38 protein-coding genes and 1 pseudogene are annotated in these 42,929 nt (G+C 45.4%); 21 read left to right on the plus strand and 18 right to left on the minus strand.

Annotation, left to right across the window (positions count from 1 at the left end):
- Positions 1-323: 323 nt before the first annotated feature.
- Positions 324-542 (minus strand): annotated as a pseudogene (locus QZ918_RS23895) (FAD-dependent oxidoreductase); the annotation flags it as partial.
- 144 nt (positions 543-686) lie between these two features.
- Here QZ918_RS23895 and QZ918_RS23900 point away from each other — a divergent pair.
- Complete coding sequence (locus tag QZ918_RS23900) at positions 687-1,289, plus strand: hypothetical protein (protein WP_293339038.1); 603 nt, start codon at positions 687-689, stop codon at positions 1,287-1,289.
- A 139-nt stretch (positions 1,290-1,428) separates the two neighbouring features.
- Here the strand turns inward: QZ918_RS23900 and QZ918_RS23905 are convergent, their stop codons facing one another.
- Positions 1,429-1,950, minus strand: coding sequence for a tetratricopeptide repeat protein (locus QZ918_RS23905; RefSeq protein WP_293339041.1), 522 nt, complete (start codon positions 1,948-1,950; stop codon positions 1,429-1,431).
- On the opposite strand from QZ918_RS23905, the gene QZ918_RS23910 reads away from it, so the two are divergent.
- Positions 1,949-2,167, plus strand: coding sequence for a hypothetical protein (locus QZ918_RS23910; protein ID WP_293339044.1), 219 nt, complete (start codon positions 1,949-1,951; stop codon positions 2,165-2,167). The genes QZ918_RS23905 and QZ918_RS23910 overlap by 2 nt on opposite strands.
- Before the next feature lie 114 nt (positions 2,168-2,281).
- Here the strand turns inward: QZ918_RS23910 and treY are convergent, their stop codons facing one another.
- Positions 2,282-5,074, minus strand: coding sequence for a malto-oligosyltrehalose synthase (treY, locus tag QZ918_RS23915; RefSeq protein ID WP_293339126.1), 2,793 nt, complete (start codon positions 5,072-5,074; stop codon positions 2,282-2,284).
- 130 nt (positions 5,075-5,204) lie between these two features.
- Entirely contained in the window at positions 5,205-7,031 is a 1,827-nt protein-coding gene (gene treZ, locus QZ918_RS23920; RefSeq protein ID WP_293339047.1) for a malto-oligosyltrehalose trehalohydrolase, read from the minus strand.
- 313 nt (positions 7,032-7,344) lie between these two features.
- Between treZ and glgX the strand changes: the two genes are divergently transcribed.
- Together glgX and QZ918_RS23930 are read left to right on the plus strand one after the other, a co-directional pair.
- Positions 7,345-9,378 carry a glycogen debranching enzyme GlgX gene (gene glgX, locus QZ918_RS23925; RefSeq protein WP_293339050.1) on the plus strand — a complete coding sequence of 678 codons (2,034 nt, stop codon included), beginning with the start codon at positions 7,345-7,347 and terminating at the stop codon, positions 9,376-9,378.
- A gap of 281 nt (positions 9,379-9,659) precedes the next feature.
- Positions 9,660-10,700 (plus strand): glucokinase, encoded by a 1,041-nt coding sequence (locus tag QZ918_RS23930; RefSeq protein ID WP_293339129.1) that lies wholly within the window; start codon positions 9,660-9,662, stop codon positions 10,698-10,700.
- Between the two features lie 120 nt (positions 10,701-10,820).
- Here the strand turns inward: QZ918_RS23930 and QZ918_RS23935 are convergent, their stop codons facing one another.
- The gene (locus QZ918_RS23935; RefSeq protein ID WP_293339053.1) at positions 10,821-11,270 is read right to left on the minus strand and encodes an EVE domain-containing protein; all 450 of its coding nucleotides are present in this window, start codon (positions 11,268-11,270) and stop codon (positions 10,821-10,823) included.
- The gene (locus tag QZ918_RS23940) at positions 11,267-11,758 is read right to left on the minus strand and encodes an SRPBCC family protein (RefSeq protein WP_293339056.1); all 492 of its coding nucleotides are present in this window, start codon (positions 11,756-11,758) and stop codon (positions 11,267-11,269) included. The genes QZ918_RS23935 and QZ918_RS23940 overlap by 4 nt, the downstream gene beginning before the upstream one ends.
- A gap of 43 nt (positions 11,759-11,801) precedes the next feature.
- Here QZ918_RS23940 and QZ918_RS23945 point away from each other — a divergent pair, with 43 nt between their 5' ends.
- Positions 11,802-11,933, plus strand: a complete 132-nt coding sequence (locus QZ918_RS23945) for a hypothetical protein (RefSeq protein ID WP_293339059.1) — start codon at positions 11,802-11,804, stop codon at positions 11,931-11,933.
- A 53-nt stretch (positions 11,934-11,986) separates the two neighbouring features.
- Here QZ918_RS23945 and QZ918_RS23950 read toward each other — a convergent pair whose 3' ends face one another.
- The 4 genes from QZ918_RS23950 to QZ918_RS23965 all read right to left on the minus strand — a co-directional run bounded on the left by QZ918_RS23950 (position 11,987) and on the right by QZ918_RS23965 (position 18,622).
- Positions 11,987-14,347, minus strand: a complete 2,361-nt coding sequence (locus QZ918_RS23950) for an FHA domain-containing protein (protein WP_293339062.1) — start codon at positions 14,345-14,347, stop codon at positions 11,987-11,989.
- 218 nt (positions 14,348-14,565) lie between these two features.
- Entirely contained in the window at positions 14,566-16,494 is a 1,929-nt protein-coding gene (locus QZ918_RS23955) for an ABC-ATPase domain-containing protein (RefSeq protein WP_293339064.1), read from the minus strand.
- A 205-nt stretch (positions 16,495-16,699) separates the two neighbouring features.
- Positions 16,700-17,725, minus strand: coding sequence for a M20/M25/M40 family metallo-hydrolase (locus tag QZ918_RS23960; RefSeq protein WP_293339067.1), 1,026 nt, complete (start codon positions 17,723-17,725; stop codon positions 16,700-16,702).
- 318 nt (positions 17,726-18,043) lie between these two features.
- Positions 18,044-18,622 carry a hypothetical protein gene (locus tag QZ918_RS23965; protein ID WP_293339069.1) on the minus strand — a complete coding sequence of 193 codons (579 nt, stop codon included), beginning with the start codon at positions 18,620-18,622 and terminating at the stop codon, positions 18,044-18,046.
- A 342-nt stretch (positions 18,623-18,964) separates the two neighbouring features.
- Between QZ918_RS23965 and QZ918_RS23970 the strand changes: the two genes are divergently transcribed.
- From QZ918_RS23970 to glgP, 5 genes are all read left to right on the plus strand, one after another.
- Positions 18,965-22,306, plus strand: a complete 3,342-nt coding sequence (locus QZ918_RS23970; protein WP_293339072.1) for an EAL domain-containing protein — start codon at positions 18,965-18,967, stop codon at positions 22,304-22,306.
- Positions 22,307-22,855: 549 nt separating this feature from the next.
- On the plus strand, positions 22,856-23,680 hold the full coding sequence (locus tag QZ918_RS23975) for a hypothetical protein (RefSeq protein WP_293339074.1): 825 nt from the start codon (positions 22,856-22,858) through the stop codon (positions 23,678-23,680).
- A gap of 76 nt (positions 23,681-23,756) precedes the next feature.
- Positions 23,757-24,125, plus strand: coding sequence for a hypothetical protein (locus QZ918_RS23980; RefSeq protein ID WP_293339077.1), 369 nt, complete (start codon positions 23,757-23,759; stop codon positions 24,123-24,125).
- Between the two features lie 121 nt (positions 24,126-24,246).
- On the plus strand, positions 24,247-24,465 hold the full coding sequence (locus tag QZ918_RS23985) for a hypothetical protein (RefSeq protein WP_293339080.1): 219 nt from the start codon (positions 24,247-24,249) through the stop codon (positions 24,463-24,465).
- An 11-nt stretch (positions 24,466-24,476) separates the two neighbouring features.
- On the plus strand, positions 24,477-27,035 hold the full coding sequence (gene glgP / locus QZ918_RS23990) for an alpha-glucan family phosphorylase (RefSeq protein WP_293339082.1): 2,559 nt from the start codon (positions 24,477-24,479) through the stop codon (positions 27,033-27,035).
- Between the two features lie 305 nt (positions 27,036-27,340).
- Here glgP and QZ918_RS23995 read toward each other — a convergent pair whose 3' ends face one another.
- Positions 27,341-28,093, minus strand: a complete 753-nt coding sequence (locus tag QZ918_RS23995) for a DUF429 domain-containing protein (RefSeq protein WP_293339084.1) — start codon at positions 28,091-28,093, stop codon at positions 27,341-27,343.
- Between the two features lie 497 nt (positions 28,094-28,590).
- Here QZ918_RS23995 and QZ918_RS24000 point away from each other — a divergent pair, with 497 nt between their 5' ends.
- On the plus strand, positions 28,591-29,178 hold the full coding sequence (locus QZ918_RS24000) for a Uma2 family endonuclease (protein ID WP_293339086.1): 588 nt from the start codon (positions 28,591-28,593) through the stop codon (positions 29,176-29,178).
- A gap of 76 nt (positions 29,179-29,254) precedes the next feature.
- On the opposite strand, the gene QZ918_RS24005 is transcribed toward QZ918_RS24000, so the two are convergent.
- Positions 29,255-29,440 carry a ribbon-helix-helix domain-containing protein gene (locus QZ918_RS24005; protein ID WP_293339088.1) on the minus strand — a complete coding sequence of 62 codons (186 nt, stop codon included), beginning with the start codon at positions 29,438-29,440 and terminating at the stop codon, positions 29,255-29,257.
- Positions 29,441-29,634: 194 nt separating this feature from the next.
- On the opposite strand from QZ918_RS24005, the gene QZ918_RS24010 reads away from it, so the two are divergent.
- Both QZ918_RS24010 and QZ918_RS24015 read left to right on the plus strand, forming a co-directional pair.
- Positions 29,635-30,117, plus strand: a complete 483-nt coding sequence (locus tag QZ918_RS24010; protein ID WP_293339090.1) for a hypothetical protein — start codon at positions 29,635-29,637, stop codon at positions 30,115-30,117.
- Positions 30,118-30,205: 88 nt separating this feature from the next.
- Positions 30,206-30,538 carry a XisI protein gene (locus QZ918_RS24015; protein ID WP_293339093.1) on the plus strand — a complete coding sequence of 111 codons (333 nt, stop codon included), beginning with the start codon at positions 30,206-30,208 and terminating at the stop codon, positions 30,536-30,538.
- Between the two features lie 136 nt (positions 30,539-30,674).
- On the opposite strand, the gene QZ918_RS24020 is transcribed toward QZ918_RS24015, so the two are convergent.
- Positions 30,675-31,622, minus strand: a complete 948-nt coding sequence (locus QZ918_RS24020; protein WP_293339096.1) for a hypothetical protein — start codon at positions 31,620-31,622, stop codon at positions 30,675-30,677.
- Positions 31,623-31,729: 107 nt separating this feature from the next.
- Here QZ918_RS24020 and QZ918_RS24025 point away from each other — a divergent pair, with 107 nt between their 5' ends.
- The 7 genes from QZ918_RS24025 to QZ918_RS24055 all read left to right on the plus strand — a co-directional run bounded on the left by QZ918_RS24025 (position 31,730) and on the right by QZ918_RS24055 (position 37,240).
- Positions 31,730-32,293, plus strand: coding sequence for a hypothetical protein (locus QZ918_RS24025; RefSeq protein WP_293339099.1), 564 nt, complete (start codon positions 31,730-31,732; stop codon positions 32,291-32,293).
- Positions 32,294-32,469: 176 nt separating this feature from the next.
- The gene (locus QZ918_RS24030) at positions 32,470-32,832 is read left to right on the plus strand and encodes a CHAT domain-containing protein (RefSeq protein WP_293339102.1); all 363 of its coding nucleotides are present in this window, start codon (positions 32,470-32,472) and stop codon (positions 32,830-32,832) included.
- Positions 32,833-33,119: 287 nt separating this feature from the next.
- Positions 33,120-33,386: a hypothetical protein gene (locus tag QZ918_RS24035; protein ID WP_293339105.1), complete on the plus strand. Its 267-nt coding sequence runs from the start codon at positions 33,120-33,122 to the stop codon at positions 33,384-33,386.
- A gap of 65 nt (positions 33,387-33,451) precedes the next feature.
- Positions 33,452-33,652, plus strand: coding sequence for a zinc ribbon domain-containing protein (locus QZ918_RS24040; RefSeq protein WP_293143285.1), 201 nt, complete (start codon positions 33,452-33,454; stop codon positions 33,650-33,652).
- A 130-nt stretch (positions 33,653-33,782) separates the two neighbouring features.
- Positions 33,783-35,681 (plus strand): molecular chaperone DnaK, encoded by a 1,899-nt coding sequence (dnaK, locus tag QZ918_RS24045; RefSeq protein WP_293142547.1) that lies wholly within the window; start codon positions 33,783-33,785, stop codon positions 35,679-35,681.
- Positions 35,682-35,902: 221 nt separating this feature from the next.
- Positions 35,903-36,418, plus strand: coding sequence for a DUF4112 domain-containing protein (locus QZ918_RS24050; protein ID WP_293339108.1), 516 nt, complete (start codon positions 35,903-35,905; stop codon positions 36,416-36,418).
- A gap of 531 nt (positions 36,419-36,949) precedes the next feature.
- The gene (locus tag QZ918_RS24055; RefSeq protein WP_293339111.1) at positions 36,950-37,240 is read left to right on the plus strand and encodes a hypothetical protein; all 291 of its coding nucleotides are present in this window, start codon (positions 36,950-36,952) and stop codon (positions 37,238-37,240) included.
- A 147-nt stretch (positions 37,241-37,387) separates the two neighbouring features.
- Here the strand turns inward: QZ918_RS24055 and QZ918_RS24060 are convergent, their stop codons facing one another.
- The 5 genes from QZ918_RS24060 to QZ918_RS24080 all read right to left on the minus strand — a co-directional run bounded on the left by QZ918_RS24060 (position 37,388) and on the right by QZ918_RS24080 (position 41,366).
- On the minus strand, positions 37,388-38,029 hold the full coding sequence (locus QZ918_RS24060; protein WP_293339114.1) for a hypothetical protein: 642 nt from the start codon (positions 38,027-38,029) through the stop codon (positions 37,388-37,390).
- Positions 38,030-38,044: 15 nt separating this feature from the next.
- On the minus strand, positions 38,045-40,177 hold the full coding sequence (locus tag QZ918_RS24065) for a pentapeptide repeat-containing protein (RefSeq protein ID WP_293339116.1): 2,133 nt from the start codon (positions 40,175-40,177) through the stop codon (positions 38,045-38,047).
- Positions 40,178-40,508: 331 nt separating this feature from the next.
- Entirely contained in the window at positions 40,509-40,874 is a 366-nt protein-coding gene (locus QZ918_RS24070; RefSeq protein ID WP_293339119.1) for a type II toxin-antitoxin system PemK/MazF family toxin, read from the minus strand.
- Positions 40,868-41,068, minus strand: coding sequence for a DUF2281 domain-containing protein (locus QZ918_RS24075; RefSeq protein WP_293339121.1), 201 nt, complete (start codon positions 41,066-41,068; stop codon positions 40,868-40,870). Before QZ918_RS24075 ends, QZ918_RS24070 begins: the two co-directional genes overlap by 7 nt.
- A gap of 67 nt (positions 41,069-41,135) precedes the next feature.
- Entirely contained in the window at positions 41,136-41,366 is a 231-nt protein-coding gene (locus QZ918_RS24080) for a DUF433 domain-containing protein (RefSeq protein ID WP_265239574.1), read from the minus strand.
- Between the two features lie 350 nt (positions 41,367-41,716).
- Here QZ918_RS24080 and QZ918_RS24085 point away from each other — a divergent pair, with 350 nt between their 5' ends.
- A complete protein-coding gene (locus tag QZ918_RS24085; RefSeq protein ID WP_293142578.1) occupies positions 41,717-42,745 on the plus strand; it encodes a hypothetical protein in 1,029 nt (342 codons plus the stop codon).
- Positions 42,746-42,929: the final 184 nt, after the last annotated feature.

Here is a 42,929-nt window from a genome sequence, read left to right on the forward strand (position 1 = left end):
CTCAGAAAGAGTAAGATGGGTGTAGCTCATGGGGGTGTCCTTTTGTTGTGGTAAACATTAGACTATCCCTGTGAGTCCCCCTTGGTCAAACTCCTGGGTGTTGCACTTCAGATTTGAACTGGCGTTTGTTATCTGGTTTGATCGTTCGGAATGCGAGTCCTCTGATTTGGATGCGGACTAAAGTCCTCACTACGAACCTATGTACGTTTATTTGCAGTATTTTATTCAATAAGTCTAAGATTTTAAACCGATATCCCGCAGCATTGCTAAATGTTTGTGCAGGGGTGCGATCGTATTAGCTGCGATCGCCCCGCTAGCAGCAACAGCGCATCAAGAACTTGTCGCAGCGGATTCGCAGAGGGGCTGTAGGTTGACACTCCTCGACTATCTTTGAACCCGTGTGCTGCCCCGCCCGCGATCGAATGGCTTTCGCAGACAATCACATCAAAGCCATAGCTGGCAAGCATTGCACCGCAACTCAACCCACCGATACCGCTGCCGATGATGATGATTTCTGTATCCGTGGGGGCGATCGTCACCATGTTGTTCTCCGCTACCTACATCCCCTAATATTATTACAAACCCCTCTCTTTCCCTCTCCCTCTGCGGCCTCTGCGGCCTCTGCGGTTCATTACCTCAAAAAAATCCAATAGCAAACGAACCTTCCTATATTATTGTTAGTTAAAATGGAAAACATATCAATTCTAGAACAAGCCGCCAAATCCAATCCTAAACCATCATCCACCACCGTAGTCGCAGCCCTCCTAGAAGCTGAGAAAAACGCCAAAAAAAATAAAACTCGCTATTCCTTAGACCAACTAATCGGTAATTGGCGCTTGTGCTTTATAACTGGCACCAAAAAGACTCGACAGAAAGCGGGAATTGTGCTAGGCGCCGGACGTTACATCCCCGAATGGGTGGCGAAAATTCAAATTGCTTACTCAGTTGAACCTGTTGCTGAAGGCGAAAAGCCTAGTGAAACCGGCAGAGTGGAGAATTCGGTGCTCGTTGGTGCGATCGAATTAACTCTTTCCGGGCCGACGAAGTTTTTGGTCAATCAGAATATATTAGCATTTGATTTTACCAGAATTAGGGTGAAATTGTTGGGTAAAACCGTGTATCAAGGATTTATTCGCGGTGGTGAAGCGCGGGAAGCGGATTTTTTTAGTTTGAGTGTGGGGAAACAGGCATTTTTTGCATATTTTCTGGTAGAACCTGGGATAATTGCTGCTAGGGGAAGGGGCGGCGGATTGGCTTTGTGGCAGAGAGTTTCAACAGTTGACAGTTGACAGTCGATCCGTTGTAGGGGCGGTGCCCCCGTGCCCGCCCTCTACCCTTAAGTCCGAGGAATGAAACAGTGAATAATTTTGTTTTATTTCCCCCTCGAAGGAGGAGGCTTTAAACCCATTCTTCTTGGTGAACTCTGACTTATTTACTGGTTTTGTTGACTTCTTTGATATTCTCCAAAATACTAGATTCCAGCGCGCGATCGCCTATTTGTCGTGCAATTGCCAAAGCTTGGTTATAATATTTCAAAGCTTCGGGCGGCTGTCCCATAGTCTGGTATACTGAACCGATACTATCCAAAATATCAGCTTCCTCAGAGCGATCGCCGACTTCTCGGGCGATCGGCAAAGCTTGGTTAAAGTATTTCAAAGCTTCTTCCAGCCTAGAAATAACGTAGTAGTTAAGACCAATAGCATTGAGTGCTATGCCTTCAAGTTCTCTATTTTTAAGTTTTTGTGCACTGGCTAAAATTTGCTGCCATATTTCGATCGCCTGTTGGTGTTTTTCTTGCTTTTGCAGTCGATCTGCTTCCTCTATCAGTTTCAGAAGTTCTTCACTCTGTGCATCTTGACTTTGTGCCCAACTAGGTTGCACCATCACCGGCACAGTCAGAGGACTCAAACACGCACCCAAAACTAAAATAATACTGAGAATTTGTTTCATGTTTTTGATAATTCGCTATAGAGGATTAATAGAGTATATATCTGAATTTGCCACATCATGTCCGGTCGATCGCTATAACAAACAACTGTTCGTAGTGCGGACTTCAGTCCGCAATATGCTGCGGACTGAAGTCCGCACTACGAACGGATATTATCGCGGTCAATCGACCGGACACGATATGATTAGTCGAGTTGACTTTTACTGGCTATTATTTTAACCCCAAAAACCGAGCGACAGCGACAGGTTTGAACATATCCCTGTCGCTATAAAAAACCAATTCTCCTACTGTCAACAGTCAACCGTCAACTGTCAACCGTCAACAGTCAACTGACTATTGACTAATCAGCAAAGCTGCGGGAAAGTAGCTGAGAGCATCACCAATGAGCAGCTTACCGTTACTTTCAACAGGCTGATTGGTAATCGCATCCTTCCAAACCGACGGCATTTTATCCGACAATTCCAGATTAGTATCTTTCCAGACTTGTTTGCCGATCGGCATTTCTTCCGGTTTCACAATTCCCGTCAAGTATCGAGGAGCGATCGCAATAACTGTAGTATCTTCAAAGCTGCGAGCAAAAGCAATCACGTTATCTTTAAAAGTGCCAACTGCGTGCAGTGGTTGATAATCGCCAGATTGAAAAACTTGCAAGTATTTTTTTCTAGCTTCTAGGACTCTTGCCGTCAAGAATAACTTAATTCTCGCATCTGCTCGCGTGGCAATCAAATCTTCCACCAGTTTCAACATATCCGTCTCAGCTTGCTGTTTAATATCCCGCAAAACCTCGATTCGGCGGTCAAAATCCACTGGACGGCGGTTATCTGGATCGACGTGGCTTAAATCCCAAAATTCCGTGCCTTGATAAATGTCTGGAACCCCAGGTGACGTAATTTTTAGCAACGTTTGAGATAAAGAATTGAAAATTCCGTAATCAGCTACTTTTTTCCAAAAAGGTAGAAATTTTTTGAAAAACTGATTTTGTTCTGAAGGTTCGAGAACGTTATCGATAAAGGTCATAAACCCAGTTTCGTAGTCGTTGTCAGGCCTCAGCCAAGCTGTATAAACTTTGGCTTCGCGGACGGCTTTAATCGCATAATCTTTGACGCGAGTCACATAATCGGTGTTTTCAATTTCCTCAAATGGAAAACTGCCAAGCAGAGTTTGATACAAGAAGTATTCGTCGTTAGTATCGGGAACAATTCGATTCACAAAGTTGACTTTCTTAGAAGAGTTTACCTCTCTCCAAGACCTGACTTGTTGTTCCCATTCCTCAGGAATTTCTGACAAAACATTAAGTCTAGCTCGCACATCTTCGCCGCGTTTGGTATCGTGGGTAGCTGTAGCATTCATTTTGTGAGGCCAAGCTACTTGCTGCTGCTTGTTGAACTCGTGAAAATCCGCCAGCGAAACGCCGAACTGACTGGGGTTTCCTCCGACTTCGTTGAGGGATAAAAGGCGATAGTAGACGTATAGCAACGTGTCTTCAACGCCTTTGGCCATCAGGGGGCCTGTCAACTGCTGTAGTTTCATGACAAAGTGCCTGCGCTCCTCTTTTTGTTCGGCTGTGAGGGTTTCTTCTTCTTCCAGTAACAGCACCGTTTCGATAAATTTCAGTTCTTTGAGGAGTCGCGGTACTAATTCTTTGGCGTGGGCGATCGCATATTTGACGTAAATGCGATCGGACTCTCGCAAACCCTCTTGATTAATGTAAGTTCTGTACACTGGAAAAATCGTCAAAACCGCAGCCAGCGCTTTTTCCAAACCCGGACGAGTAAAGTCATTTCCCTGTCGGGATTGACCGGAAATATTCTTCAAAAGCTGAGCCAGATTGTCTACATCTCCCGCCAAATTTTTCTCAACAATCAGCCCTTTTTTATCTAAAAACAACTGTTCGTAAGGAACATTCAAGCGAGTAAATCTCTGATAAATTTCGCTAAATTGCTGTTCGCGATCGCACCGACAAAAAACGCCGTTTACGTAGTTCAAAAAGTCGTAGCCGCTGGTTCCCTCAATCGGCCAATAGGACGGCAAATCTTCCTCGTGTTCCAGAATCTTTTCCACAGTAATGTAAGTGTCCCCAACTCTATCGCGGAGCCGTTTCAAATATTCTGTGGGGTCGTACAGTCCGTCGATGTGGTCGATTCTCAATCCGGTAAACTTTCCCTCATCCACCATGTCGAATATCAGAGCGTGGTTTTTATGGAAAACTTTAATCTCTTCAACTTTTACCGAAATCAGTTCGTTGACCGTAAAAAACCTGCGGTAGTTGATTTCTTCGGCGCCCACTTTCCAGAAAGAGAGACGATAAAATTGCTCCGAGAGTAAACCATCCAGCAAATTAAAGCTTTCTGGATTGCCCTTTTCTCCGTTAAAAAATTTTATATTTTCATCGATAAATTCCTGGACGATGGGATTTTGATTGTAGAGTTCCCACAGCAGCCCTTTGACAAAAGCTATCTGATCGTATCTGGCTTTACCTTTAGCTTCAGAAGGTGTATTCTTAATTAGATAAAGAATCCCCAAGAACTTGATAAAATCTGGATGTCGCCTGCCTAATTCCCTGCCTAAATGCCCCAGATTGTGACCGATAAACTTAGCATAAGATTCAATTTTTACAGGCAATTGTAAGCTGTAGTAATTGATGGTTAGCCCAATTTCGCTGTATTTGAGTTGAATCTCGCCATTTTCCAAACACTCACCATAAAAATTGCCCAGCAGCGGAGCCAGCACTCGACCTCTGAGATGTTCGTAAGCGTGATTCCATTCAATATCAAAGTAATCGAAATAGTCCGAATCCGGGCCGTGTTCTAATACATCTAACAGCAACAAGTTTTGAGTGTCGTAAGCCATGTGGTTGGGAACAATATCTTGCAGCCATCCCATGTTCCGCTTATTGATTTCGTAGGTGAGGGATTCAAAGTTTTCTGAGGTTCCCAATTCAGGATTGATTTGATTTGAGTCAACCACATCATATCCGTGACTGCTGCCTTTTCTGGCTTTGAATATCGGTGAGGCGTAAATGTCGGTAATTCCTAATTCTTCCAGATAGCTGAGGATTTGTTTAGCGGCTTCAAAGTTAAAACCTGCATGAAATTGAATCCGATAAGTGGTTGTGGGAATTCTCATCATCTTGATTTTACTCCTGATTGATTAGTCGATCGGGTAGTTGACAGAAATTACGCAAACAGTGGCTGGACGCGAGCTATAGCGGTTCTCAGAAAGAAGAGGTACGTTGTTGGGCTTTAGCCCTATTGGTTTAATTGATTAATTCGTAGAGTGCGAAACTCTGCGGTTTAACAGTCAATTCTTGCTGCGAATTGATGTTTTCAGGCAAGCTAGAACCTGAACCCATCCATTTTACATCAGCAGAGTCTAAAATTTTGTGACCATTGCCTTGGGGAAGTCCGGGCGTAACAGCGACCTCTTGCTTGTTGAAGTTCAGGATGCAGAATATCTGGCTGTTATCTGTCCACCGACGGAGAAACAAGATTTTTTCTGCTTCTATGCTGGAAACTTCTAGATTTTTTTTGTCTAGTTTTTTCAGGGCGGGGATTGTTCGCCGCAGTTGAATCAAATGTTGGTGCCATTCCCAGAGGATTTTGTGTTTTCCTGCTGTTGATTTTTCCCAGTTTAACTTGCACTTTTGGAAGCTCTCAGGACTCTGGGGGTCTTGAAATTCGCCTCTGTCTTCAAAAGCTTTAAATTCTTGTTGCTTGTCTTTGCGAATCGCTTCAATTAAGTCAGGATCTGAGTGGGAAACAAAGTACAGAAACGGCGTTGTTTCTCCGTATTCTTCTCCCATAAATAAGAAGGGAATGTAGGGAGAAATCAAAACTGTACCGGCTGCGAGTTTCAGCGCTTCAAAGTCCACTATTTGCGAGAGTCTGTCTCCTAAAATCCGGTTGCCGATTTGGTCGTGGGTTTGGGAAAATACCAGAAATTTCTCCCCCGGTTCATCTTTGACAGAATTGCCGTGTTTTCGCTTTCTGTGAGGTGCATACTGCCCGGAGTAAACAAAGCTTTCTTTGAAGGATTTTTCTAGGTGTTCGCACTTGCCAAAGTCTTGGTAGTAGCGGTCATTTTCTCCGGTGAGCAAGGCGTGCAGTGCGTGGTGGAAATCGTCGCACCACTGGGCGTCTAATCCGAAACCGCCGAGTTCTTTGGGACGTACTGTGCGGACATCGTTTAAGTCACTTTCTGCGATTAAGTAAAGTTTCCTGCCGATTTCTTGGGAAATCTCGGCGGTGGCGTCGGAGAGTTCTTGTAAAAACGGTCGGGCACCTACTTCAAATATTGCTTGAATTGCATCTAATCTCAGACCGTCGATGTGATAGTCTCGAAACCAGTAGAGGGCGTTTTGAATAAAGTAGTTGCGGACGCCGTCGCTGTAGGCGTCGTCGAAGTTGAGGGGGTCTCCCCAAATCGAGCCGTATTTTGAGGTAAAGTAGGGGCCGAAGTCGCGGAGGTAGTTTCCTTCGGGACCGAGGTGGTTGTAAACGACATCGAGTATTACTGAGATGCCGTTTTCGTGGCAGGCATCGATCAGTTTTTTGAAGCCTTCGGGGCCGCCGTAGGAGTTTTGAACGGCGTAGGGATATACGCCGTCGTATCCCCAGTTGCGATCGCCTGGGAATTGGGCAACTGGCATAATTTCGATGACATTAATCCCCAATTCTGTGAGTTTTTTGAGTTGGGGAATTATTGCTTCAAATGTTCCGGCTTGGGTGAATGTGCCGACGTGCAGTTCGTAGATAATCATTGCCGACAGTGGCACGCCTTGCCAATTTTTGTCTGTCCAAGCAAAGGCATCTCGATCTATTACTTGCGAGGGGGCGTGGACGCCTTGGGGTTGATATTTTGATGCCGGGTCTGGTCGGTCGGTTTTTCCTTCGAGTTGGTAGGTATAAAGGGTTCCGGGTGCGATGTCTGTAGCTGTGGTTTGCCAGTAACCTTCTGCGGATTGTTGCATGGGTATTTGGCGCGGTTCTGGGGAAACTATTTGGACTGCTATTTGTTTAATTGTGGGCGCCCAAACTGTAAACTCACATTGGTTGTTGCCGAGGTAATTTGCTCCTATCTTCACTTTGAGTGGTTCTCCTTATAAAATAGGTTGGTTGTCCGATCGCCCTTGGGACGCAATCAAATGCTGTGTTCTTGAGGTGAGAGCGCCTCTGATGGTAAGATTACTTAAAATTACAAACAACTAACTCCAGACAGAGCAACGGTTAGAATTATCGCTGGGGCAAAAGTAGCGGTTCGTTATGTATAAATTAGAGCATGAATCTGCACTCTTGGCGATCGCCATTCTTGGCCACCTGCCAGAGTTAATATTTCTGGTTTATAAGGTCTAGAATATACCTAAAGGTAGATAGCAAATCAGCGCGAGCGTGTATCCTATGGTTATTGCTTTTGGACGGGAAATCTGCTGCAATCTCGACTCGGCGGAGTCTCGCGAGTGGTTGGTGACAAACGGAATCGGCGGTTATGCTAGCGGGACGATCGCAAATCTCCTCACCCGCCGCTATCACGGGCTGCTGGTGGCTGCCCTCAAACCCCCGCTGGCACGGACTTTGATGCTCGCCAAGCTAGACGAGACGGCCGTGTATGCCGATCGCGCCTACCCGCTTTATACCAACCGCTGGGCCGACAGTACGATCGAACCCCACGGCTACAACTGCATCGAAAGCTTCCACCTCGAAGGTACGACGCCTGTGTGGAGGTATGCCCTCGCCGACGCTATCCTGTCCAAGCGGATTTGGATGCAGCAAGGTGCTAACACAACATACATTCAATACCGCTTGCACCGCGCCTCACAACCGATCGCGATCGCAGTCAAAGCCCTAGTCAACTACCGCGACTACCACCACATGACAAGCGCCGGCGACTGGCCTGTGAGTCTGGAAACTTTGACACAAGGGGTTTGCGTGACGGCTTTTGACGGAGCCGCACCCCTGTACCTGCTGGCAGATGCTACTCCAGAGGCTAAATTTCGAGTCTCTACGCCCTTATACAATTGGCACTACGGATTTAATTTGGCGGCCGAACAGCGGCGCGGGTTGGACTACTGCGAGGATCACTTGCACGCGGCGACTTTTCACTTTGCGATCGCACCAGGACAATCTCTGACACTGATCGCAAGTACCGAGAAAAATCCCGAGCTCAACGGCGACACAGCTTTAGAATTGCGCCAAGCGGGCGATCGAGCGCTGCTGCAAAACTGCTCAAAAATCAGCGAATCTCCCGACTGGATCGAGCACTTAGTGCTAGCAGCCGACCAATTTATCGTCAACCGCCCGCTACCAAAGGAACCCGAGGGTAAAACCATTATCGCCGGATATCCGTGGTTCAGCGACTGGGGGCGCGATACAACGATCGCCCTGCCCGGTCTCACAATCTGTACCGGGCGGTGGGAAATTGCCCGATCGATTTTGCGAACATTTGCACGGTATGTCGATCGGGGAATGCTGCCAAACCGCTTCCCGGATGCCGGGGGCGCTCCGGAATACAACACCGCAGACGCCACGCTGTGGTACTTTGAGGCGGTTCGCGCTTACTGCGATTGCACCGGAGACGACGAACTTTTGGCGGAACTCTGGCCGACACTATGTGAGATTGTGGATTGGCACGTAAACGGAACTCGGTATAACATCCGCGTCGATCCTGACGACGGTTTAGTCTACGCGGGGGAAAGCGGCGTGCAACTGACTTGGATGGACGCGAAAATCGGCGATTGGGTGGTAACTCCTCGGATTGGTAAGCCGATCGAACTTAGCGCGCTTTGGTACAATGCCGTGCAAGCAATGACAAGTTTTGCTCGAAAACTGGGCAAGCCTCACCATGAATACCAGCAGTTGGGCGATCGTACCGCCACCGGATTCGATCGCTTCTGGAACGACTCAACCGGTTACTGCTACGACGTTCTCGACGGCCCCGACGGACACGACATTTCCCTGCGGCCCAACCAAATATTCGCCGTTTCCTTGCCCCTGGACTCGATTCCTGGGTACGAGGGCAAGCGCCAGGAAACCCGTTATACACCGTTACTCACGCCCGTACAGCGCCGCGCCGTCGTGGACGCCTGCGCTCAGGGGCTTCTCACTTCCCACGGCCTGCGGAGCCTATCGCCGCAACACCCGCAGTATCGCGGCGCATATCAGGGCGACCAATTGCAGCGCGACAGCGCCTATCACCAAGGCACAGCTTGGGGTTGGCTGATCGGCCCGTTTGTCTTGGCGCACTTGCACGTATACAAAGACCCAGCACAAGCTCGCGAATTCCTGGTACCGATGGCACATCATATAACGGCTGGCGGAGTTGGCAGTCTCGGCGAAATTTTTGAAGGCGACGCCCCCCACTCGCCCCGGGGCTGCACGGCTCAAGCTTGGACTGTGGCCGAAGTGTTGCGGGCTTGGTTGGCAGTTGACAGTTGACAGTTGACAGTTGACAGTTAAATAGTAGCCAAATCAAACCGTTTCTCGATCGCGGGGTCAGGGATCTATAGTTGTTAATAGTGATAAGTAGGTTGGGTAGAACTGAGATGTTGCACCATTCTCAACAAGCCTTTTGCTGACAATGATGCAAGATGTGAGGTACAACGAAGTGAACCCTACGCTTCGCTGGATCCAACCTAAAAATTATTGGTTTAACAGTGGACAATACTGTCAACTGTCAACTGTCAACTGTCAACTGTCAACTGTTTTATCGGAGGTTTATGGCATTATTATTAGCGGGCGACATTGGCGGAACTAAGACAATTTTGCGCTTGGTAGAAAGGACTGCTGATGGTGCAATGAATGCTCTTTACGAGTTTCGCTATCCAAGCGGGGAGTTTCCCGATTTAGTGCCGATAGTTCAACAGTTTTTGACGGAAGCTGCTACAAAACTAGATTTAGCACCGCAGCCTGAAAAAGCTTGTTTTGCGATCGCCGGGCCGGTAGTCAACAACAGCGCCAAACTGACTAATTTGCCTTGGCTGCTGGATGCAAAGCGTCTGGAACAAGAATTAGGAATCTCCCGCGTCAGTTTAATTAATGATTTTGTAGCGGTTGGTTACGGCGTGTGTGGTTTGGAAGCTACAGATTTACACACCTTGCAAGTAGGAAAACCCAGTCAGCACGATCCAATTGCTGTGATTGGTGCGGGTACAGGTTTGGGACATTGTTTTGCAATTCCCGAAGCAAATGGGATCAGGGTTTTTTCTTCGGAAGGGGGACACGGTGATTTTGCTCCTCGTTCGGAGTTAGAGTTTGATTTGCTAAAATATTTGTTAGCAAAACATGACATTCAAAGAATATCGATCGAGCGTGTAGTTTCGGGACAAGGGATTGTTTCAATTTACCAGTTTTTGCGCGATCGCAAGTTTGCTCCTGAATCAGCCGAAGTGGGAAAAGCTATCGATCAATGGGAGTCGGAAATCGGCAAAAGCGAGAAAACAGTCGATCCGGGGGCGATAATTGCGGCGGCTGCACTCCAAAAGTGCGATCGGCTTTCGGAACAAACAATGCAAATGTTTGTAGAAGCTTACGGTGCGGTAGCCGGAAATATGGCTGTTTCACTTCTACCTTACGGCGGTTTGTACGTAGCCGGTGGCATCGCTGCGAAGATTTTGCCACTGATTCTAGAAGGCAGTTTTATGCGAGCTTTTACCCACAAAGGTCGGATGGATTCGCTATTAGAAATGATGCCGGTGCGGGTGGTTTTGAATGGCAATGTCGGGTTAATTGGAGCGGCGGTTTGTGCGGCAGGTATTTAGGGTATTGTAGGGGCGGTGCCCCCGTGCCCGCCCCAGTTAATAATTGTAGGGTGCGTCAGCTTTAATCTGCTCGATTTTTGCTAAAATGGCGATCGGCTGACGCACCCTACTAATCTATAATTACCTCAGCTTCAAAATCTTCTGCGCCGCACTTTCAGATATCGGCATCACCGACAAGCGATTACCTTTCCTCACCACCAAAATCTCATCAGCACTAAATTTTGCTTTGAGTTCATCCAAAGATATTAAATTAGCAAACTCCTCAACAAACTCAACTCTCACAGTCTGCCACCGAGGCGCATCAAGCTGAGATTTAGCATCATAATACTCGCTATTCACATCAAACTGAGTCGGGTCAGCAATCCCAGTTTCAACCACGCGCGCCAACCCAACAATTCCCGGAGTTTTAGTATTAGAATGGTAAAAAAATACTAAATCATCCAAACTCATTTCCCGCATAAAATTGCGCGCTTGATAATTGCGAACGCCATCCCAAATCGAAAATTTGTCACGCCGCAAGTCCGCAATACTATAAACATCCGGTTCCGACTTCATCAGCCAATAATTCATACAATCCCTTCGCTTTGGCTAGCCAAAAATTGTTGAATATTGTCTAAACACTGCTGCATAGCTTTGTTCATAAAAACCTGAACCAACAACAACCCAACCGGATATAATACCGGAGAAGTCAGCATAAAGTAAAACTCCCAATCAATCCGAGTTCCCTTTTCTGTAGCAGCAAACTTCCAATCTCCGCCACCAGACTCAATCAGTAGAGAAATCGGAAACTTAAACCCTCTAACCAATCGATAGCTTTGTCTTTCAGGCTTTTGGAAACTAATCATTTCTTCATCAATCACCGAACCGTCGGAATTTTCGATCCGCCGCACGCCACCTTCACGCATCTCTCCACCATCAGCCATTTCAGCTTTCACAATTGCCGGAATCGGCCCGAATCCGCGAAAGACTTTTGGCAGATTTGACAGAGATGTCACAAAATCAAAGACTATTTCCGGTGATGCAGGAATTTCTACTAAGGCGTTGGTTTTAACTAACATTTAATTCTCAGATTTTGGGCATTAACTAAGTGCAGATTTCTAATTGTATAACGCTTCTCAGAAAGAAGAGGTACGTTGTTGGGCTTTAGCCCTTCTTGGTTTAAACTGTCAACTGTCAACTGTCAACTGTCAAAGGTGCGTCGCTGTGAGATTTTTCACTTTTTCTAGTAGATGATTCATGGCGACGCACCCTACGGTATTAACTTTTTAACTGTCAACTGTCAACTGCTATAAAATATCTTTCCGCTTTTGCAACCACAGAGTCAACATCAAATACACGAAAATATGCACGCACAAAATCCCCCAATTTAAACTCAGATTGTGCCACGTCGGATCGTAAACAGGAGTAGGCTCAAACGGCTGAGGAAGTGTACTCCCATCCGGCAAAGTAGTAGGCGCGGGAACCAGGGAATTTACATTAACTAAAGAGCCGTAAGCACCCACAGACCAGCGACTTAACATCAACCAAGAAAACTTGCTCGCCACACCTTCCATCCTAAACAAAACTCCCGAGAAAATAATCTGAGGTAGCAATATTAGAGGTAATGCACTGTTAGCTTGAGAGCCATTTTTGACAATTGCCGAAACCAGCAATCCGAGACTGATGCAGCTCATTAAAGTTAGAAAAGTGGTAATAGCTGCTCCCACCGGCCAAGAAATTAAACTCGGTTCGGGGGATTTGAAAGCAATCAGAATAACTCCTACCATCAACAGCGTTTGCAATACCGCTAACCCGGAAAGTATGAAAACCTTGGAACCCAAATAAGCAAACAATCCTAAATTAACCAAACGTTCGCGCAAATAAATAGCAGATTCCTTGACAATTTCTTGCAGGGAAGTTGCCAAACCTACCCAAATAGCAGCGCAGGTAAACACAAACAAAACTCGCATTGCTAAAGGTGCTAAAGTTGCCTCCGGCGCGCCAATTAACGGGTCTTTGTCCCTGACGGCAAGCCGCAGCAAACTAATTCCGATCGGAGCCGTTAATAGAGCTAAACTTAAGTTAACTAGGTCGCGGGAAGTAAGCTGAAAATAGCGCTGGGCTAGCAAAACAAGTTGTTTGACAAAAGATACAGATTTGGGTTTGGGAGGCGCAGCGGGCGTTTTTCCACTAGCGTTGCCGGTGCTGAAGTGGTTGACAATATAGCGCTGATAGTAGGGAGATTTCTTGAACTTTTCCGCCCAGCTTTGAACGTTGGTTTCTCCTGTTTCTAATTCGTTGTAAATGTCGGCAAAATCCCCAGTTTTGACATCGAAAAAATCGAGGGCTTCCCCAGGCGGGCCGAAGTAACAAAGCCGTCCGCCGCGGCCCATAAACACAATGCGATCGCACATTGTGATATTTGCCGTCGCGTGAGTCACCAGAATCACAGTGCGGCCTTGACTTGCCAACTTTCGCAGCAGTTGCATCATCTTCTTGTCCAAACCCGGATCCAGCCCAGAAGTCGGTTCGTCCAAAAAGAAAAGTTTCGGATCTGCTAACAGTTCAACTCCGATGCTAACCCGTTTGCGCTGTCCGCCGCTAAGTTCTTTGACAACAGCAGTGCGGCGGTGAGTCATTTCAATATCTTCTAAAGTTTTGGTCACTACTTGCTGAACATTTGTATCGGGAGGTAAGCGCAATTTAGCGGCATAACTCAATACTTCTTCTACTGTCAAATCTGCGTGAATAATATCATCTTGAGGGACATAACCGATTTGATTGCGATAAATATTGAAGTTTTGGCGCAGGTTGTCGCCGTTGAGAAACACAGCGCCTTCAGTAGTTTTCTCAATGCCTAAAAGCGTCCGCATTAAAGTAGATTTACCCGCACCGCTACCGCCGACTAAAGCTACAAACTGCCCCGGTTCGATCGCCAAAGTGATACGATCCAAACGCTTGGGAATCACCAGATTGTCAGCATCCAGGCGAATTTGACTGCCTCGGTCTTGCACCTCTAACGTATGATTGCGGTAAGTTAGAGTAAACGGGCCGATCCGAATCGCATCTCCCTCGGCCAACTGTACAGAATTTGTGATGCGCTGACCGTTGACAAAAACACCATTAACACTGTGATCGCGTAAAATATAATTGCCGCGACTGTCAGCATCAATTGTCGCGTGTCGCCTCGAAACCAGCGGCGCATCTAATTGTAGCGAAGCATTTGGATCGCGGCCCAACAAAACCGATCGATTGCTGAGGGGAATTGACTGTTTGCTGGGGGGAAAGATTTGACTCGCCAGGGGATTAAAATAAGTCACCAAAACTTGATTTTTGGGATCGAGACCAATTTTAATTTCTGTACCGTTTTTGAGACAATAACCGTCATTGGGAGTGATGCGAGTGCGATCGACAAATAAGCCATTAGTGCTCGGCTGCTGGCCGTCACCGTCGTAAATCCAGTAATTTTGGCCAATTTGGCGCAACACAGCGTGAACCCCCGAAACTGCCCGCCAGGGTTCGGGAACAACCAAATCAGCACGAGTGCGATCGCGCCCCAGTACGTGCTGCGGCTGTTTTAACTCTAACTGTATGCTTTGATCTTGACTCGTTAATACCAAATAAGGGCGATCGCTGACAGCAGTCGGTTGTCCTATATTACCTATCATATTGAAATAGCCTTTTTTGCATACACTTTTGTCAGCATATCAAAAGTGAGGCAACAATCCACTTATTTATTTGCGAACTTATGCAAATTATCTATACTATCGTCTTCCGCCCGCGTTACATCTATATTAATTATTCCCTATTCCCTCTTCATTCTGTCAACTATCAACTGTTCGTAGTGCGGTTCGTAGTGCGGACTTCAGTCCGCATTATGCGGACTTCAGTCCGCACTACGAACAACCGACAAACTTCGCAGCCGATTAATAGCCGCCGCCAATTCAAAGCGACGAAACATAGCAAAATCCCCCTCAGGAAAAGACGATAAAATATCCATTCCCTCGGCGTCAATATCTGCCATCACCAAATCGATAATTTCCGACAAAGTGCGCTTCCCGTCCATGTACTGCCCCTTAGCATAAACCATTGCCGAGGCGATCGCCCGCAACTGTCCCCTGTCCACAATTTGCTCGACAGCGCCCAAATCAATCTCCTCACTTCCGAAAGCCAATTCATCAACATCCCGCACCTTCACCCGCACATCTCGCCGTCCCCGACTCGGATCTAAACTAGCAGGAACCGGAACTCTTTGAGTAATCTCACCAAAACTTTCTCCCCCTTCAGCAGCGCGACTCGTCGAGTAATTATTTGCGATTTCTTTAGCTTTTTCTGTCACATCATATGCTTCAAAACTATCCATTGAAATCACAGTATCCGCCACATCAAAATAATCCCCACTTCCCCCCATCACCAAAATAGTCGATACGCCATAATCTGCGTACAACTGTTTCACTTTATCGACAAACGGCGTAATCGGTTCCTTATCCTTAGCAATCAGGGCCTGCATTCTGCGATCGCGAATCATAAAATTAGTCGCCGCCGTATCCTCATCCACCAACAAAACAGGTACTAAATCCCCTTCACAATCCGCGACTAATTGACTCTCCATCACAAAAGATCGAGATTCCCCCCTCTTCCCTGAAAACCCATCCGTTAAATCCCGTACATTGCTCGTCGCCGAACTTCCTTCTTCACTAGAAATCCATCCGTTAAATCCGTTAAATCCGCTACAGAATCCGTTGCCGAACTTCCTTCTCCCAACCTCCAAAGCCTCAATAATATTAGCAGCTTGCGACGTACTGCCGCTCGCATTTGCAGTAGAAAATTGTACAGTATCTCTACCTTGCGGCAAATGATTGATAAAAGGAGAAATATCCACCGACGCCACACTTCTGCCATCTTCCGCCCGAATTTTCACCGCCGCCGGACTTGTCACCACAAATTCCCTACCATCACCCGGAATATGGTTGTAAACTCCCAACTCAATCGCCCTGAGTAAAGTTGATTTGCCGTGATAGCCACCGCCCACAATCAAAGTAATCCCAGCGGGAATTCCCATACCGGAAATCAAACCGCGATTCGGACAATTAAACTCAACCTTTAACGACGGGGGCGACACAAAAGCCACAGCATCATTTAACAGAGAACGGTTGTCAACACCGCTGCGGCGTGGTAAAATAGAACCGTCAGCAACAAACGCAACTAATCCATTTTCAGCTAACTGCTGCCGCAACCAATCAGCATCTTCTACAGTTTCAACATGACGGCGACATTCCGCAGCATTTAAGCTAGAATATTTCAAAGCTTGGCTGACAATTTGCGGGATATCTTCGCACAGCATTTGAGCAGCTTGTCGCCCTAAAATACTGCGCCCGCCCGCCGGAAGTCCGACGGAAAATCGGATTTCAACTCCTCCTAAATCTCCGAACTCTGATGCAGTTGAGTCTAGAATAAATGCCGAAGTTCGTTCTAAAACTTCTTTGCCGAACCGACTCACTGCGATCGTACCGCTTTTACCGCTGCCGCGCCTGCTGCTGGTGCTATATGCTGCTTTGTCAAACTGGCGAGTTAGGTAATCTCGCAGGGCTATTTCTCGACTGCGAGATTGGAAAAGTTCGCGGGGAATTCGAGCAATGTTGGGCGGAACTTTGACTCTAAATTTACTGGGAGATGCAAAGGGATCTCCTTGAACATAATCAATTATTAATGTGAATTCTGAAAAATCATAGCTACCTTGAATATCTTTGTAGGCTTTGTAGCTTCGATTGTCTAGTTGCAGTAAATGCTGTCGCAGGTTTTCTTTGTTAGTCATTTCTTGTAAAGAAGAAGGAAGAAGGAAGAAGGAAGAAGGAAGAAGGAAGAAGGAAGAAGGAAGAAGGAAAAATTAGCCATTACCAATGCCCAATGCCCAATGCCCAATGCCCAATGCCCAATGCCCAATGCCCTATTCCCAATGCCCAATGCCCAATGCCCAATGCCCAATGCCCAATGCCCTATTCCCTATTCCCTATTCCCTATTACCGAATATCCAATAGTTTAGCTGTGGCATTGACAACGATTTGGGCAGAACCGGCGAAAAAAGGTCGATCGATATTTGCGAGTGTATCGGTAGACTGGTGGTAGTGGGGCGATCGCAAATTTGCAGTATCCGTCACCAACACAGCACCAACTCCTTTATACCAGAAAGGCGCGTGGTCACTACGCAAAACATCGGGAGTCAGCAGCCCTTTCAGGGGAACCGGCAGCGTCATCACCGGTGGTAAATCAGCTTGTGGCGACTCCGCAAAAGTACCCAAAAGCAGCGGATGTTCCGCATCCCCAATCACAGCGATAAACTCGCCCTTATCGGGAGAAGTCACCCCCGCTGCATCTAGAAAAGGTTGCGGTTTCAATCCTTCGGGATATCGCTGACATCCAGCCGTGCGGCAGGCATAACCGATCATATCCAGGACGATCGCACCCTGCAAATTTTTTAACCGCGCCGCGCTACCCGCAAATGCTAAACTGCCTAAAAGTCCGATTTCTTCCCGATCGAAAAATGCCACTTGCAATGTCCGAGGCGTAGGACGAGAACCCAGCAATCTTGCTACTTCTAAAACTGCCGCAACTCCTGTTGCATTGTCGTCAGCCCCAGGGGATTGTGGTACAGTATCGTAGTGTGCTCCAATTAAAATTGCACCAGCCTTTGAATCAGTACCTTTTCTCTCGGCGAAGACATTAATTCCGCGATCGAACTCCTGCAATTTTGGTGAAAAACCGAAGGTTTTCAGTTGTTGGGAAATGTAATCTCTCGTAAAAGAGCGAGCTCGTTCTCCCTCGCGTTCTCCTGCTAAAGTTTCGACGTGTTTCCACAACCGGGACGAGTCAACTTGCGGCTGACTGACTGCATTTTTTTCAGCAGGAGACTGGTTTTGGGAAGTGTGGATAGTGCGATCGATCGAAACTTCCGGTACAGCCGTTTTCGGCTGCCACGAATTAGAACCCCAACCCACAACTGCCACCGCAACCAGAATAAATAGCGCTATCGAAATCAATTGTTTCATCAGTAAGTCTATTTGATATTTTAGGCTATTATGTTTGTGATTTTACTTGACACCATCGTTAAAAATAACCATGTTTCCAAAAAAGAAACTCAAAGTTTTTAACATTTTTTCTAGTAGCGCTATCCTCAAAGATCGTATTGTATAACTAGCTCTTAGGTACGTAGTTGCGCTTCAGCGCTCTTTAGACATATATATTAAAGAGGGCTAAAGCCCAACAACGTACCTGCTTCACTGTAGTTCTGTAATTCCTGTTACTTGCTTCAGAAAATTCACGACGAACTCAAATACTAATTTACATTCGCAACTCACAACTCAAAACTACTTTTTCTCCCACTCTATCTCCTTATTTCCCAAAATTAACCCGCTACTGGTAGGGAAAGCATAAGGAATAGTTTTTGCGGAAAAATCAACAATTTGAGTTTGTTGTTTAAACCACTCCGAGTAACTGGGATTGAGTAACTCGTACAGTGCTTTTAAATCTTGGATTTCTGCCTCTAGCTGCGCTGCTGCTTGATTAATTTTGCGAGCTTGTGCTTGCAAGCGCTTTTCCCCGGTTTGAACGTGGTTTTCTACTTCTTTCCAGTGTTCTCCCGCCAGCAATTTATCTAGTTCACCTTGTTTGTAATTGAGTAAAGCCTGTTTTGCTTCCAGTTGCTTTTCAATAATTTTAGTCTCTCGGTCAATTTCCTGGATTTGCTGCAACCACTGCTCCCCAAAAGCAGCATTTTGCTGGTGGAACTCGGCAAGGGCCTCAGGAGTATTATTCTTGGGAAAACTGACTGTCACTCGGCACTCTGAGCGCTGTAGGCAAAGTTTTTCCCGCGCCTCTTGCAGAGAGGCAACTTCTGCTTGCAGCGCGCGGACTTCTGTTTGGAGTTCTGGGATCGTCTGACTCATTGGTTCAATTCGTGGATCTCTGCATCGATCTTAAGCTAATTGTTTATTTTTCTAACAAATCTCCGCCGCCTATGAGCGGGAATTTTCTAATTTTAGCGCGATCCCAGCCGATGTCTAGGCATAATGGCGGATAGTTTGTGGCACAATGGCCGATGACAGATCTTAAATTAAGATTAAAATTATAATTAGTTACAAAGATAAATTCTTATTTTTGAGCTCTTCAATTTACTAAAGCAACATAAATTCAGGTGCTATTCTTTCTGTAATTCCTCAACATATGCTCAAAGTATTTAGATTTCTTGAGACAGGAAGACATCTTTTTAAAATCAGGAACTGGAGCAAATGAAAATTACGTATCAATTCATTTTGGCATCTTTGACTGCTGCTACTTTTGGTGTTGAATGTAGCATTAATTCAATAAAATTGTCGGCAAGTATAGGGGATATAACCGACAATCGCGGTGTGGAAGAAATTGTGGTGGAGCCTGAGAAACTTAGCTCTTTGGGAGCGTCATATCGCCCCACTACTTCGGCAACAGCCGACTTATTTGTAGATAATTTATCCCAAAGAGAAGCTGTACATTTACCAAGCGACAACTTTATACATTCTCCGCAAAATTCCGAAAATAAACGTAGTTTTGGTCGGGAAACAATCTGTTCTTTTTTGGCTTTTATTTCTATAATAATCTCGTTATTAATCAGGACGAACACAGCAACTATCTTATCTAAGGCGAGCGGGAAATCTCACTCTGAAACAGAGAAAGAAAAGCTACCAGAAGCAAAAAAAGTGTTGCGTCAAAAAAAAGAACAAGATATCGGGGATACTATTGCCAAAATGACCCAAGATTTGCAGCAAACTGCGGAATACGCCCTGGATATTTGCGAGGAAATGAGCGTCTCGATCGTTGCTACAACTCCCGGCGGTCATATCCTGTCGTCTAACCAAGCTACCTGTCAACTTTTAGGATACTCTAAAAAAGAGTTGTTAGGCAAACAAATAGCTGGACTTTTCAAACAAACTGAATCACCGGCAGCCGGATTAGAATCAGCAACATTAACAGCCCAAGGTTCTGTCCGCAACGTCGAAAAAGTCTACCTTTCCAAACAGGGTAAAAAAATAATTGTACTGCTTTCAATTTCAACTATTCGCGACGGCAAAGGTGAAGTGAGCGGCAAGTTATATGTAGCACAAGATATTACCGATAGCAAGCGGGCTGAAAGAGATTTGCGGCGCAGTGAAAAAAAGTTTCGGCAACTGGTAGAAACTGTTAATGCTGCTGCATTTATCTATCAGCGCCGACAGTTGCGCTATGTCAATTCTCAGACAGAAGCTTTAACTGGATATACTCGCGAAGAATTGCTAGGATTGGATTTATACGATTTTATTCATCCAGATTTTCGATCGACAGTTAAACAATGGGGTAAATCCCGCCATCCGCGAGACAGTTCAGGCTCAAAATATGAAGTGAGAATTATCACGAAAACTGGAGAAACTCGCTGGATAGAAGCCACTGTTGATATTATCAAATATGAGAGAAAAGCGTCAATATTAGTCACAGCTTTTGACATTAGCGATCGCAAATTAGCAGAGTTAGAACTAGAAACATCTCTTTCTTTGCTTCAAGCAACCATTGAATCTACTGCTGACGGAATTCTGGCGGTGGACGGTAGCGGAAAAGTTGTCAGCTTTAACCGCAAGTTTGCTCAAATGTGGCAGTTGCCAGATTTTCTGCTAGATTCGAGAGATAGCAACCAAATTTTGGGGTATGGAATTAACCAGTTAAAATACCCGGAAATCTTTCTCAGCCGTGCTAAAGAATTGTCTGATATCCCCGCAGCAGAAAGTTTCGATGTCATCGAGTTTCAAGATGGCAGAATTGTCGAACGCTACTCGCTACCGCAGCATACTGGAGGCAAAATTACTGGTCGAGTGTTCAGCTTTCGGGATGTAACGGAACGCTGGCAATCTGAAGAAAAACTCCGCAAAAGTGAAGAACGCTTTCACCTGCTGACACGGGCAACAAATGATGCGGTTTGGGATTTTAATGTGTCAAGAAATGAGTATTGGTTGAGCGAAGAGTTTGAAAAAGTTTTTGGATACAAACTCAACGAAACTCAGACGATAGAATTAGAATTGTGGTGGCTGAATGTTCATCCCGAAGAACGGGAAAGAGTGAAGTCTAGCTTCAACGAAACAATGAACTCAGACGCTCAATGTTGGTCGGAGGAATACAGCTTTCGCCGCGCAGATGGGGGATATGTTTTTGTGCTCGATCGCGGTTACATTATCCGCAATGCTAGCGGCCAAGCAGTGCGGGCGATTGGCACTATGATGGATATCACTCAGCGCAGGCAAGCTGAAGAAATTATTCGCTATCAAGCTGTTTATGACCAACTCACAGGTTTACCGAACCGGATACTGTTTAACGATCGCCTGTTGGCTTCATTAAAACAAGCTAAAAAAAATGAAAAAATGCTCGCTGTGATGTTTTTAGACTTGGACAGGTTCAAAAAGATTAATGATACACTAGGTCACGCTGCGGGCGATCGCCTGTTAGAAGGTTTTGCCGGACGCATCAGCGACACTTTGCGATCGACGGATACGGTAGCCCGCTGGGGAGGCGATGAATTTACTGTATTGCTTCCCGAAATCAATTGCTTAGAAGATGCGATTAAAACAGCTCAAAGAATACTCGACAATTTAAAACCAGCATTTAAACTAGAACAACAGGCGTTTCACATCAGTAGCAGCATCGGCATTGCCCTTTATCCCAACGACGGCGAAGATGCCGAAACTTTAGTCAAAAATGCCGATGCTGCTTTGTACCGCGCTAAGGAAAGGGGAAGAAATAATTATCAATTATACACTGCAACACTTAATCCCGAAGGCAGCCAGTTGCTAAATATAGAAAACAGGTTGCACGAGGCTTTAGAACAGGGAGAATTTGAGGTTTTTTACCAGCCAAAAGTCAACATCACTACTTGGAAAATCCAGGGGATGGAGGCCCTGCTGCGCTGGAAACATCCAGAATTAGGTTTAGTTTCTCCGGCAACATTTATTCCGATCGCCGAAGAGAACGGATTAATTGTCCCTATTGGCGAATGGGTGCTGCAAACTGCCTGCACTCAAAATAAAGCTTGGCAGGATGCTTTGCAACCAGATTTGCGGGTAGCGGTCAACTTTTCGGCGCGGCAGTTTCAGCAATTTAATTTAGTGCAAATGGTGGCGAACTGTTTGGAAAGAACTGGTTTAGCACCGAAGTATTTAGAGTTAGAAATCACGGAGACTACAGCTATGCAAGATGTGGATTATACCACAAAAGTTCTGAGGGAGTTGCAGGCTATGGGAGTGCAGATTGCGCTGGACGATTTCGGTACTGGTTATTGTTCTCTAAATTATCTCAAAAAGTTTCCGTTGAATATCTTGAAAATAGACAAATCTTTTGTCAGCGAACTGACGACTGATCCGTGCGAACGGGCGATCGCAAATGCTGTAGCGACTCTGGGGCGAGATTTGAATTTGAGCGTGGTAGCTGAGGGAGTAGAAACTAAAGAGCAGTTGGATTGTTTGCGATCGCTCCACTGTCACGAAATTCAGGGTCACTATTTTAGCAAGGCGCTCTCGGCTGGGGATGCGAGCAAACTGTTGGTAAATTGTCTGTTGAGGAAAGTGAGAATTGCATGACATTTGTCAGTTGACAGTTGTAGGGGCGATGCCCCCGTGCTCGCCCTCCTAGTTGACAGTTGGGAAGTTGGGAATTCGATCGCCCGCGCCACATAAAATTAACTGGTTATCAGGTGATGGCGCTGGTTTAGGTATGTAGTTGTGATCTTTGCGCTCTTTACCTAAATATCAAGAAAGAGCGCTGAAGCGCAACTACGTACCTTGAATGTGAGAGCAAAGAGCGAATCGGTAATGCTGTGTCGTTGGAGGCGGGCGATCGATAACAGTAAAAGCGAGCGATCGTCTGATACAATCTCGATCGCGCCATAGAAATGACGCTGATTCCTTGCACGAAGTGGTATAAAAAATGTTGCTAAATACGCAGATGTTTTTAGCTCTTGGGAACTTTTGGTGATGCTAATACCAAGACCTTACTTTTGCAGCATCACGTTTGGTCATTGACATCTGTGATATTAATCACAGATGTATAATGATCTATACTATATCCATTTCTGGAGGAAGTTGGTATTGTTGACGTGCTACTCAAATTACAAATACTATTGCCATAGTATGAGCTATGTAAGAAAAATTTCAGTAAAACTGTTTCATCACTTTAGAGACAGGCTGTCTAATACTGAAAAGAGTATATACCTAATTTTAGCTGCATTATTAATTGTTCAAGTTGCTCAATTAGTTGTTCAATTAATAGCTGAGAACAAATACGTGTTTAGTGTTATTCTTGGTATAATAATTCTTGCCCTTGGTCTTTATCTACACTTAAAGCGACAAAGAGGTGTTAGAAATAATCATAAACTATCTGATTTAGAAGATCAGAATAATTTAACTACAAATAATAACATCAATACAGATGGTGGAAACTATAATGGAGTAGTTGAAGGTAATTATATACAAGGTGATTATATAAACATACAAGACAACCGTGTAGACATGAGCAAAGATATTACTTCCATTCTTAATGATTTTCGAGTTATTTTAACTGAAATGCAAAGTCAAGGATATAATACAAAGCAAGCAATAAACCAAATGGCTAAAGAGTTAGCCGAAGAGACTCGAAATAAGCCCTACGTTAAAGGCAAGTTTCATATTGACGAAAATGCTGATGACAGTGAAGTTTTTCAAGAATTTGTTAGGCTTTTAATTCAACATAAGTATCTATTCAATCAAACAACAGGCTATGAAGAAGAAAATCATGGAGAAAACATTAACTATGAAAGACATACAATTTATCTGGAATCAGACAAAGATGATTTTTGGTGGTATTACAAGATAAATGGTCCTCTGTGTAATGAAAGTGGTAAATGTTGTTCTGGCAAAGACTGGGCAATCGATGAAGCGAAAGAGAAGATAGACGAAGCAAGATTTAGTAATTGGTAGATAGAAGTGTGTGGCTGTAGCTCACTAATCAATCAGGTATCAAATTTCAATTGTAATAACTTAAGGAGATATCAAGATGAGTAACAATGAAAACTGGACTGTTAACACAGGTGGCGGTAATTTCAACAAACATATTCAAGGTAGTTACATTCAGGGAAATTACTATGCCGCAGGAAAGCCTCAAAGTTTAGTGCAAGCAGCAGGCGAAATTCAAGCATTACTCAAGCACCTAGAAACCAGCTATCCTAGCGATATACCAGCAAGAGATATGGTAGTGGCAACGGAAGTGGTTAAACACATCGAGACTAACCCAACAATGAAACAAAAAGTTATAAATGCTGCGAAAGAAGGTGGTTTAGCAGCGTTAGAAAAAGCTATCGATAATCCAGCCGGGGCGTTTATTATTGGGGCAATCAAAGGCTGGCTGGAAGTGAAGAATAATTAGCGATCGCAATTATCTTTAATCGCCGCTTTAATTTTGGAGTTTGGACAAAATAGATCACCTTTTCGGTTAATCTTCGATATCCCCCGCGAGCGATACCTCATCAATTACAACGAATAGCGCGATGAATATCGCATTTATGGGTGTGCCATGCAGCTCGATCGCTGGCCCTGCAATGCCCGCAGGTGCTGCGGGCATTGCAGCACTCTTAAACAAGCTGGATGGCTTTTACGACCGATCGATCTTGGCGATCGATCGCCCGATCGACTTAAAACTTAAAATAGTGTGCAGAATAACGGATTTGTGCCAAAAGACAGACGAAAATATCGCTACCCCAACATAAATGCTTTGTCTATGCAGCCAATTCGCACATTTAACGTTTCCCCGTCTCTGCCGGCAATTCTCGAACCCCTACGCAAACTTGCCTACAACTTGCACTGGGACTGGAACGTCGATACCAAAGACCTCTTCCGCCGGCTCGATCGAGATCTCTGGGATTCCAGCAATCAAAACCCGGTGCTGATGCTCGGAACCATTTCTCAAGAGCGACTGCAAGAAATGGCAGAAGATGAAGGCTTCATTGCTCAAATGAACCGAGCAGCCCAGCAGCTAGACGATTATCTCAAAAATCGGGCCTGGTATCGCAAACAGCGCGGCACCGATCGCCAGGAATGCTACGCTTACTTTTCGATGGAATTCGGCTTAGTTAAAGCCCTACCCATCTATTCCGGCGGTTTGGGCGTACTCGCAGGCGACCACCTCAAATCTGCTAGCGACTTGGGCTTGCCCTTGGCTGGCGTAGGCTTGCTGTATCAAGAAGGCTATTTTTCGCAATATCTCAACGCCGACGGCTGGCAGCAAGAACGCTATCCGCTGAACGATTTCTACAATATGCCGCTGCACCTAGAACGCAATCCCGACGGTTCGGAATTGCGGATTGAGGTGGACTATCCCGGCCGCAAGGTATACGCCCGGATTTGGCGGGTACAGGTGGGCACCGTGCCTCTGTACCTAATGGATACAAATATTGAACCTAACAGCCGCTACGACCAAGATATTACAGACCAACTGTACGGTGGCGACAAAACTCTCCGGATGCACCAAGAAATCATGTTGGGCATCGGCGGCGTGAAAATGCTCAAGGCTTTGGGCTTGACAGTTACGGCTTATCACATGAATGAAGGCCACGCGGCTTTCATGGCTTTGGAACGCATCCGGATGCTGATGGAGGAACATCACCTGAGTTTCTTGGAAGCGGAACAGGTGGTGATTTCGAGCAGTATGTTTACGACTCACACGCCTGTGCCTGCTGGGTTTGACTTGTTCGAGCCGGATATGGTGATGCACTATCTGGGTCAGTATCCCAAGATGTTTGGCTTGTCGCAAGATGAGTTCCTGGGATTGGGCCGGGAGGATACTAAAGATTTGTCTGGGCCTTTGAATATGGCAATTTTGGCAATTAAAATGTCGAGTTTTGTCAACGGGGTGGCGGCTTTGCACGGTGTCGTGTCGCGCCCGATGTTCCAAGGGTTATGGCCGGGTTTGCCTGAGGAAGAGGTGCCGATTACTTCGATTACAAACGGGGTTCACGCTCGCAGTTGTGTTGCCAAGTCTACTCAGGAATTGTACGATCGCTATCTTGGCCCGGATTGGGAAATGACTCGCAAGGACGATCGACTGTGGGATCGGATGTCATCGATTCCTGATGAGGAATTGTGGCGGAATCACGAACGCTGTCGATCGGAGTTGGTAGTATTTGCACGGGAATGGTTGCAAAAGACTCTGCGCGAGCGCGGGGCGGCTCAAACGGAAATTGAGCACGCGCGCGAGGCTCTCGATCCGAAGGTGCTGACGATCGGGTTTGCACGCCGTTTTGCTACTTACAAGCGGGCGACGCTGTTTTTGCGCGATGTCGATCGAATTATGCGGATCATGCGGGACAAAAACCGCCCCGTGCAGTTTGTGATTGCTGGGAAAGCTCACCCGATGGATATTCCGGGTAAGGAATTGATTCGGGATATCGTTCACTTCATCCGCGAGCACGAAACCATCAATTCGATGGTGTTTCTGCCGAATTACGACATTAACGTCGCTCGGATGATGGTGTCCGGTTGCGATGTGTGGCTGAATACGCCGCGCCGTCCCCGTGAGGCTTCTGGTACTTCCGGGATGAAAGCTTCGATGAACGGTTTGCCAAACCTCAGCATTCTTGACGGTTGGTGGGATGAAGCGGATTATGTTCGCACTGGTTGGCCGATCGGACATGGCGAGTTTTACGAAGATACTAAGTATCAGGATGAAGTCGAGGCGAATGCTTTGTACGACTTGATGGAAAAGGAAGTTGTACCGCTGTTTTACAACCGGGATTCTGATGGAATTCCTCGGGGTTGGACGGCAAAAATGAAGGATTCTATTGCTTTGAACTGTCCTTTCTTCAATACTGCTCGGATGGTGAAGGATTACGCGCGGCGGGCTTATTTCCCCGTGAGCGATCGCTATCACACCATGACTTCCGACGGGTGCGCTCCGGCGAAGGAGTTGTCTCAATGGAAGAAACACGTCCTCGGGAAGTGGCAGAACATTAAGATTGAGGCTGTTGATATTTCCCAGGATAAGGAAGTTAAGGTCAATCAGTCGATCGCTGTTAAATCTCGCATCAATCTGATGGGATTGACACCTGCGGATGTGCAAGTTGAACTGTATCAAGGTTCGGTTGATGCTAACGGAGATATTGTCGGCGGCGTGCCGATGGTAATGGAGTATTTGGGTGAAGATCCTAATAATGCCAGTCTTTATACGGCTGACATTACTTATACTTCTAGCGGCTTGCAAGGTTTGTCGCTGCGGGTTTTGCCGAAGCACGACAATCTCAGCAGTCCCTATGAAGTTGGTGTGATTCTCTGGGCACATTAAACAGTTGACAGTTGACAGTTGACAGTTGACAGTTGTCAGTTGTCAGTTGTCAGTTGTCAGTAGGGGCGGCGCCCCCGTGCCCGCCCTCTTAGTTGAGTGTTGTCAGGAGAATAAAGGAAGATTTTCCTAATTCTCCCCCTCTCCCCCGCGAACACCTGTGTTTTGCAAAAATCATTTTTTATTGTAGTGCTGTCCCCGCTCGCGTGTGTGTATAATCACGCGAGCGGGGACAGCACTGTAAATGCAAAACTACAGATGCTCCCTCTCTCCCCCTCTCCCCCTCTCCCCCCCTCCCCCTCTTCTTATCAAAGTTGAGGAATGACGATGTAACCTGTGGCGCGATCGCCCAAAACCAAATTCCGCTCTATTCCCCAGTACCACCAGTGAGCGCCGATATAAGCGCACAGCAAGGCATCTAGCTGGTCTTCTAAGGCTTTGAGAGTTGCAACACTGGTGGGGATTTCGGGGATTTTTGAACCACCGCTCACAGGCAAAATTCCTGTGCTACAAGACAGATTTAGATAGGGTTCAAGGCTCGGTAAAATATCGATAATATACTGGCAGAGTTTCATCAATTCTAGTTGACGCTCTGCCAGTTTTCCTTTTTTGTATTTGATGATTCTATCTAATTGAAATAGATTAATTGTGGCTGGATGGGGAAACACTTCTATTTGATATCTTCCTAATTTCTTAGCTTCAATAGTTGGTGCATGGACAAATCCTCTGGCTTCCAAACAAAGGCCGAATTCTACCGTTTTTTGGGCGAAAGGCCTCGAAAGGTTGGCGGGATAGCAGCCTGCGTGGTAGCGCCCGAAGTGTTTGTGGGTGAGTTTGTCGGCCTCGCGCATTCCTGTTAGGTTGGTGATGATTGTGGGGGCGTCTACGGCGATGATGGCTGGTTCGGTTGACCCGATTTGGCGATCGATCCAGGTGAGGATGTCGTTAAGTGATTGTTGGCGATCGCACTCGATGAATTGTAATTGGTTATTTTCCCAATTTAAGCAGCACAAACCGCTGGCGCCTGAACTCCAACCTAAATCGATGCCGATAAATTTCATAATATTTTTAAATTAGTCCTGGACGCGCGCTGAGATTAGAAACCCGGTTTCCTCGTATATTTCTCGTTCCTGTCCCCAAAATCTCGTAGAAACGGAGTTTCTGACCCCCATCTGTCAGCCGTGATAATTATAGCGGTTATCAGAAAGATTCGCGGACTTTGTTGGGCTTTAGCCCTCTGAATTTAGTGGTTTTGCAAGCTGTCTATTATACCTCATCTTTTTGAGAAACGCTATATATCTCTTGCAAAAATAGTTAGGACGGGCAGGATGCCCATCCCACAAGATTTATTTTTTATTGTGGAACGAGCAGGAGAACCCGTCCCATAAATTGATGAAAAGGATTTTTGCAAGAGGTCTATTATACATAAAAATCTAGCTACAGATTAGGATACAGCAGTGCCGTTTCCTACAGATTATTGTGTGCGAGAGATAATTACATTATCATAAATATGATACAATGCAATGATAGATATAAAATTGGATAGGAGAAATATAGTATGTTGGCAGAAACAGAAAAACGCTACTATACTCCCGAAGAATATTTAGCTTTAGACGAAGCTGCGGAATACAAAAGCGAATATCTAGATGGAAAAATATTACCGATGACTGGTGGAACAGCTAATCACAATAAAATTGCTGGGAATTTATACAAAAGATTTCCCTTGACTGTGAGCGGGCAAAATTACGAGATTTTTATCAATGATATGCGGTTGTGGATACCGCGTTATCGTCTGTACACTTATCCAGATGTGATGGTGATTCAGGATGAACCGGTTTATCTGGAAAACAACACCACGACTGTGACAAATCCGTTGCTAATTGTTGAGGTTTTGTCGAAATCTACTAAAGATTATGACAGAGGGGAGAAGTTTCTTTATTATCGATCGATTCCTGAACTTCGGGAATATATTTTAATTGACCAATACAAATATCATGTCGAACAATTGACTAAGACGGCTAATGATAAATGGCTCTTTACTGAGTATGAGTCAGAAGATTCTGTATTAGCAATGGACTCGGTTGAGTTCCAAATTAGCTTGACGGATATTTACGATCGCATAAATTTTGAAGTCGCAGCAGAATAGACTTGTTGCACAACCGTCTGGCAGCAAGGATTTCAGCCACCAGTCTGCCGAATTCGGGCGATCGCGCGAACCGCACTCAACTCTTCTCCTGCTTCTCATCGGATGGCGCGGGCTGTTGTTTCATTTCCTTTTGATATTCTCTGGCTGCTTGTTCCAAAATGAATGCTGACAAGCTGCTGACTGAACGGCGTTCTCGATCTGCCCACTCTTCAAGGATGTCATGGATTCCATCAGCCAAATAAGTGGTTAAGCGTTTGGTCATCAGAGGCTCAGTATTTTCATGTCTAGGGCGATCGTCATTGTGCTGTATCTGTGCTCTTTTGTCGAGCCTGCGTCATTTACTACACATATATACGGTGTTTAAGTGGTATACTCTTAGAGAGTCAAAAGCCAGCGCTGAACTTCCTACGGCCCGCGCTGGCTTATGGCTCCCAAATAAGCAAGGAGACAATCTCTATGGTAAGACCTGGAAGCGACGAGAGCGAATATAGTCGCGGCTATCAACAAGCTTTGAATGATTTTGGCATCACGCAACTGCTGTCACGCATCCGCAACTACTCGGATGACGATTTTGATGCCACTGGCGCGCGCATGACTGGGCCAGAGCTCGAAAGCTTTGCGGTGTTTCTGATTCTGCGTGTCGGCGCGAATCTGAAGGGAAGTACGATCGCCCGCTATCTCAACACTCTCAGAAAAGCCAATTCTCCGGTAATTGCCGATCGCGCCTACCAACTCAACTCAAATGCGCGATCGAAAACATCGGAAGAGTCAGATCGCATTTCTTGGGCGATCGTCCGAATTTTACCGAATGCTCAGCATTATACGATCGCCCGTTTTGTGAACCGCCAAGATGCGGACGATCGGCGGCGGGCGTTGTGTCGGTTTATTCCGGGGGGTGTGTTTGAGGTTGTGTGGGAGTGCGATTGCGATCGGGCTTAATCAATTGTAAATTTCTTTCTCCCTCCCCTGATTCATGGGGAGGAGTGAAGTTAATCGTCTACGAACCAGTACAGGAGGTAATCATTTAATGGAAAGAATAGAGAAGTACCGCCAATTTATCCGCCAGTTACTAACCACTCATGCCACAGTCGATCCAAATTCAGATGTTGAATGTCAGTTGGTGTTCGATACAGAACAAGACCATTACCAAATTTTAGACATTGGCTGGGAGGGATACAAGCGGATTTATAACTGTTTCATTCACTTAGATATCAAGGATGGTAAAATCTGGATTCAACGCAATATGACAAAAGCTGATTTAGGACAAGAATTAGTTGAGATGGGAGTACCCAAAGAGGATATTATTTTAGGGTTGCATCCACCTTACAAGCGTCCATATACTGGCTATGGAGTTGCTTAGGAAATGTGTAATGTTCCCCAGAAAAACCTGTTGAAATCGAAATAATCAATGTCTGAGGCAACGCAACCTAAAAGTTAATTTAACTGTCTAACGATTAACATCGAGACAATTTTGGCATTCCATCAACCCCCTGACTTTATTTAGACGGTTTAGAAGGTTCGGGACTGATAATTAGCAACTGATCGCCTGATTGACTTTGTTGAATGGCCATCACTGGCGGGCGTGATTTTGGGTCTTTTTGCTGTTCTGTTGTTAAAGCAGGAAACAGATAAATCCAGTTTCCTCTCTCCAAAAGCAACCGCCAAACTCTAGCTTGTTTGGAGTTATTAAAATCTTTTGTGCTCAAATCTGTAAATCGACCTATATCGCCGATCGCTTTAAATTCTTTTGGATTGAGTGTAAAGCCAACATCATCGGGTTTTCTGCCTAAAGCAATGTTATCTTTCTTGCCGATTAAAGTGACTGCGGGTAAAGACGAATTTTCCCCTGCATCGCGTCGGGCATCGGCAATACCTTGGTAGCGAGCAGACCAAAACAACATTAGTAATACCAAACTAACGATAATAATTTCGTTAGCCAGCGATCTTACCAATTTAATCGATTTAAATCGATCGGTATTAAATTGCTGCCAAGATATCAGTGGGTGATAAAGCCACGGAGTTCTGGTTATGCGAGCAGAGGAAGACAACGTTATTATCCAATTGACTATAGCAGAAAATTTCCTATTTACAATATCAAATACCCACAAAATGTGGTAAATAGCTAGAGAGGTTAGCAGAAACGCGAGTAAACTTTTGAGGGTCGTCCAGTGGTCAGCAAAAAAAACCTGAATCGGTACTATAAAAAACGATTCTACTGGTAAATCAAGGGTCATTACCTCTAATTGAAAGTAGTAAAAATAAGACCAGCGATAAATCCAGCCTGTGAAAAACAAAGCTGTACCAAGCAAACCAACAATACTAGCAAAGTTACCTAAAATATTCGGTTCAGGAGTCTGTGGGGTAGTCGGTTGGGGATTCGGGGGAGTCGGCTGGGGAGTTGGTTGGGGAATCGGTTGGGGAGTCGGTTGGGGAGAAGCGGTCACAGAATCACCTTCAAAAAATGTACTGAATCACCTTCAAAAGAAGTGAAATACAATTTTATAACGGTAGCGGAGTTAACGCTTATCATTGAAGGGGGTTTAGGGACATTATGAAACGCAACACACTTTCATTTCTAGTTGTAGGATTTTTTACAATAACAGCGGGTATGGGAGCACAAGTCAATGCTGCCAGCCAACCACAAAATTTGCTATCCATACAAGCACAAGCTAATGCTAGCCAGACGGTACCCGTAACATTACGGACGCAAGCGCAAATTGTGATGAAAGGAGGTGAAAAAAGAGATGGCCAAGTTGTAAAAATAGATCGGAAAGGGCAAAAATTATGGATAGAGGCATCCGGGCAACAGCGATCGCTCCCGTTGAGCCAAATTGAGAACATCATGTTTCCCAAAAGTACGCCACCACCTAAGAGTAATCGGGGGCTTCGTTATCGGCGCTTCGATTCAGCCATATGGAATGGCATTCCCATGAGTGCTTTTGAGCTGAAAAATGCTGCTAAAGGTGAAGCTGTGGTGCAACTGAGTTCGCCTGTCGTCGATAGCGCGCAACTAAAATACATTTTGAACGTACCGAAAAACAAGCGATTTTTCGTCGATGAAATGCGATTTAATGTGCAGAAAAAGACGATAACAATTGTAGCGACTCCTTATTGAGTCCATCGGGGGTCAGAAACCGGGTTTTTTACGAAAATATTTCGTTGTAGCCCGCAGATTCGATAAAAACCCGGTTTCTTTCGGTAGGAGTGCGTTCAGTTTTAGCTTGGGCTGAGGAACGAAACCCAACTTGTTAGATTTATAGAGTTGGGTTTCCCGAAGCTCAAAATTTGGGCATGGACGAAAATACATTGCTGTTTGCTGAAACCCAATTCAATATTCGCGATGCCGCCTTATTGGGATTGCAAAACACTAGACTCATTACTTTAAGTGCTTGCGAAACCGCCATACAAGCGAATTCCAACGGTGAAGAAATATCGGGAATGGCCTATATATTCGAGCGGGCGGGCGCGCAAGCTGTGATGGCGAGTTTGTGGAGTGTTGATGATTCAGCTACTAAAGATTTGATGGTTGAGTTTTATAAAAATATTAATAAAGGGATGAGTAAAGGGGAAGCTTTGCGGCAAGCTAAGTTGAGTCAAATTAGTCGCCATCCGTTTTATTGGTCGCCGTTTATTTTAATTGGCGATCCGCGGTAGTTGAAATTCGGCGGTGGTTGAAATTTGGTTGAAACCGGGCGGTTGAAATCCGGCGGTTGGAAACCGCGTCTACACAAACAAAACCCGCCTTCGCGGGTTGAAGAGTTGACAGTTAAAATTACACGATATTCAGTCCGCTTGGCATGGACATCGTATAAAAGCTTATATAGCCTTTCTCAAAAAGATGAGGTATAACTGACAGCTTACATAAACCTTTAAACTAAGAGGGCCCAAGCCCAACAACGTACCTCATCTTTCTGATAACCGTTATATTTGGCATCCAAAAGATGCGATCGCACAACCAATCGCCCAAACCGGCCCAACTAAATTTATACACCCAAGACGGCAAATACAACACAACGTATACGGTTTGCCACAATGCCCGAATCGATCGCACGCCCTACATTAGGAAGAGTAAAGAAAAGCAGTCCAAAGCTGTAGCAGTAAAAGCCTCACCGATGCAACCGTCCCCCAACAGGTTCGGTAAATACACCTTCATCGCAAGGTCTAACCGCCCGCAGTATAGAGATAAGCACCCTATCGAAGACTGTTGATGCAAAGTAAATGATTTTCTAGAAACTTCTTGAATAATCAGGTAAAAGCTGGTAGTGTCGATCGAGTGTTGAAGCATCAAGCTGCTAAATATAGCAGTTTTGTAGTAGACATAACGAAAGAATACACATCAAAAACCTGTTCAAAGTGTGGACAGAGAATTAAATGGCGCTTTCAATATTTCGTTGAAAGCTTTGAGAGATACCTCCTTGACGGGAGAGCTTGCTGCTTTCACCCGTCTTGCCATACACGGCTAATTCTGGCTTAGTCCTGGATTTACCGGGTTAAATGTATCTGACTACCCGTAAACCCCGAAGTAGCATCGCAGTTCTGAATAACCAGACTATCACACAGATAGAAAACCAAAATTTTGTAGAGATTGGAGCCGGAACACCCCTATGGGAAAAGTAGTTGGAATTGACTTAGGTACGACAAACTCCTGCGTCGCAGTTATGGAAGGCGGCAAACCCACCGTCATAGCCAACGCCGAAGGGGGTCGCACCACACCTTCCGTAGTCGCATATGCTAAAAATGGCGATCAACTCGTCGGACAAATCGCCAAGCGTCAAGCCGTGATGAACGCCGAAAACACCTTTTACTCAGTAAAACGGTTTATCGGGCGTCGGGTTGACGAAGTAACCCACGAAACCACAGAAGTTTCCTACAAAGTCCTGAAAGTTGGGAACAGCCTCAAACTAGACTGTCCCGCCCGCGGCAAGCAATTTGCTCCCGAAGAAATTTCCGCGCAAGTGTTGCGTAAACTCGTAGAAGATGCCAGCAAATACCTCGGCGAAACTGTTACCCAAGCGGTAATTACAGTGCCCGCTTACTTCAACGATTCCCAGCGCCAAGCTACTAAAGACGCGGGAAAAATTGCCGGTATTGAAGTTCTGCGGATTATTAACGAACCTACAGCAGCAGCTTTAGCCTACGGATTAGATAAAAAGAGCAACGAAACCATCCTCGTATTTGACTTGGGTGGCGGTACTTTCGACGTATCGATTCTCGAAGTAGGCGACGGCGTATTTGAAGTGCTAGCAACTTCTGGAGACACTCACCTCGGTGGTGACGACTTCGACAAAAAGATTGTTGATTTCATCGCCGGAGAATTCCAAAGAGCCGAAGGAATTGACCTCCGCAAAGATAAACAAGCACTCCAACGCCTGACGGAAGCAGCCGAAAAAGCCAAGATTGAACTTTCGAGCGTTACTCAAGCCGAAATCAACTTGCCGTTTATTACCGCGACTCAAGACGGGCCAAAACACTTGGACACCACCTTGACTCGGGGCAAGTTTGAAGAGCTTTGTTCTGATTTGATCGATCGCTCTCGCATTCCCGTAGAAAACGCAATCCGCGACGCCAAACTCGACAAATCTGCAATTAATGAAGTCGTCTTAGTTGGTGGTTCTACACGCATCCCAGCCGTGCAAGAACTCGTCAAAAAAATCCTCGGCAAAGACCCCAACCAAACGGTAAACCCGGATGAAGTAGTTGCAGTCGGTGCAGCAATTCAAGCAGGCGTGCTCGCAGGCGAAGTCAAAGACATCCTGTTGCTCGACGTTACTCCGCTGTCTCTGGGCGTCGAAACCTTGGGCGGCGTGATGACCAAAATCATTCCCCGCAACACCACAATTCCTACCAAGAAGTCGGAAACTTTCTCGACTGCTGTAGACGGCCAAACAAACGTGGAAATTCACGTTTTGCAAGGCGAACGGGAAATGGCAAACGACAACAAAGATTTGGGAACTTTCCGCTTAGATGGAGTTCCACCGGCCCCCCGCGGCGTACCTCAAATCGAAGTTACATTTGATATCGATGCCAACGGTATTTTGAATGTAGCTGCTAAGGATAAAGGTACTGGTAAAGAACAATCTATCAGCATTACCGGTGCTTCTACTTTGCCCAGCAACGAAGTCGATCGCATGGTTCGGGAAGCCGAATCGAATGCTTCTGCTGACAAAGAACGTCGCGAAAGGATCGATCGCAAAAACCAAGCCGATTCTCAAGCCTACCAAATCGAGAAGCAGTTGGCAGAATTGGGCGATAAAGTTCCTGCTGATGACAAAACCAAGATTGAAGGCTTGCTAAAAGACTTGCGGGCTGCGATCGAGAGTGAAGATGACGATCGCATCAAAACCCTGACAACCGAATTGCAGCAAGCATTCTATGCAGTCAGCAGTAACCTGTACCAACAAGCAGGCGGCCCGACTGACGGCCCCGGCGGCCCTGGAGACGGCGGCCCGACTGGCGGCGGCGACGACGTGATTGATGCCGACTTCACAGAAGGCAACAAATAGCAGGCTAAACTAAAAGCCCGCAGTTAGAAGTAGGAAACCCGGTTTTGAATAGAGACCGGGTTTCTCTGTATTCGGACTTGTATAATGTTAAATTTTGTAGGGGCGGGTTCACCAAAAATAACTGCCACTAATCGACAATCTCATAAACCCGCCCCCGCCCGTGATATAAAGGCAGTATTTAAGCCGGAATCAATATTATATTGCAATCAGGAGTAATCTAAATGTCTCGTCCTCCTATACAAAATTCCCCCGCAAATACTTCGAGCAAATCTCAGGCTGCATCCTTGCGCCGACTCCGCCGCATCAGCCATTTACTCGACAACGCAATTCCAATTCCCGGCACAAAATACCGCATCGGACTCGATCCAATCTTGGGACTAATTCCGGGCGGCGGCGATTTAGTCGGCTCAATTTTTGCAGGTTATGTTGTGTTTAAATCTGCTCAAATGGGAGTGCCACAAGAAACCCTAATCCAAATGGCTGCAAACATCGTATTAGATACAGTTGCCGGCACTGTACCCGTGGCTGGAGACTTGTTGGATGTTGCTTGGAAAGCTAATGTCAAAAATATAGAATTGCTAGATGCTCATTTAGGTTCGCCTGAACCTGCTGGAAAAAAAGCTGACTGGTTATTTGTAGCTGCTTTGCTGTTAGGTTTGACGTTAATTGTCGGAGGCATTATTTTCTTAAGCGTTATGCTTTTCGGGTGGTTATTCCGAGTATTTACTGGGGGTTAATCTTAGATTTTAGGGTAAAAACAATAGATTTGCGATCGCCAGCAACAATTTACTTATAGCGGTTATCAGAAAGATGAGGTACGTTGTTGGGCTTCAGCCCTCTGAGTTTAGTGGTTTTGCAAACTGTCTTTTATAACTCATCTTTTTGAGAAAGGCTATACTTTCTTCCTTCCTAATTCTTCCTACCCTTCGGGAACAGCTTCGCCGAACGCGCCCTTCGCGTCTTCGCGGTTCAAAAATCAAAAATCAAAAATCAAAAATCGGTTGACGGCGGCCCCCATCTGCGGCTACCCTGTGAAGTAATAGGTTGCTTTGCTTTTAGAGGAAGCAACCCGCGTCGCCCAAAAATCTAGTTGCACTGTCCAAAGCTGTAGCAAGCAGCCAAGGACAGCATAACCGCCAAACTGGTATCAGCAGTCTGGAGGCTCGGAGTATCTTAACATTCTCTGCGGCCGCCCTGCTATGCGTTGAAAAGCGGGGCGGCTGGATTTTTGGGTTTCCTTAGAAAACCCAAAGTCAGGAGAACATAATATGTCACAGGAATTCGTCCCCGACGAAAACGAATCGGTTAGCGAAGCCCTCGAAGAGGATTGTCCAAATTCGGATCCAGTAGAAATATCCGAACAGGATATAGTGCTGGTAACGGTTGTAGGTTCGCCCCAGGGTGTCAGAGAAACGATTCTCACTTTATACCGATTGGGATTTGCCGAAGTTGGCGATTGGAGTCCCGTACAACGGGCGGCAAATGCTGGCCAGGTGATGAGTGTACTGATTCGTCGGAAGCGGGCTGACGGTACGCCGCCGAGAAAATCTGGGCGGTAAGTTGCAAGGTTAAGTCCTTTTTAGGGCTTCGCATGGGGCCGAGAAACCGGGTTTTTACGAGAAGACGCGTTGTGATTCGCAGATTTGCGAAAAAACCCGGTTTCTTTGGTTGAAGTGCGTAAGTTCTGTTTACATTCCTGAATAATTTTACGGCAAAAGTAAGAGACTGGCGATCGCGGGCAACAACTTACTGCAAGCTTCTACCAACGTCGCTGCACTCGGTAAACCAGCAATAGTGCCTTTGATAATTTTCATTGCCGTTTTCCCCGCCTTTTGCATCGTGCTTTCTTGGGGATTTTCTCCTAATTTTTCCAAAATCTTTATCTGTTCTAATGCTTCAGCTTTATCATCATCAGATAAATTAGTTTCAGATGCGATCGCACTTTGTAACTTAGTCAACAGTTCTTTGATGTCTGGTTTGTCAGGTTCAGAAGAATCCGATAATTGATTAATTGTATTGGCAACTGTACCGCTGTTATCTCCCAAACCTAACGCTCCGGCACCGCTGGCGTTAACAGTTCCGCCTGAAAATTCAATTTTACGACTTTGATCGATTTGGTCACTCATAACTTTACTCTCTGATGTAGATTTAACTTCATTAGTAATCGTAACATTAACAGGCCGCTTAGCGAGCAATTTTACAAATTCATTTAGCTCCAAACTTTTTTGACGGTAGATTTCTATTTCTCTATCTTTAGCTTTTAGTTCAGATTTGTGCTTGCCTTCTAAAGATTGTATTGTCTGTTCATATAGTTTTATGATTCGACTCAGGCTTTCGTCACTTTCCATAGTGATGCTAGTAGTTTATGCTTGGCTGTCCTCCTGATTAATATTAATTTGTATGGGTTGTTCCGCTAAAATTTTAGCTATTTCTCTCAGTTCCGCTATTTCCTGACGATACAAAGCTATTTCTTCATCTTTAGCTTTTAATTCTGCCTGCTCTTGAGATCGTAATTCTTCTTTGTATTTGTCTGCCAGCGCCTTTTCTAATTTATCTATACTGCGATCTTCAGACAAATTATTAATAGTATTGGCTGCTGTACCGCTAGTATCTCCTAAGCCAAATGCTCCGGCACCGGTAGCGTTAACCCTTCTCCCTGAAATTTCAGCTTTGCGACTTTGGTCGATGTTATCGCTGGTGGCTGTACTGTCTGCTGTAGAATGATTGCTAATGTTTATTATAGGGTTAGATGGCTGAGGTACGCTTGAACGATTTACCAAAGATTGACTAAACACTCCTCTCACAAAGTCTTGAAAGACACGGTAGTGATGTCTTTGTATTGCAATAATTTCATCTTTACTTTTTAATTGCTCGGCTTGCCTTTGAGCTTCTAGTCTTCCTTGATAAACTTTATCCCAACTTTGCTCAAGTTTTCCCTTATCAGTTTCTTCGGAAACTTTGAGAGTCAGTAAAACATCGTTTCCTTTTTTATCTAGAGCTTGAATTGAATCCGGTGTAATGTCTGGAAAATCTTGCATCAACTTCTGAAAAGCTGCGGTAAAAGCTTCTGGGTTAATCCCATCTTTAAGCAAGATTTGCACGGTTGTCAGAATCTTTTTATAGAGTTTCTCGAAATCGCCCGGTTCAAAACACTTGTTGATGTGGTGAGGGCGGCGATCGCGATCGTCAGTTCCCGGTTTAGCGTTTTCCAAGAGATAAATAAACCGACAGTCAACGCGATCGAGCTTTGTATTAGCGTCAATGTTCCAAGCTTCCAAACAAGCACCTGTAAAAGAAGATGCTGTAAAATCTGTTGCCAAGGCTTGAGTTTCACTGAGGTTGGCGAATTCCAAATTAGCTTGATGCAAAGTTGCTTCGCTGAGGTTAGCGTACTTGAGATTAGCCTCGTTGAGATTGACACCTGTCAGGTTTGCTCCTTCGAGATTCGCACTAATATATAATTTTTTGTAGCCATAACCAGTGACGAGTAATTCTCGAACGCGGGTATCAGCTAATATCGAATTACCGACTCGCGCGCGATCGAGTTTGTCTGTGTTGCGGAAGCAAGTGCGAGTCAAATCTGTTTTTCTGAAATCTGTTTTTCTGAAATCTGTGCTTTTAAGAATTGCTTCAGTGAAAGTAGCATCAGTTAAATCTGCGCCACGAAAACTGGTACCGCCTGTAGCAGCAATGGCAATGGCTATCGTGCGAATCAATGCCTGTTTCTCATCCCCAGCTAGGGCACGCCAAGCAACATAAATACCTAATCCTGTCGCTGCTGCTGCCACCATTGTCGCTGCTGCTGCTCCTACCGCTACCACTACTACTACCACTGCCACTGTCACTGCTACTGCCCCTGCTATTGCCCCTGCTATTGCTCCTGCTACTGCCCCTGCTACTGCCACTGCTACTGTCGCTGTAGCTGCCGCTGCAACTGCCCCTGCCGCTGCTCCTGCAACTGACCCTGCCATTGCAACTGCCCCTGCAACTGCCCCTGCCCCTGCTACTATTGCTGCCACTGCACCTACAACTGCCCTTGCGGCTGCCGCTGCCACCGCCCCTGCCACCGCCCCTGCCACTAAACCTTGACGCAAGGTAACAATAAAGAAGATTGCCAAAAATATCACCAATAAGACACCTGGAATAAGGGTGTACTCTTTAATGTTATTTGAACTCAAAAAGACTGTTACCCAAACAGTAGTTAAGCCTGACAGCAATCCCGATATTACCGATAGAGCTAGCGAGATAGTTACTAGAAAAATTGTCCAGCGGCGTTGCAGTCCGGCTTTGGCACCAGTGAAGTCAGCTTCTTTGAGGATGGCATTGGTGAAGTTTGCGCCTCGGATGTCTGCACCGATGAATTTTGCACCTGTGAGGTTTTGACCTTTGAAGTTGCGGCCTCGGAGATTTTTACCGGAGAAGTCTTGGGGCATGACTTTACGCAGGGAGATAGTGGCTATTTTTTGATTGCGATGCTGTGGCGATCGCCCTGACAAAAATTTTACTGAATTGGATAAAAATATAGCACAAAGGTAGGATAATTACAACCACTGACTTAGATGCTTTTATTCATACCTGATGTAAGTTCCTAAAAATTCTAGTTGATTCATTATTTCCTCCGCCGACTTGCGATCGATCCAATGTTTATGATTCCCCGCAACAATCCAAGAAACCGGGTTTCTTTGAGGATTTACGCTTCCTCATGAGATTTTCCGCAGAAACCCGGTTTCTGAGTCCCGCGCGATCGACTAACCATCCAAGAAACCGGGTTTCTCTGAGGATTTACGGTTCCTCATGAGATGTCTGAAGAAACCCGGTTTCTCAGGCTCACACACCTAAAATTGCACGCACGGCTATTGCCAGTCGATCCATATAATTGTCATCTAAATGACCGATTACTCTAATAACCCTGGATTTGTCAATAACTCGAATCTGTTCGCACAGTATTACGGAATCTTGATTTAAACCCCCAACTCCAGAGGGTACAAATACATGAGAAGGTAAAAGAGCTCGACGAATCTTAGTAGTAAAAGGTGCAATAATAGTATGAGGACTTACTGCATTAGCACGGTCAATCTGTAAGATGACAACAGGTCTAATGCCAGCTTGCTCTGTACCAACTACCGGATTCAAATCACACAATATGATATCTCCTCTGGTATAAGTTACATTTACTGATGAAGCCCCTACCATTGAATTTCTCCTTGCGCTAACTTTTCTTCGTAGGCTTCTAAATTCTTTAAATAGTCAGAAAAGTCTGATTCAGTTAGCTGTGGCAATTCACTGTGGTATTTCAGGAGTAAAAAGTCTATAAAATCATTCACTTCTTGAACAAGTGACTCTGGCAGTTGGCTAATTTTAGCCGAAGTTAAATCGTAAATTGTCATATTTTTACTCTATTTATTCGATCTACAAGACGAGGAGAGAGATTTTGGTCAAACAAAAGTAGTTTCATCACCCAACAACTAACATAAACTGCTCTCGTTTAGCCGCAAAACTCAAACAAGCCAAAATATCCTGTTGCGTCAGATAGGGAAAATCATCCAGAATTTCTTGATAAGTCATCCCAGAAGCGAGATATTCCAACACGTCATAAACCGTAATTCTCATGCCCCGAATACAGGGTTTGCCACCACGCTTCCCCGGTTCGATCGTAATAATCTTAGCGATGTCTTGTTCTGACATGACTTTTTCCTTTTAGCTATTGTTCTCAATTCTAGCCTAGTAAAGAGATAGAGCGATCGTAACTTTTGGTAGTTTCCAGCATCTTATTAGTTGCTTTAATATCCTAATTCACTTTAGCTCAATCCTCCTACAGCCAGCACTCGCATTAAGTCCCATCCGGGGCGTGCCTGGAGTCTTTTTGAGTATCTTTTCGCCGATCGCCCCCCGCCATGCAATAATGATATGACTTGCACAAACACTCTATCAGTAGTGTCACCCTTGCCCGCATTACTACTACGGGTAGCGTCTCAAATCTTAATTTGTGCAAATTCCCAATTAAACCGGCTGTCGCTCTACACAAATTTCCCCTAATGGCTGAAGTCCCCCAATCTCCCACAGAACTTGCCGAAGCCCTCAGAGGCTTGACAGATATCAATTTCCAATTACCAGATCCCGAAGACGAACAAATACCAGACTTCGATTTTGACAATCAGGTTGACAATGCCTGGAAAGTGTGCGATCGTTTCGACTTACAAACCGATATCTGGCGCGGACAAATTCTCCGCACAGTCAGAGATAGAGAAAAAAAAGGCGGCGACGGACGCGGTACCGGCTTCTTGAATTGGCTAAAAGAAAGAGAAATCAGCAAAAGTCAAGCCTATTCTTTGATAGAATTAGCTAAAAGTGCCGATACTCTAATCGAACAAGGAGATTTAGACCCAGAATCCATTAGGAACTTCAGCAAAAGAGCCTTTGTAGAAACGGCCAAAGCATCTCCAGAAGTACAGCAAATGGTAACAGATGCGGCAGGAAAGGGCGATCGTATTACCAGGCGTGAAGTCAAACAACTATCCGATGAATGGATGGCAATGAACTCCGATTTATTGCCAGAAGAAGTCAAAGAAAAAGCATCTAGTGGTTCTCTTCCTTCCCGCTATCTCGCTCCTTTAGTCAAGGAAATGGAGAAACTCTCCCCATCTCACCAAAGCGAAATTCAAAAAGAAGTAGCAGAAAATCCCGATGTAGATACTGTCAAACAGCTAACTTCCGACGCCAAGAATTTATCGAAATATCTCGATGCTGCCGCCCAAGTCCAAGCTCTCAACCAGTCTCACCTAGACATGGAAATGGCTTTGGAAGAATCTTTGCGAGTCGGCTGTTTGGGAACCACTGCGGATGTTGTAAAACAAGCTGCCTTGCTAGAACAAACTGTAGTCAAACTCTACACTGTTTGGAAGCGTTTAGGCAGTTTGGCAGATAGATTGTACGTCGATACAGGAGCAAGCACACCAAATTTACGCTTACTTTTGGGATGCTTGGACAGTCTTTCGGGAGAAAAGATTGAAGTGGATTTCGGCGATGGAGAACGCTCGATTCGCTTGCAAATTATTAGCGAATAGCTCAACCTTGACCTGGGTTCGTAGTGAGGACTTTAGTCCTCTCCAAATGCGGACTAAAGTCGAATGGCACTGAAAAAGTGACCAAAAAAAAATCTGTAAGGCAAGATATACATAGATAGTTGCCTTACAAACCAAAATATCTTTCTCCATTATGCCAAATCGTGCGTCCATTCTCAAAGAACAA

Source organism: Microcoleus sp. CAWBG58, assembly GCF_020883045.1.
In the GTDB taxonomy this organism is placed as follows: domain Bacteria; phylum Cyanobacteriota; class Cyanobacteriia; order Cyanobacteriales; family Microcoleaceae; genus Microcoleus.

Bases quoted from the DNA above. Each gene is read 5' to 3' on its own strand.
- QZ918_RS23900 (WP_293339038.1), top strand. From the start codon at position 687: ATGGAAAACATATCAATTCTAGAACAAGCCGCCAAATCCAATCCTAAA.
- QZ918_RS23910 (WP_293339044.1), top strand. From the start codon at position 1,949: ATGTTTTTGATAATTCGCTATAGAGGATTAATAGAGTATATATCTGAA.
- QZ918_RS23905 (WP_293339041.1), bottom strand. From the start codon at position 1,950: ATGAAACAAATTCTCAGTATTATTTTAGTTTTGGGTGCGTGTTTGAGT.
- treY (WP_293339126.1), bottom strand. From the start codon at position 5,074: ATGAGAATTCCCACAACCACTTATCGGATTCAATTTCATGCAGGTTTT.
- glgX (WP_293339050.1), top strand. From the start codon at position 7,345: ATGGTTATTGCTTTTGGACGGGAAATCTGCTGCAATCTCGACTCGGCG.
- QZ918_RS23930 (WP_293339129.1), top strand. From the start codon at position 9,660: ATGGCATTATTATTAGCGGGCGACATTGGCGGAACTAAGACAATTTTG.
- QZ918_RS23935 (WP_293339053.1), bottom strand. From the start codon at position 11,270: ATGAATTATTGGCTGATGAAGTCGGAACCGGATGTTTATAGTATTGCG.
- QZ918_RS23940 (WP_293339056.1), bottom strand. From the start codon at position 11,758: ATGTTAGTTAAAACCAACGCCTTAGTAGAAATTCCTGCATCACCGGAA.
- QZ918_RS23950 (WP_293339062.1), bottom strand. From the start codon at position 14,347: ATGATAGGTAATATAGGACAACCGACTGCTGTCAGCGATCGCCCTTAT.
- QZ918_RS23955 (WP_293339064.1), bottom strand. From the start codon at position 16,494: ATGACTAACAAAGAAAACCTGCGACAGCATTTACTGCAACTAGACAAT.
- QZ918_RS23960 (WP_293339067.1), bottom strand. From the start codon at position 17,725: ATGAAACAATTGATTTCGATAGCGCTATTTATTCTGGTTGCGGTGGCA.
- QZ918_RS23965 (WP_293339069.1), bottom strand. From the start codon at position 18,622: ATGAGTCAGACGATCCCAGAACTCCAAACAGAAGTCCGCGCGCTGCAA.
- QZ918_RS23970 (WP_293339072.1), top strand. From the start codon at position 18,965: ATGAAAATTACGTATCAATTCATTTTGGCATCTTTGACTGCTGCTACT.
- QZ918_RS23975 (WP_293339074.1), top strand. From the start codon at position 22,856: ATGAGCTATGTAAGAAAAATTTCAGTAAAACTGTTTCATCACTTTAGA.
- QZ918_RS23980 (WP_293339077.1), top strand. From the start codon at position 23,757: ATGAGTAACAATGAAAACTGGACTGTTAACACAGGTGGCGGTAATTTC.
- QZ918_RS23985 (WP_293339080.1), top strand. From the start codon at position 24,247: ATGAATATCGCATTTATGGGTGTGCCATGCAGCTCGATCGCTGGCCCT.
- glgP (WP_293339082.1), top strand. From the start codon at position 24,477: ATGCAGCCAATTCGCACATTTAACGTTTCCCCGTCTCTGCCGGCAATT.
- QZ918_RS23995 (WP_293339084.1), bottom strand. From the start codon at position 28,093: ATGAAATTTATCGGCATCGATTTAGGTTGGAGTTCAGGCGCCAGCGGT.
- QZ918_RS24000 (WP_293339086.1), top strand. From the start codon at position 28,591: ATGTTGGCAGAAACAGAAAAACGCTACTATACTCCCGAAGAATATTTA.
- QZ918_RS24005 (WP_293339088.1), bottom strand. From the start codon at position 29,440: ATGACCAAACGCTTAACCACTTATTTGGCTGATGGAATCCATGACATC.
- QZ918_RS24010 (WP_293339090.1), top strand. From the start codon at position 29,635: ATGGTAAGACCTGGAAGCGACGAGAGCGAATATAGTCGCGGCTATCAA.
- QZ918_RS24015 (WP_293339093.1), top strand. From the start codon at position 30,206: ATGGAAAGAATAGAGAAGTACCGCCAATTTATCCGCCAGTTACTAACC.
- QZ918_RS24025 (WP_293339099.1), top strand. From the start codon at position 31,730: ATGAAACGCAACACACTTTCATTTCTAGTTGTAGGATTTTTTACAATA.
- QZ918_RS24030 (WP_293339102.1), top strand. From the start codon at position 32,470: ATGGACGAAAATACATTGCTGTTTGCTGAAACCCAATTCAATATTCGC.
- QZ918_RS24035 (WP_293339105.1), top strand. From the start codon at position 33,120: ATGCGATCGCACAACCAATCGCCCAAACCGGCCCAACTAAATTTATAC.
- dnaK (WP_293142547.1), top strand. From the start codon at position 33,783: ATGGGAAAAGTAGTTGGAATTGACTTAGGTACGACAAACTCCTGCGTC.
- QZ918_RS24050 (WP_293339108.1), top strand. From the start codon at position 35,903: ATGTCTCGTCCTCCTATACAAAATTCCCCCGCAAATACTTCGAGCAAA.
- QZ918_RS24055 (WP_293339111.1), top strand. From the start codon at position 36,950: ATGTCACAGGAATTCGTCCCCGACGAAAACGAATCGGTTAGCGAAGCC.
- QZ918_RS24060 (WP_293339114.1), bottom strand. From the start codon at position 38,029: ATGGAAAGTGACGAAAGCCTGAGTCGAATCATAAAACTATATGAACAG.
- QZ918_RS24070 (WP_293339119.1), bottom strand. From the start codon at position 40,874: ATGGTAGGGGCTTCATCAGTAAATGTAACTTATACCAGAGGAGATATC.
- QZ918_RS24075 (WP_293339121.1), bottom strand. From the start codon at position 41,068: ATGACAATTTACGATTTAACTTCGGCTAAAATTAGCCAACTGCCAGAG.
- QZ918_RS24080 (WP_265239574.1), bottom strand. From the start codon at position 41,366: ATGTCAGAACAAGACATCGCTAAGATTATTACGATCGAACCGGGGAAG.
- QZ918_RS24085 (WP_293142578.1), top strand. From the start codon at position 41,717: ATGGCTGAAGTCCCCCAATCTCCCACAGAACTTGCCGAAGCCCTCAGA.